At 61.1% G+C, this 50,302-nt stretch carries 36 protein-coding genes and 1 pseudogene; 18 read left to right on the forward strand and 19 right to left on the reverse strand.

All coding sequences use genetic code 11. From position 1 onward, the window contains the following. The 3 genes from JV551A3_RS23725 to fadD2 form a co-directional block, all read right to left on the reverse strand. On the reverse strand, positions 1-172 hold a 172-nt coding region (locus JV551A3_RS23725), incomplete at its 3' end, for a transposase (RefSeq protein WP_133979164.1). Between the two features lie 110 nt (positions 173-282). Beyond that, positions 283-1,980 carry a long-chain-fatty-acid--CoA ligase FadD1 gene (gene fadD1, locus JV551A3_RS23730; protein ID WP_112253211.1) on the reverse strand — a complete coding sequence of 566 codons (1,698 nt, stop codon included), beginning with the start codon at positions 1,978-1,980 and terminating at the stop codon, positions 283-285. A gap of 360 nt (positions 1,981-2,340) precedes the next feature. Continuing rightward, positions 2,341-4,029, reverse strand: coding sequence for a long-chain-fatty-acid--CoA ligase FadD2 (fadD2, locus tag JV551A3_RS23735; RefSeq protein WP_133974599.1), 1,689 nt, complete (start codon positions 4,027-4,029; stop codon positions 2,341-2,343). 219 nt (positions 4,030-4,248) lie between these two features. On the opposite strand from fadD2, the gene JV551A3_RS23740 reads away from it, so the two are divergent. Both JV551A3_RS23740 and JV551A3_RS23745 read left to right on the forward strand, forming a co-directional pair. Then, positions 4,249-5,193: an alpha/beta hydrolase gene (locus JV551A3_RS23740; protein WP_133974601.1), complete on the forward strand. Its 945-nt coding sequence runs from the start codon at positions 4,249-4,251 to the stop codon at positions 5,191-5,193. 34 nt (positions 5,194-5,227) lie between these two features. Beyond that, positions 5,228-5,698, forward strand: a complete 471-nt coding sequence (locus tag JV551A3_RS23745; protein WP_112253214.1) for a MaoC family dehydratase — start codon at positions 5,228-5,230, stop codon at positions 5,696-5,698. Positions 5,699-5,824: 126 nt separating this feature from the next. Here the strand turns inward: JV551A3_RS23745 and JV551A3_RS23750 are convergent, their stop codons facing one another. The 5 genes from JV551A3_RS23750 to JV551A3_RS23770 all read right to left on the reverse strand — a co-directional run bounded on the left by JV551A3_RS23750 (position 5,825) and on the right by JV551A3_RS23770 (position 9,094). Next, entirely contained in the window at positions 5,825-7,063 is a 1,239-nt protein-coding gene (locus tag JV551A3_RS23750) for an RNA polymerase sigma factor (RefSeq protein ID WP_133974603.1), read from the reverse strand. Continuing rightward, the gene (locus JV551A3_RS23755) at positions 7,063-7,548 is read right to left on the reverse strand and encodes an SRPBCC family protein (RefSeq protein WP_133974605.1); all 486 of its coding nucleotides are present in this window, start codon (positions 7,546-7,548) and stop codon (positions 7,063-7,065) included. The genes JV551A3_RS23750 and JV551A3_RS23755 overlap by 1 nt, the downstream gene beginning before the upstream one ends. Before the next feature lie 21 nt (positions 7,549-7,569). After that, on the reverse strand, positions 7,570-7,914 hold the full coding sequence (locus JV551A3_RS23760) for a YciI family protein (RefSeq protein ID WP_013973721.1): 345 nt from the start codon (positions 7,912-7,914) through the stop codon (positions 7,570-7,572). Positions 7,915-7,958: 44 nt separating this feature from the next. Next, positions 7,959-8,384 (reverse strand): YybH family protein, encoded by a 426-nt coding sequence (locus JV551A3_RS23765; protein ID WP_133974607.1) that lies wholly within the window; start codon positions 8,382-8,384, stop codon positions 7,959-7,961. Between the two features lie 452 nt (positions 8,385-8,836). Then, a complete protein-coding gene (locus tag JV551A3_RS23770) occupies positions 8,837-9,094 on the reverse strand; it encodes a DUF2790 domain-containing protein (RefSeq protein ID WP_004375752.1) in 258 nt (85 codons plus the stop codon). A 354-nt stretch (positions 9,095-9,448) separates the two neighbouring features. On the opposite strand from JV551A3_RS23770, the gene JV551A3_RS23775 reads away from it, so the two are divergent. Continuing rightward, positions 9,449-9,817, forward strand: a complete 369-nt coding sequence (locus tag JV551A3_RS23775) for a GNAT family N-acetyltransferase (RefSeq protein WP_133974609.1) — start codon at positions 9,449-9,451, stop codon at positions 9,815-9,817. Here the strand turns inward: JV551A3_RS23775 and def are convergent. The 3 genes from def to JV551A3_RS23790 all read right to left on the reverse strand — a co-directional run bounded on the left by def (position 9,772) and on the right by JV551A3_RS23790 (position 11,665). Continuing rightward, complete coding sequence (def, locus tag JV551A3_RS23780; protein WP_133974611.1) at positions 9,772-10,308, reverse strand: peptide deformylase; 537 nt, start codon at positions 10,306-10,308, stop codon at positions 9,772-9,774. The two genes, JV551A3_RS23775 and def, sit on opposite strands and share 46 nt — an antisense overlap. After that, a complete protein-coding gene (locus tag JV551A3_RS23785) occupies positions 10,305-11,264 on the reverse strand; it encodes a YihY/virulence factor BrkB family protein (protein ID WP_133974613.1) in 960 nt (319 codons plus the stop codon). The genes def and JV551A3_RS23785 overlap by 4 nt, the downstream gene beginning before the upstream one ends. Before the next feature lie 221 nt (positions 11,265-11,485). Next, a complete protein-coding gene (locus JV551A3_RS23790) occupies positions 11,486-11,665 on the reverse strand; it encodes a CsbD family protein (RefSeq protein ID WP_015271319.1) in 180 nt (59 codons plus the stop codon). 186 nt (positions 11,666-11,851) lie between these two features. Between JV551A3_RS23790 and JV551A3_RS23795 the strand changes: the two genes are divergently transcribed. After that, positions 11,852-12,232, forward strand: a complete 381-nt coding sequence (locus JV551A3_RS23795) for a hypothetical protein (RefSeq protein ID WP_013973727.1) — start codon at positions 11,852-11,854, stop codon at positions 12,230-12,232. Here the strand turns inward: JV551A3_RS23795 and JV551A3_RS23800 are convergent, their stop codons facing one another. The 3 genes from JV551A3_RS23800 to JV551A3_RS23810 all read right to left on the reverse strand — a co-directional run bounded on the left by JV551A3_RS23800 (position 12,233) and on the right by JV551A3_RS23810 (position 15,717). Continuing rightward, positions 12,233-13,069 (reverse strand): CvfB family protein, encoded by an 837-nt coding sequence (locus JV551A3_RS23800; protein ID WP_112253222.1) that lies wholly within the window; start codon positions 13,067-13,069, stop codon positions 12,233-12,235. A gap of 210 nt (positions 13,070-13,279) precedes the next feature. After that, positions 13,280-14,515: an aromatic ring-hydroxylating oxygenase subunit alpha gene (locus JV551A3_RS23805; protein ID WP_133974615.1), complete on the reverse strand. Its 1,236-nt coding sequence runs from the start codon at positions 14,513-14,515 to the stop codon at positions 13,280-13,282. Between the two features lie 218 nt (positions 14,516-14,733). After that, a complete protein-coding gene (locus JV551A3_RS23810; RefSeq protein WP_133974617.1) occupies positions 14,734-15,717 on the reverse strand; it encodes a LysR family transcriptional regulator in 984 nt (327 codons plus the stop codon). A 325-nt stretch (positions 15,718-16,042) separates the two neighbouring features. Here JV551A3_RS23810 and JV551A3_RS23815 point away from each other — a divergent pair, with 325 nt between their 5' ends. The 9 genes from JV551A3_RS23815 to dddP all read left to right on the forward strand — a co-directional run bounded on the left by JV551A3_RS23815 (position 16,043) and on the right by dddP (position 27,384). Beyond that, on the forward strand, positions 16,043-17,056 hold the full coding sequence (locus JV551A3_RS23815) for a GlxA family transcriptional regulator (RefSeq protein WP_133974619.1): 1,014 nt from the start codon (positions 16,043-16,045) through the stop codon (positions 17,054-17,056). Positions 17,057-17,122: 66 nt separating this feature from the next. After that, positions 17,123-18,442 (forward strand): NAD(P)/FAD-dependent oxidoreductase, encoded by a 1,320-nt coding sequence (locus tag JV551A3_RS23820; RefSeq protein ID WP_133974622.1) that lies wholly within the window; start codon positions 17,123-17,125, stop codon positions 18,440-18,442. A gap of 139 nt (positions 18,443-18,581) precedes the next feature. Continuing rightward, on the forward strand, positions 18,582-19,910 hold the full coding sequence (locus JV551A3_RS23825; protein WP_133974624.1) for an MFS transporter: 1,329 nt from the start codon (positions 18,582-18,584) through the stop codon (positions 19,908-19,910). A 69-nt stretch (positions 19,911-19,979) separates the two neighbouring features. Then, positions 19,980-20,882 (forward strand): dihydrodipicolinate synthase family protein, encoded by a 903-nt coding sequence (locus tag JV551A3_RS23830; protein ID WP_133974626.1) that lies wholly within the window; start codon positions 19,980-19,982, stop codon positions 20,880-20,882. Between the two features lie 2 nt (positions 20,883-20,884). Next, positions 20,885-22,375 (forward strand): aldehyde dehydrogenase, encoded by a 1,491-nt coding sequence (locus tag JV551A3_RS23835; RefSeq protein ID WP_133974628.1) that lies wholly within the window; start codon positions 20,885-20,887, stop codon positions 22,373-22,375. A 323-nt stretch (positions 22,376-22,698) separates the two neighbouring features. Beyond that, the gene (locus JV551A3_RS23840) at positions 22,699-23,844 is read left to right on the forward strand and encodes a quaternary amine ABC transporter ATP-binding protein (RefSeq protein WP_133974630.1); all 1,146 of its coding nucleotides are present in this window, start codon (positions 22,699-22,701) and stop codon (positions 23,842-23,844) included. A 66-nt stretch (positions 23,845-23,910) separates the two neighbouring features. After that, on the forward strand, positions 23,911-24,864 hold the full coding sequence (proW, locus tag JV551A3_RS23845; protein WP_133974632.1) for a glycine betaine/L-proline ABC transporter permease ProW: 954 nt from the start codon (positions 23,911-23,913) through the stop codon (positions 24,862-24,864). Between the two features lie 48 nt (positions 24,865-24,912). Beyond that, positions 24,913-25,938 carry a glycine betaine/L-proline ABC transporter substrate-binding protein ProX gene (gene proX / locus JV551A3_RS23850; RefSeq protein ID WP_133974634.1) on the forward strand — a complete coding sequence of 342 codons (1,026 nt, stop codon included), beginning with the start codon at positions 24,913-24,915 and terminating at the stop codon, positions 25,936-25,938. A 102-nt stretch (positions 25,939-26,040) separates the two neighbouring features. Then, entirely contained in the window at positions 26,041-27,384 is a 1,344-nt protein-coding gene (dddP, locus tag JV551A3_RS23855; RefSeq protein ID WP_133974636.1) for a dimethylsulfonioproprionate lyase DddP, read from the forward strand. A gap of 51 nt (positions 27,385-27,435) precedes the next feature. Here the strand turns inward: dddP and JV551A3_RS23860 are convergent, their stop codons facing one another. Then, positions 27,436-28,365: a LysR substrate-binding domain-containing protein gene (locus tag JV551A3_RS23860; RefSeq protein ID WP_133974638.1), complete on the reverse strand. Its 930-nt coding sequence runs from the start codon at positions 28,363-28,365 to the stop codon at positions 27,436-27,438. Between the two features lie 194 nt (positions 28,366-28,559). Here JV551A3_RS23860 and JV551A3_RS23865 point away from each other — a divergent pair, with 194 nt between their 5' ends. Further along, the gene (locus JV551A3_RS23865) at positions 28,560-29,420 is read left to right on the forward strand and encodes a DUF6279 family lipoprotein (protein WP_133974640.1); all 861 of its coding nucleotides are present in this window, start codon (positions 28,560-28,562) and stop codon (positions 29,418-29,420) included. Between the two features lie 129 nt (positions 29,421-29,549). On the opposite strand, the gene aceK is transcribed toward JV551A3_RS23865, so the two are convergent. Then, positions 29,550-31,265 carry a bifunctional isocitrate dehydrogenase kinase/phosphatase gene (gene aceK / locus JV551A3_RS23870; protein ID WP_133974642.1) on the reverse strand — a complete coding sequence of 572 codons (1,716 nt, stop codon included), beginning with the start codon at positions 31,263-31,265 and terminating at the stop codon, positions 29,550-29,552. Positions 31,266-31,513: 248 nt separating this feature from the next. On the opposite strand from aceK, the gene JV551A3_RS23880 reads away from it, so the two are divergent. Together JV551A3_RS23880 and JV551A3_RS23885 are read left to right on the forward strand one after the other, a co-directional pair. Next, entirely contained in the window at positions 31,514-32,389 is an 876-nt protein-coding gene (locus JV551A3_RS23880) for a DMT family transporter (RefSeq protein ID WP_133974646.1), read from the forward strand. Between the two features lie 13 nt (positions 32,390-32,402). Next, positions 32,403-32,861, forward strand: a complete 459-nt coding sequence (locus tag JV551A3_RS23885; RefSeq protein ID WP_025340190.1) for a DUF4265 domain-containing protein — start codon at positions 32,403-32,405, stop codon at positions 32,859-32,861. Positions 32,862-32,864: 3 nt separating this feature from the next. Here JV551A3_RS23885 and JV551A3_RS23890 read toward each other — a convergent pair whose 3' ends face one another. Next, positions 32,865-33,746: a DMT family transporter gene (locus JV551A3_RS23890; protein ID WP_133974648.1), complete on the reverse strand. Its 882-nt coding sequence runs from the start codon at positions 33,744-33,746 to the stop codon at positions 32,865-32,867. Between the two features lie 116 nt (positions 33,747-33,862). Further along, positions 33,863-34,027 carry a hypothetical protein gene (locus JV551A3_RS30775; RefSeq protein WP_166674295.1) on the reverse strand — a complete coding sequence of 55 codons (165 nt, stop codon included), beginning with the start codon at positions 34,025-34,027 and terminating at the stop codon, positions 33,863-33,865. A 285-nt stretch (positions 34,028-34,312) separates the two neighbouring features. Between JV551A3_RS30775 and pvdO the strand changes: the two genes are divergently transcribed. Both pvdO and JV551A3_RS23900 read left to right on the forward strand, forming a co-directional pair. Then, entirely contained in the window at positions 34,313-35,173 is an 861-nt protein-coding gene (gene pvdO / locus JV551A3_RS23895) for a dihydropyoverdine dehydrogenase (protein WP_177421358.1), read from the forward strand. Between the two features lie 126 nt (positions 35,174-35,299). After that, complete coding sequence (locus tag JV551A3_RS23900) at positions 35,300-37,780, forward strand: TonB-dependent siderophore receptor (RefSeq protein WP_133974650.1); 2,481 nt, start codon at positions 35,300-35,302, stop codon at positions 37,778-37,780. A gap of 156 nt (positions 37,781-37,936) precedes the next feature. Here the strand turns inward: JV551A3_RS23900 and JV551A3_RS23905 are convergent. Continuing rightward, positions 37,937-50,302 (reverse strand): annotated as a pseudogene (locus JV551A3_RS23905) (amino acid adenylation domain-containing protein); the annotation flags it as partial.

Below are 50,302 nucleotides of genomic sequence, written 5' to 3' on the forward strand. Positions count from 1 at the left end.
CTACTGGCTGGCCCTTCTGTCGCTCTTTACGTACCTGATCAACCCAGCGGCGCAGGGCTGTAGGGCCGACGTCCATTGATGCGCAGACGTCGGGAATCGAGCAGTGGTCATCTAGAACCATGCTGGCGGCACGTTGCTTGAACTCGCGGGTGTAGGTCTTTCGTTCTTGCATGAAACCTCCTGATTGGGCGAATCATATCGCCCTTAAGAGGTGTCCGGGATCATTAGGCCAGTTCAGCTTGCCGGCGATGAGGCCAGTAAAGCCAGCAGAGATTCAGAAGGTCAGGCGATCTTCTTCAGCCCCTGCTTCTTCAGCTCTTCATCGCGCAGTTCACGGCGCAGGATCTTGCCAACGTTGGTGGTCGGCAATGCGTCGCGGAACTCGATCTGGCGTGGGACCTTGTAGCCGGTGACATTGGCACGCATATGCTCCATCACCTGCTCCTTGGTCACGGTCATGCCCGGCTTGACCACGATGAACACCTTGATCACTTCACCGGACTTCTCGTCCGGTACGCCGATGGCCGCGCACTGCAGCACGCCTGGCAGGGCCGCCAGCACATCTTCCAGCTCGTTGGGGTACACGTTGAAGCCCGAGACCAGGATCATGTCCTTCTTGCGGTCGACAATGCGCATGTAGCCATCCGCCTGGATCACGGCGATGTCACCGGTCTTCAGCCAGCCATTGCTGTCGAGGATCTCGGCAGTGGCATCCTCGCGCTGCCAGTAGCCCTTCATCACCTGAGGGCCCTTGATGCACAGCTCACCAACTTCGCCCAGCGGCAATTCGTTGCCAGCGTCGTCGATCACCTTGCACAGGGTCGAGGGTACCGGAATACCGATAGTGCCGACCTGGTTGGCCTCCGACGGGTTCACCGCGGCCACCGGGCTGGTCTCGGTCATGCCATAGCCTTCGCAGATGGCGCAACCGGTCACGGCCTTCCAGCGCTCGGCCACGCTCAGTTGCAGGGCCATGCCGCCGGACAGGGTGATCTTCAGCGCCGAGAAGTCCAGGGCACGGAACGCCTCGTTGTTGCACAAGGCAACGAACAAGGTGTTGAGGCCGACGAAACCACTGAACTTCCATTTGCCCAGCTCCTTGACCATGGCCGGCAAGTCACGCGGGTTGCTGATCAGCACGTTGTGGTTGCCGATCAACATCATCGCCATGCAATGGAAGGTAAAGGCGTAGATATGGTACAGCGGCAGCGGGGTGATGAGGATTTCGCAGCCTTCGTGCAGGTTGGAGCCCATCAGCGCCCGGCACTGCAGCATGTTGGCCACCAGGTTGCGGTGGGTCAGCATCGCGCCCTTGGCCACGCCGGTGGTACCACCGGTGTACTGCAGCACCGCCACGTCGTTGGCCTGCGGGTTGGCCTCGGTCACCGGCTGGCCCTTGCCCAGCGCCAGTGCGTCGTTGAAGCGCACGGCCTGCGGCAGGTTGTAGGCTGGCACCATCTTCTTCACGTACTTGATCACGCTGTTGATCAGCAGGCGCTTGAGCGGCGGCAGCAGGTCGGCCACTTCGGTGACGATGACATGCCTGACCTGAGTCTTGGGCACCACCTTCTCGGCCAGGTGGGCCATGTTGGCCAGGCACACCAGCGCCTTGGCGCCCGAGTCGTTGAACTGATGCTCCATTTCCCGTGCGGTGTACAGCGGGTTGGTGTTGACCACGATCAGCCCGGCACGCATGGCACCGAATACCGCCACCGGGTATTGCAATACGTTAGGCAGCTGCACGGCAATGCGGTCACCTGGCTTGAGGTCAGTATGTTGCTGCAGCCAGGCGGCAAACGCCCCCGACAGCGCATACAGCTCGCCATAAGTGATAGTCTTGCCCAGGTTGCTAAAGGCCGGTTTGTCGGCAAAGCGTTGGCAGGATTGCTTGAGTACCGCCTGGATATTGGGGAATTCGTCAGGATTGATTTCCGCCGTAATCCCGGCTGGGTACTTATCCTTCCAAAAATGTTCGATCATGGAAGCCCACTCCTTCAGCAACAGCGAAGTTCGATTCACGCGTCGATGCGCTTATTATTGATATGTGATGACGGCTCATTGCAAACCGGATCATCTGAAAGCGGGCCGAGAGTAACAGCTTTGCCAGGGGTCGCCTAGAGGCCAAAACAGGCCTCACGGTCACAAAAATGACTCAATGAACAATACAGGTCATTTTTAGAGTATTTATCCAAAATGTCGCAGATCGGGCTGTAAATAGCTTGTTAGAGCGGTTTGAAAGCATTCGCGGGTGAACCCGCTCCCACACAGGTACTGCACAGGCCTTGAAAACTGCAAGCCCACTGTGGGAGCGGGTTCACCCGCGAAGAAGCCACCTCGGTATCAAGCGATATCGCGCAGCTCCCGCCGCAGGATCTTGCCCACCGGCGTCATTGGCAACGACTCACGCAGCACGATGTGCTTGGGCACCTTGTAGCCGGTGAAGTTGGCCTTGCAGTAGGCCTTCAGCTCATCCACGCTCAGCCCGCCCTCACGCGGTACCACGAACAACTTGACCGCCTCGCCGGAACGCTCGTCCGGCACGCCGATGGCCGCACAGTTGGCAACCTTGGGGTGCCCCATCACTACGTCCTCGATCTCGTTGGGGTACACGTTGAAACCCGAGACGATGATCATGTCCTTCTTGCGGTCGACGATGCGGGTGAAGCCGTCCGGGTCGATCACTGCGATGTCGCCGGTCTTGAACCAGCCCTCCGCATCCAGGGCCTGGGCCGTGGCCTCGGGCTGCTGCCAGTAGCCTTTCATCACCTGCGGCCCCTTGATGCACAGCTCGCCCCGCTCGCCCAGCGGTAGCTCGTTGCCGTCATCGTCGATCACCTTGAAGGCGGTGCCCGCCACCGGGATGCCCACCGTGCCCAGGCGCGCCAGCTGGCCATAGGGGTTGGTGCTGGCCACCGGTGAGGTTTCGGTCAGGCCGTAGCCTTCGACGATGCGGCAACCGGTAAGCGCCTCCCAGCGCTCGGCGGTAGCCTTGACCAGCGCGGTGCCGCCAGAGTTGGTGACCTTCAGCGCCGAAAAGTCGAGCTGGCGGAAGCCCGGGTGGTCCATCAGTGCGACGAACAGCGTGTTCAGGCCCAGCAAGGCGGAGAAACGCCATTTGCCCAGCTCCTTGATGAAGCCGGAGATATCCCGCGGGTTGGTAATCAGCACGTTGTGGTTGCCGGTGACCATCATGCACATGCAGTTCGCGGTAAAGGCATAGATATGGTAAAGCGGCAGCGGCGCGATCATCACCTCCTGGCCATCCTTGATCAGCTTCTGCCCGTCCGGCCCGTGCTGCGAGAAGCAGGCCAGTACCTGCAGCATGTTGGCCACCAGGTTGCCGTGGGTGAGCATGGCGCCCTTGGCCAGGCCGGTGGTGCCGCCGGTGTATTGCAGCACGGCAGTGTCGTCCAGGCTGAGCGGCACCGGCTTGTGCGACAGCTCGCGGCCCTGGCGCAGCACCTGCTTGAACGACACCGCCTGGGGCAGCTGATAGGCCGGGACCATCTTCTTCACTTTGTCGACCACTGTGTTGACCAGCCAGCCCTTGGCGGTGGGCAGCATGTCGCCCATCCTGGCCTCGATCAGGTACTCGATGCCGGTATCGGGCAACACCTCCTGCACGCGCTTGCCGAACATGTTCAGGTACACCAGCGCACGCGCGCCGCTGTCCTTGAACTGGTGGCGCATCTCGCGCTCGGTGTACAGCGGGTTGGTGTTGACCACGATCAGGCCTGCGCGCAGGGCACCGAACACGGCGATGGGGTATTGCAGCACGTTGGGCATCTGCACCGCGATGCGGTCGCCCGGCTTGAGGTCGGTGTGCTGCTGCAGCCAGGCGGCGAAGGCCGCCGATTGGCGCTCCAGCTCTGCGTAGGTCAGGGTCACGCCCAGGTTGCTGAAGGCCGGGCGGTCGGCGAAACGTTTGCAGGAGCGCTCGAACACCTCGACGACCGAGGTGTAGGCATTGATGTCGATGGTGGAGGGCACGCCCGCCGGGCGCTTGTCATTCCAGAAGTCGGCTTGCATTTATTATTGTTCCTCTGCCTGGACCTGTTGTGAGTCCTGTAGTCCTTTCACCTGCCCGCCCGAAAGCGAAAAGGCGTTGACCCGACGTTAGCAGGTAAGCCCAAGGCGGCATACACGCCAAGTGCCGCCATTAACATTGTGAATCTTATTTGTGCTCTTCCTGCAATCCGGTCGGTTGTGCATACACTGTTCGGGTACCTGTGCGCACAAGGACCCGCCATGCCTCACGACGCCTTCTGGTTGCCCGCCAGCGAGCACTGCAGCCTGTATGTGCACCAATGGTTGCCGGCCCAACCGATAAAAGCCGTGGTGCTGCTGGCCCACGGCATGGCCGAGCATGCCGGGCGCTACCAGCACCTGGGCCATGCCCTGAGCGAGGCCGGCTTCGCTCTGTTCGCCGCCGACCAGCGCGGCCATGGGCGCACCGCCGAACTGGGCAGCCTCGGCCTGTTCGCCCGCCATCATGGCTGGAATGCCGTAGTCAACGACCTCGGGCTGCTGGCCCAGCACATCGGCCAGCAATACCCGGGCACGCCGCTGTTCCTGTTCGGCCACAGCATGGGCAGCTACATCGCCCAGGCCTATCTGCTGCACCACAGTGGCAGCCTGCATGGGGCGATCCTCAGCGGCTCCAACTACCAGCCGGCGGCGCTGTACCGCGTGGCGCGGCTGATTGCCCGGCTGGAGGCCTGGCGCCAGGGGCCGCTGGGCAAGAGCGCGTTGATCGAGTGGTTGTCGTTCGGCTCGTTCAACAAGGCTTTCAAGCCCAACCGCACGGCGTTCGACTGGCTCAGCCGCGACCCGGCGCAGGTCGACCTGTACGTCAACGACCCGCTGTGCGGCTTTCGCTGCAGCAATCAATTGTGGCTCGACCTGCTGCAAGGCTTGGCGCAGATCAGCCAGCCGAGTAACCTCGCGCAGATCGATCCGAACCTGCCACTGCTGGTAATCGGTGGTGAATGTGATCCGGTCAGTGCCGGCAAGCGTCTCACCCTTCTGGCCGACGCCCTGCGCGCGACCGGCAATCGACATGTACAGCTGCGCGTCTATCCTGAGGCGCGGCACGAAGTACTCAACGAAACCAACCGTGACGAGGTCACCGCCGATATTCTCGGCTGGCTCGAACAGGCACTGGCCCTAGGCCGCCCTGTGCGCAGTGAATGACAGCCGCCCTCGCCTACCGCTTAAGGAAGCCCCGATGTCCCAGGTCACCAACACGCCTTACGAAGCCCTCGAAGTCGGCGACAAGGCCGAGTACAAGAAGTCCGTCGAAGAACGCGACATCCAGTTGTTCGCCGCGATGTCCGGTGACCACAACCCGGTACACCTGGACGCCGAGTTCGCTGCCAAGAGCATGTTCCGCGAGCGCATTGCCCACGGCATGTTCAGCGGCGCGCTGATCAGTGCTGCAGTGGCCTGCACCCTGCCTGGCCCTGGCACTATCTACCTGGGCCAGCAGATGAGCTTCCAGAAGCCGGTGAAAATTGGCGATACCCTGACCGTGCGTCTGGAAATCCTGGAGAAGCTGCCCAAGTTCAAGGTGCGCATCGCCACCAATGTGTACAACCAGAATGATGAGCTGGTGGTTGCCGGTGAGGCCGAGATCCTTGCACCGCGCAAGCAGCAGACCGTCGAACTGGTGTCGCCGCCGAATTTTGTGGCTAGCTGAAGATTGATGCAGGCAGTACCGGCCCTTTCGCGGGTAAACCCGCTCCCACAAGGACCTCACAGCATCAAGCCGTGACGCAATCCTGTGGGAGCGGGTTTACCCGCGAAGAGGCCGGCGCAGCCAACATCATTCGATCGCCCGCAACCGCCGCTCGATATGCCTGCGCTCCGGCTCCTGCCGGGTCAGCGCCAGCGCCTGCTGCCAGGCCGCACGGGCCTCTTCAATATGCCCCAACTGGTAGTGCAGCTCGCCCCGCGTCGCATGCGCCAGGTGATAGTCCAGCAACTCCCCCCTCGCCAGAATCCCTTCGACCGCCTGCAAGCCAACCTCCGGCCCATCCCGCTTGGCCAACGCAACAGCCCTGTTCAGTTCCACCACCGCCGACGGCCAATGCCGCTGCAGCACGTCATAAAGCCCGACAATTTCCACCCAGTCGGTCTCTTCCGCCGTCGCCGCTTCGGCATGCACTGCCGCTATTGCCGCCTGCACGGTATACGCACCGAACGCGCGGCTTTGCAGGGCTTGGCGCACCAGCTCGCAGCCTTCGGCAATGCGTTGCCGGTCCCACAGGCTACGGTCCTGCTGCTCGAGCAATACCAGGTTGCCCTGGCCATCGGTACGCGCCCGCTGCCGGGATGCCTGCAGCAACATCAAGGCCAGCAGGCCGACCGCCTCCGGGTCGGGCAGCAATTGCACCAGCAGCCGCGCCAGGCGAATGGCTTCATCGCTCAGTTCCTGCTGCAACAGCGCCTCGCCCGACGACGCCGAATAGCCCTCGTTGAACACCAGGTAGATCACCCGCAATACGCTCTCCAGGCGCTCGGGCAGTTCGCTGAGCTCCGGCACCTGATAAGGGATGCCGGCATCGCGGATCTTGGCCTTGGCACGCACGATACGCTGGGCGATGGTGGCCGGGCTCTGCAGGAAAGCGCGAGCGATCTGCTCGGTGGTCAGGTCGCAGACTTCACGCAGGGTCAGCGGTACCTGGGCATCGGCGGACAACGCCGGGTGGCAGCAGGTGAAGATCAGCCGCAGGCGGTCGTCGGCCAACAGCTCTTCTTCGCTTGGGTCCTGCGCGTGGCCGTCGAGCTGGATGCTCAGGTCCGTCTGGGAACGGTCGAAACGGGCGCGCCGGCGCAGCGCATCGATGGCCTTGAAGCGGCCGGTGGAGACCAGCCACGCCCGCGGGTTATCGGGAATACCGTCGCGCTGCCAGCGCTCGACGGCGATGAAGAAGGCGTCGTGCATGGCCTCCTCGGCCAGGTCGAAATCACCCAGCAGGCGAATCAGCGTCGCCAGGATGCGCCGTGACTCGCTCCGGTAGACCGCCTCGACCTCAGCACGCACTTGCGCCAATGCCGTCATCAGTCGGGCATCCGCTGGGTCACCACCTCCACCAGGCGGTCCAGGCTTTCTCCCCAGCCCTGGTGAAAGCCCATTTCCTCATGGGCGCGGCAATCGGCGGCGTTCCAGTGCCAGGCGCGGGCGGTGTAACGGGTTTTGCCCTGCTCCTCGTCAAAACTGATCACGGCAGTCATGAAGGCTTTGTCCGAAGGTACCCAGCCTGGGCCGAAAGCATCGGTGAACACCAGCCGCCGAGGCGCGGCGATTTCCAGGAACACGCCCTGATTCGGGTACTCGCTGCCATCCGGCGCCCGCATCAGAGTGCGGAACAGGCCACCGATCCACAACTGCATCTCGCACTCCGGTGTGGTCATGCCGTGCGGCCCCCACCACTGCATCAGCCACTGGGGGTCGGTCCAGGCGCGGAACACCTTGGCCGGTGGCGCGTCGATCAGGCGGCTGATGGACAACTCGTGTTGCACTTGCGCGGGGTGTGTAAGGCTCATGCAGGTAAGTCTCCATTGCTGTCAGGGTTGCAGTTCGCGCACCGGCCGCACCTCGACACTGCCGACCCGCGCGGCGGGGATGCCCTTGGCGATGTTCAGCGCCTCGTTCAGGTCGCGGGCTTCCACCAGGTAGAAGCCCGCCAGTTGCTCCTTGGTCTCGGCGAACGGGCCATCGGTCAGGCTCATGTGCCCGTTGCGCATGCGCACTGTGGTGGCGGTCTGCACCGGCTTCAGCGCCTCGGCCGCCAGCATTCGCCCGGAGCCTTGGATGGATTCGGCATACGCCATGCATTCGGCGTCTTCCGGGCTGTCGGGCAGGCTGTGCAGCAGCCCCTCGTCACAATAGACCAGGCACAGGTATTTCATGGTCGCCTCCAGGGTTTTGGCAAAGTGCGTTTGGCGATAACGGCTCAGGGCTTGAGATCGAACAGGGCTTTCTGGGTTTCCATGTCGAACGGCGCCGACCAGTGTTCGTGGATGACCTGCCACTGGTCACCTTGACGACGATAGCCCACGGTGGCGCGCATGAAGCCGCACTGGCTTTCATTGTCCGCAGGGCCACAGCGGTTCAACCAGTGGGCCAGGGCCAGGTCGCCAGCGGCATGCACGGTAAGTTCGGCGAACTCGAAAACCATCGGGCCGGGGCACATGCCCATGCACATTTCCCAGTGCGCCTGGTAGGTTGCCTTGCCTTTGAACTGCAGGGCCTGGATGGCATCGAAGGCGACGATGTCGTCGGCATAGGGAGCGACGATGTTGGGGATGTCGCGGTCGCGCACGGCCTGCATCCAGCGCTCGATCAATTGGCGGATCTCGGTTTCGGCTGCGGTGCTCATCGGGGGTTCCTCCGACAGGTCATTGGGTGATTGGGCACGCGGTGCGGCGTGCTTTCACCTATGGTCGAACGGGGGACGGAGGAATCGACAGGTCGAGGAAATTATTCTGGGTTGGTTGTGGTTTGAAATGCATATCGGGGGATTGCGTAGGGGCGACAAGGTGCATGCCTTGGGTGATGTGGCGCCTGTGAGACCGAGCGCCGCCCGCGCGGCGCTTCGCAGCACAAGGCTGCTCCTACCCCTGTTTCGGGCCAATTAATCCTGAGGCAAAGGCGCGCGGTCCCTTGGCGTCCCCCTCGATATCGTGGCGGACAAACAAGGCGTTCACGTGCTCTGGCACAGGCGTTACTGGCCAGAAACAGATGTAGGAGCAGCCTTGTGCTGCGAAGCGCCGCGCGGGCGGCGCTCGACCTCACAAGCGCTGAAAATGCTGTGGCGGGCCCTTGGCAGGCTCAACCCTGCTGACAACCCTCCCCCATGGCCCGGTACTGGATGGTGTGCACCTGGCCCTGGTGGTCTTCATAGGTCATGGTCGCAGGTACCACTTCGCAGACGTTGGGGATGGTCGACAGGTTGATCACCCGCTTGATGTCCAGGTTCATGGAGTAGTCGTACTGCTGGGCGACGGGCTCGCTGGAGACGGGTCTGGCCTCATCGGCGAGGGCGAACGAGGACATACCGACCAATGCAAGAATCAGTAATGGTTTCATGTGAGTTTGCCTTTTGAGCATTCAAGCTGATCGATTGACTTCTATTGCCGTGCTCGGCGCGGAGAAGTTGCCATCTGCGATGAAGATGGCACGAAGTACCGATCCCGCTTCGTACTGCCAGTGGGGATGGATAAAAGTCTACTCCCGGCCCGGAATAGTTGAACCCCGAACTAGGACATTCACCCTTGCCAGATATGCAACAATCTGCGACAAGTTCACCGCAAAATATCGGGCCAGAGCCTCTGGCCACCTTTCAGGGCAGGGCGCGCAATTTCTGAAAATTTGCATTGTTCGAAACTTTCGGCCCCGGAACGCCGGCTGCTGGACCACTTTTACCGCCAGCACGGCTCACGCATGCGTGCTGCGGGCGATGCTGAGCTGTGGGTGGCGCGGGGTCCCGGCATCATCGCGGGCTTGAGCCTGAGTCCGGTAGGCGATGGCTTCTGGCTGACCGGGTTGTTCGTCGACCCGCAACGGCGCAGCCAAGGGGTGGCCAGGCGTTTGGTCGAGGCGGCGCTGGCGCAGGTTGGCGGGCCCACCTGGCTGTTCTGCCACCCGGACCTTGCGCCCTTCTACCAGCGCCAGGGCTTCGACATCGCCCAGCAGCTGCCGCAAGCCCTGGCTGGCCGCCTGCAGCGCTACCAGCGCAGCAAGCGCCTGGTGGCACTGCAACGAGGTCAGTCGTCGCTGGCGTCGAGCCCGGGGAACAGCACCTCGGTGTAGCCGAAGCGGGAAAAGTCCTGGATGCGTGACGGGTACAGCCGGCCGATCAGGTGGTCGCATTCATGCTGCACCACCCGCGCATGGAAGCCGTCGGCAAAGCGGTTGATCGGGTTGCCCTGGGGGTCGATGCCTTCATAGCAGATGTGCTTGAAACGCGGCACCAAGCCGCGCAGGCCAGGCACCGACAGGCAGCCTTCCCAACCGTCCTCGATCTCGCTGGACGTCGGCGTGATGACCGGGTTGAGCAGGATAGTCTGCGGCACCGGTTCGGCATTCGGGTAACGCTCGCTGCGCTCGAAGCCGAAGATCACCAGCTGCAGGTCGATGCCGATCTGTGGCGCGGCCAGGCCCACGCCGCCCACATGGCGCATGGTTTCGAACATGTCGTCGATCAGTTGCTGCAGTTCGGCGCTGCCGAGCATATGTTCGGGCACTGGCGGGGCGATGCGCAGCAGGCGTTCGTCGCCCATCTTGAGAATGTCACGGATCATCGGGGGTTCGGCTCGGAAGATTGATGCTCGCTAGGTACAGGGTGCTCATGGCCCAGCACGGTAATGGTTTCGCCGGGCTTGTGCTCATCGACGTCCTTCTCGCCAGGGTTCTTGCCCTCGCTCGACATGTGCTCGATCACCGCATTCATCTCCGCACCCAGCAGCAAAACGGCGGCGGAGATATAGAAATACAGCAATAGCACGATGATTGCACCGATACTGCCGTACATGGCGTTGTAATCGGCAAAGGTCTTCACGTAGTAGGCAAAGCCCAGCGACGCCAGGATCCACACCACCACCGCCAGCACCGAGCCTGGTGTGATGAAGCGGAATTCCTGCTTCACATCCGGCATCACGTAATAGATCAGCGCCACCGCCACCATCATCAGGATGATGATCGCCGGCCAGCGCAGGATGGTCCACACGGTGACGATCACCTCCTGCATGCCGACCTGGGCGGCAATCCACTCCATCACCTGTGGCCCCAGCACCATCAGCGCCGCAGCCACCAGCAGCATGCCGGCAATGCCCACTGTGTAGATGATCGACAACGGAATGCGCTTCCATACCGGGCGGCCCTCGGGCACATCGTAGGCGGCGTTCATCGCGCTCATCATCAGGCGCACACCGGCCGATGCGGTCCACAGGGCAATCACGATACCCACCGACAGCAGCCCGCCCTTGGACTGCTGCAACTGGTCGATCACCGGGTTGACCTGTTCAAGTGCCTGGGGTGGCAGCACCAGTTCCGATTGCAGTCGCAGCCAGGAGAAGAAGTCCGGCAGGTGCAGGAAACCGATCAGGGCGATCAGGAACAGCAGGAAGGGAAACAGAGAGAACAGCATCTGGTAAGCCAACGCGGAAGCGTAGGTCGACATCTCGTCGTCGAGAAATTCCTTGACGGTGCGTACCAGCACGCGGTGCAGGGGCAGGCCGCGCAGGTCGGGGAAAATCATAGCGTCTCCTTTCGCCGCTTGATTCGTGAGTACATGGGTAAGTCTAATAGACCATGCCGTTACTGTGCTGATCCCGGCCATGCTGCAAGAATTTGCTTACGCCAGTACCGGCCTTTTCGCGGGCAAACCCGCTCCCACAGGTCCTGCACAGACTTCACGCACCATGCAGTACCTGTGGGAGCGGGCGTGCCCGCGAAAAAGGCCGGGGCAGACCACTCACATCAAGGCTTTTTCACCGCGTCCTTCACGTTGCCCTTGATCTGTTGCCCCTCGCCCTTGAGCTCCTGTGCCTCGCCCTCGGCCCGCAGCCGCTCGTTGTCGGTCACTTTGCCGACACCCTGCTTGACGTTGCCGATCGCTTCGTTGGCCAGGCCTTTCGCTTTGTCTTTGGTACCGCTCATGGCAAAACTCCTGCAATTGGGGGCACATGGACCGTGCCGACAGTCGGTGGACCTGACACCTTAGCCAAGCGTTCCAAGAGTTTTTTTGCCTTCGAACCGAGCGGCAAGGCGGTTGGCAAACCTTGCTCCGCTACACGCCACCCCTCACAATGCAGGCCTTCATAGCGTCAACCCGCAGGAACCTGCATGAAACTCGACAAACCCGCCGCCATCGCCCGGCGCAACGAAGCACTGGCCCGCCCGGTCCTGACCAGCAGCAACACCCTGTTCGCCATCCTCGACCGCAAGCGCAACCTGTGGTGGTTCGAGGTGCCGGTGGCTCTGCTGCGCAAGGGCCAGCCCGACTGGGTCAACCTGCTGCTGCACACCCCGGAAAGCGACGAGCTGCAGCACCTGAAGGTGCCGACCAACTTCCTGCGCGCTCACCAGGAACAAATGGAAGTGCGCAACCCGGGCAAGCGCCGCTCGACCATCAGCCTGGCCCTCAGTGCCGACCGCGACTCGCTGCTGCGCGACACCCGCCCCGGTGGCGAGCAGCTGGACTTCCGTACCTTCGTGCAGGCCTGATCAGGCCTTTTCGATGCGATCGTCATGGATGACGATGCGGCCCTGCTTGAACAACCCGCCAATGGCCTTCTTGAAGTTGCCCTTGCTGACGTTGAACAGCTTGCTGATCAGCGCCGGGTCGCTCTTGTCGCTCACGTTCAGCACCCCGCCTTCGGCATCCAGGCGCGCCATGATCTGCTCCTGCAGGCTGTCGGCCAGGGCCGCGCCGACCGGTTGCAGGCTGAGGGCGATCTTGCCGTCCTGGCGCACTTCCTTGATGAAGCCCTTCTCGTGCATGCCCGAGCGCAGGAACTTGAACACCTCGTTCTTGTGGATCAGGCCCCAGTGGCGGTTGTTGATGATCGCCTTGAAGCCCATCGGCGTCTCGCCGGCCACCAGCAGCTCGACTGGCTGGCCCACCTGGTAGTCCGCCGGGGTGCGGTCCAGGTAGCGGTCCAGTCGTGAGGTGGCAGTGATGCGGCGGGTGCGCTTGTCGAGGTACACGTGCACCACGCAGTAGTCGCCGATCTTCAGCGGCCGCGCCTCTTCCGAGTACGGCATCAGCAGGTCCTTGGACAGGCCCCAGTCGAGGAAGATGCCGGCACCGTTGATGTCCTTGACCTTGAGGCTGGCAAACTCGCCAACCTGCACCTTGGGCTTCTCGGTGGTGGCGATCAGCTGGTCTTCGCTGTCCAGGTAGATGAACACGTTCAGCCAGTCATCGACCTCGGTTTCGGCGTTTTTCGGGATGTAGCGCCCGGGCAGCAGGATCTCGCCGTCGGCGCCGCCGTCCAGATACAGGCCGAAGTCCACGTGTTTCACGATTTGCAAACTGTTGTAACGCCCAAGCAGAGCCATTTCCGATGTTCCTCAAGACAAGGTGGCTATTTTCCAGACATACACCTGCCGGTGTCAAAGCTCGAAAGCTTAGCTCTGCCCAAAGGTCCACGCCCGCCCCCTTCCTGAGACAGCAACACTTCACCGTTCACACCGAATTCGCTGGCCAGTGCATCGCCGTTGTGCCAGGACAAACGAAAACGGCGCCCGAAGGCGCCGTCGCGGCCTGCATTAGCCGACCGACTTCAACTGGGGACGCCCTTCCAGACGCTCCAGCATGGTCTCGCAGTACCAATCGTCGAACTGGCAAACACCGTTTTCAGCGTTTTCGGAGAATGGCCCTGGCTCATAGGCAGGTGAGGAAACACCCGCAAAGGTGCCTTCAACCAGGCGACGATCCTGGTCGTTGGTCGCCAACCATACTTTGGTCAGGCGCTCCAGATCGTAGTCGACACCCTCGACGGCAGCCTCCGGCACCAGCCACTTGGTGGTCACGAGGGTTTCGCCCGGGCCGATCGGCAGAACCCGGAAACTCAACGCGTGATCGCCGAGAAAATGGTTCCAGGTCGACGGGTAATTGAAGTAAAGCAGAGCACCGATGTCCGGTTCACCGCTCTTGTCCAACCGACCTGCAACTGCAGGCTTGCCATCCATTGTGTAGCTCACCGCACCAGCGGAGAGCGGAATGCGGGTCATACGGAAACGCCCCTTGGGGTCCATGTTCAAGCGGCTTGGCATGCCTGCCGCTTCACACCGATCCCAGTGAGCCACAAGCTCCGGGTCATCATCACCGCCGACACCTGCGACCGACAAGTTTTCCACGAAGGAGTTGAGCAGCTCAGGGTGGGTGCCGTCGCAGTGGTAGCACTCACGGTTGTTTTCGAAGACCAGCTTCCAGTTGCCCTTTTCGATCAGGTTCGATTCGAAGGCGACCTTGCAGTTTTCCAGAAAATGCGGCGCGATGAACGGGGTCACCGCTGCACGGAAGCTAGAGAAGTCGGGTGCCTCTTCGGCGACGCAGACATAGATGTAGGTGTGTACTACCTCGACATGAACGGTCTTCAGGCCGTAGTTCGAGCGATCAAAGTCGTTGCCCATGTTGCCTGCATAGATCAGGTTGCCATCGAGCTCGAATGTCCATTTGTGGTAGGGGCAGACCAGCTTGGCCACCTTGCCGCTTGCATGTTCGCAGACCTTGGCGCCTCGGTGCCGACAGGCGTTGTGGAAGGCTCGAACTTCACCATCCTTGCCCCGTACAACGGCTACCGGATAGTCGCCGATCTGCAGGGTGAAATACTGGCCGGTCTTGGGAATTTCGAAGGTGTGTCCAGCAAAGACCCAGTCTTTATGCCAGATGTGTTCGAGGTCCTGACGATAAACCACAGGGTCGAAATAAAGCTCACGGGGCAACACATGGCGAGCCTTGCGTTGCTTGATCAGGCTAATGACGGATTCATTGCTGTTCATTATTATCCTCCATGCACCATGCCATTCCAGGCCGGCACAAACGACTGAAACATTATTCTTGTAAATAGATTCTTGTAAAAAGCCGCGCGCGAAGCCCAGGCAAAGATCGAGTGCTCCGTTGATAAACGGATTATTGTTGATCACGCGCGCACACAGGGTATATCTGTACTCAGCAACCACTCAAACTACATTTTCTGGGTCGAATCGATAATGTCAGGTTATCCATTTCGGGCTTGAACTTTCCACGCTGAAAACTTGGTCATGATCCAATCTCTGACCCGCGCACAAGCGTCTTTTGCCACCGTATCTTCACGACACGCCAAGTAATGAAGGCTATTGCGCAGCGTGACCTGCTCTTTGACCGGCTTCACCATCCGCCCAGTCTCAACCATGTGCGCTACCAAATGATTCCAGCCGAGTGCCACACCCTGATGTGAAAGCACCATATTGGTAATCAGATTATAATCATTCGCATGGAAAATTGGCGGACTCTGAGGGTCTCTCTCATCAATATCAATATTCTGGAATGCTAGCCATACACTCCAGTCGACATGCTCGGCTACACCTGACCGGCCATAGGGGCTCAAGTCCAGAAGTTCAGCGCTGCGCAGCCCTTCCAAGGTAGTGATGTCAGGATGGCGGTCAAGATACTCAGGCGAACACACGGGGTAAATGATGTCATGACAGAGCGGATATACTTTATACCCCTCGCCTACATTGACGAATTTTGAAACAACAATATCGGGCTCCACGCCCGGTTCGCGAGCGTGAAAATTCTGCGTGGTAATCAGATTAAGCTCAATATCAGGATTCTTCGAACGAAAATCCTGGATATGATTTGAAAGCCAAAGTGCTGAAAATGCGGGAGAACACGATATCGTCAGAACGTGCTTGTCGACAGGTGCATTCCTGATACGTTCTGCCGCCTGAGCGATATTCACGAAAGAAATTTGCGAAGCATCGAAAAACACAGCCCCTGCTGGCGTGAGTTCAACGGCACGCCCCACGCGAATGAACAGTGGCGCGTTGAGGTACTCTTCAAGCTCGCGGATCTGACGGCTAATGGCGGCCTGTGAAACGCACAAAGCTTCCGCTGCGCGGGTGAAGCTTTCGTACTTGGCTGCTGCCACGAAGGCTTTCACTGCCCTGAGAGAGGGCATTTTGAGGAGCAGCGTATCTGGATCCACATGCTTGTGCGACATTCTTCGTACCGCTCCTGAACCACACCCATTCGATTGTTTGCTCATCCTACGCGCGGGATAAGCACCGTTCACCGGTAAAAAAATTACCAGCAGCATAACTTTAAGTTATGCGAACGGCATTATCAATCTTGCAGAGGGTAGGCCTCGTTCCAGGGGCGAACTGATAACGAGACGTTATCCAAAAAAGCCCGGAAAAGTCGTTGGACCCGGTCATGACGCGGTCATAAGCTAAGGCCCAACCTGATGGATGACTCTTGTTCATCTACAGAACATGTCAATACAGCAAATAAATTCAAGCATTGGGCTTGGGCTGCTAGGTGCCCCAATGAAAACAATTACAAGAGAATTTAGCCGCACGTTCGCCGACCGCAACTTGGGGTTCATTACACACGGGCGAGGCGATCGTAAGTCCTCCCGAGTGGGCTTCCTTTTGCTCGAAAATTTTTCTTTGCCGTGCTTCACGCAAGCTTTGGATGTTCTGGTTACAGCAAATCTCATATCCCAAGGTGCGGTGCGCATACATACCTTCAGCCACAACCACACTGAGGTCATGAGCGACCTGGGCATCCCCATCCGTCCTGATACGCCACTCACAGACCTTCGTTTGTCCGACCTCGATCTTATAGTCATATGCGGCGGTCTTCGTGTCGCCCGCACCTTACCTAATTGGCTATCGTCACTGCTTAAAAAGATATCGAAGCTGCCTATCGCGCTCGGCGGCCTTTGGAATGGTGCCTGGTACCTTGGCGCTGCCGGGCTACTAGACGGCTACCGCTGCGCCATACATGCGGAGCAACGCACCGCCTTGGCTGAGCGTGCACCCCACGCCGTAGTATCCCAGGAAGCATTGGAACTCGATCGCAACCGAATGACATCGGCGACGCCGAATGGCGCGTTCGACATGATGATTCGCTGGCTGGGTTACGGCTCATGTGCCGAGTTGGCCAATGCCGTCCTGGATACTCTTGATTCGGATCAGAGCAAACATCGGAGTTTTCAGAAACCCCAACATCCCAAGGTGAGCAAACCGTTGCGTGAAGTGATCACGCTGATGGAGTCCAATCTTGAGGAGCCGCTGAGCCAAGTACAACTGGCCCAGCTCGTTGGCCTTTCTGTTCGACAAATTCAGCGACTGTTCAAATATCAGCTGAGTACCACGGCTCAGAAATATTACTTCCAGCTCCGAATAACCGAAGCTCGCCGGCTCATACAGAATTCCAACACATCGATTTTTGATGTGTCGATCGCATGCGGCTTTGTCTCATGCACGCATTTCAGCAGGTCATACAGAGCCTTTTTTGGGCACCCGCCTTCCAAAGAGATCCGTTATGAGATGTAGCGACCCGAAACGCGTCAGCGACCTCATGCACCGTTGGACGGAAGCCTACCTCTCAGGATCACCTCAATGACAAAAATCACTTCTCTACCAGCCGATGACAATACATGCGGATGGTATCACTTGAGCAAAGGGCGTCGCGTTCAACCAGCACACCAGGGCACTACCAGCGTGCGGTGGGCTATCGTCGGCGCGGGCTTTACCGGCCTTGCCGTGGCACGACAGCTCGCCCTGAATTTCCCGGATGACCAAATCGCGCTGATCGAGGCTCAAGAAGTCGGGCTGGGCTCTTCGGGTCGAAACGCAGGCTTTGCCATCGACCTGCCGCACGACATCGGAGCTGATGATTACATCGGGGATATCGATGTCGCAAAGACGACCCTGAAGATCAACCAGTTCGGTCAGAATTCCCTGAAGGAACTGGTCGACCAGTTCGACATTGATTGTCAGATGAAGCACTGCGGCAAATATCAAGCCGCCGTGGAGTCTCGAGGTATTGCAGTGTTGGACGCATACCGCAGTGGCCTGGACAAGCTTGGGCAACCCTACGAGATGATCGAAGCGGACGCACTGCCCGAGCACATCGGCACCCGCTTCTACCGCAAAGCACTTTTCACGCCGGGAACCTCACTTATTCAGCCATCGGCGCTAGTGAAAGGTCTGGCAGACTCGCTTCCGCCTAATGTCGTCTTGTATGAAAACACCCCGATCATCGATGTCGAATACGGTGAAAAGGTTGTCCTTCGACATCAGAACGGCTCCATCACAGCGCGCAAACTGATCCTGAGCAACAACGCGTTTGGCATGCATTTCGGCTTCTTGAAAGGCCGTATGCTTCCGGTCTTCACTTATGGAAGCCTCACCCGTCCATTGTCCGAGCTAGAGCAGGCTGCTCTGGGCGGCAAGCCATTCTGGGGCGTGATCCCCGCCGACCCCTTCGGCACCACCGTCAGACGGACACCGGACAATCGCATCCTGGTTCGCAACAGTTTTAGCTTCAACGCGGATGGCAGGAGCAACAGCAAGTACATCGAGCGTTTCGTGAAGAGGCATCGCGAGTCGTTCGCGCGCCGGTTCCCAATGCTGCCCGAGGTAAACCTTGAATACACCTGGGGCGGCGCACTCGCGTTGTCTCGAAACCACGAGGGTTACTTCGGCCAGTTGGCCCCGAACGTTTATGGGGTCTTGTGCTGTAACGGCCTGGGGGTAACGCGTGGAACTGCTACTGGAAAGCTGATGGCTGACTGGCTTGCTGGTGAATATAACGAGCTCATCGAGTTCTTGCTGAAATCGCCTGGCCCCTGCGCAAACCCGCCGGAGCCGCTGGTATCCCTGGGCGTCAATCTGAACTTGATGTGGGGACAATACAAAGCAGGCGTTGAAGCTTAAGGGCAGATTTACGGACTGGCCTCGCTGCATGACAAAAATAATTAAACCATCGCTCACTGAAGTTTTTTGAGAGGGTGCTCGCCCTCTGTTCGCAGCGTTGCACTGCCAACATTCAAAAGTCTTTTATCAGGAGAGAACAATGATAAGTCCAAATATCTCAGTAGAAGATGTACCGCTTAACAGGTTCCACAAACTACTCACCTTACGTTCAGGCGGAGGCTCTTTCGTCGACGGCTATGTATTGAGCATCATCGGTGTAGTGCTTGCGCACATCAGCACATCGCTTTCGCTCAACAGCTTTTGGGAAGGCCTCATCGCCGCATCCGCGTTGATCGGCATCTTTTTCGGCGGGTTTCTTGGCGGCTGGCTGACTGATCGGCTGGGCCGCAAGCGCTTGTTCTTTGTTGGCCCCACTCTTTTTATTCTCGCGTCCGTCGCTCAGTTCTGGGCTCAAACAGCTGAGGCGATTTTTATTCTGCGGCTGGTCATTGGCATCGCGGTAGGCATCGAGTACCCCGTCGCCACTTCGCTCCTCGTGGAGTTCATGCCGAAAAAGTACCGTGGCCCTCGCCTGGCGATGCTCACGATCCTCTGGTTCACGGGCGCTGCCGCTGCCTACATCGTAGGCGAGCTGGTACTGCGCAGTGGCGGGGAGGAAGCCTGGCGCTGGGTGCTGGCCAGCTCGGCGATCATCGGCATGGCCCTGTTCATCGTACGCATAGGCACGCCGGAATCTCCTCGCTGGCTGCTGAGCAAAGGCCGTCAGGACGAGGCGCTGAACGTCATCAAGCGTGTATACGGCAACGACTATTCCCTGGCCAACCTTCCAGAGGAAAGCCCCAACTACAAGATCAATGTCTGGAGCCTCATCTACTCGGGCTACGCCAAGCGCATGTTGTTCGTCATCGTGTTCTGGACATGCTGCATCATCCCGCTTTTCGCTGTGTATGCCTTTGCCCCCAAAGTGTTGACAGCGATGAACGTGAAAGGCGACAGCGCCTCGATCGGATCAGTGCTGATCACCTTGTTCTTCGTGGTGGGATGCATCATCGCCACCCGGCTCATCAACACGATCGGACGTCGCAACCTGCTGCTGTACAGCTTTGCAGTTTCAGGCCTGGCGCTGTTGTGCCTCGGCGCATCCAACAACGGTGCAGGCCTCTGGATCCTGGTGTTCTTCGCCATCTATGCGCTGTTCATCGGCGGAGCCCAGGTGCTCACTCTGGTCTACCCGAACGAGATTTTCCCAACGGAGATTCGCGCATTCGCGGTCGGTGCCGGCACATCGATTTCGCGCATTGGTGCAGCGGTCGGAACCTACCTTGTCCCTGTCTCGCTGGAGTCCCTGGGCATCGCCCAGACGATGTACGTGGCCGCCGGCATCACATTCTTCGGCTTGTTCCTGTCATGGGTTCTGGCCCCGGAAACACGCTCGCTGAATCTTCAGCAGGCTGCATCGCTTGGCTAAATGAAATCACTGCCTGGTGACCTGGCCAGGCACTGATTGTTTTGTGGTGATAATAATCGGAGCGGCATCATGAAATTCGAAGGTATCTACACCCCCGCAATTACCCCACTGGCCGAGGACGGCTCGATTGACAAAAACGCATTCAGCGAGGTGCTTGAGTACCTGGTCGAGTCGAAGATCCATGGCGTCATCATTGGCGGTTCCACCGGCGAATACTACGCACACACTGCCCAGGAGCGCCTGGAACTGGCTGCCCAGGCCAAAGACGTACTCAATGGCCGCCTGCCGCTGATCATCGGCACTGGCGCCATCCGCACTGAAGATTCGGTGGCCTTTGCCAGGCACGCCAAGGAAATCAAGGCCGACGCCCTGCTGGTCGGCACACCGCCGTACGCGCTGCCGACCCAGCAGGAAATCGCCCTGCATGTAAAAGCTGTCGATGCCGCCGCCGGCCTGCCGATCATGCTCTACAACTACCCAGGCCGCATGAGCGTGAGCATGGGTGAAGCATTCTTCGACGCCGTGGCCGACGTGAAGAACATCGTCGCCATCAAGGAAAGCTCCGGCGACATGGCCCAACTGCACCGCCTTGCCATCCAGCGCCCGAACATCCAGCTGTCCTGCGGCTGGGACGACCAGGCCCTGGAGTTCTTCGCGTGGGGCGCGAAGAGCTGGGTCTGCGCCGGCTCCAACTTCATCCCGCGCGAGCACGTGGCGCTTTACGAGGCCTGCGTGATCGAGAAGAACTTCGACAAGGCCCGCAAGATCATGGGCGCCATGATGCCGCTGATGGACTTCCTCGAAGGTGGCAAGTTCGTTCAATCGATCAAGTACGGCTGCGCCCTCAACGGTCTGAGCACCGGCAGCGTGCGCAAGCCGCTGTACGACCTGGATGCTACCGAGAAGCAAGAGCTTGAGCGCGTAGTCACCGAACTCAAGCGCACCATCGCACAGATCACTGGGGGTGCCTGAAAATGGCTGAATTGCTGAGCAAGGAACAATACGCGGCCATCGCCGCCGATCTGCAACTGCGCACCAAGGCATTCATCGACGGTGAGTTCCGCGATGCCATCTCCGGTCGCACCTTCGTCACCACCAACCCGGCCACCGGTAAGCAGCTGGCGGAAGTCGCCGCCTGCGACGTCAACGACGTCAACGTGGCAGTGGCTGCGGCCAAGCGCGTGTTCGAGGAAGGTACTTGGTCGAAGATGCAGCCGAACGACCGCAAGCACGTGCTGCAGAAGTTCGCCCAGCTGCTGGAAGACAACGCCCATGAGCTGGCGGTGCTGGAAGCAATCGACAGCGGCAAGCCGGTCAGCGAGTGCCAGACCGTCGACGTGCCGGAAACCATCCACACCATCCGCTGGCACGCCGAGCTGATCGACAAGATCTACGACGCCACCGCCCCGACCGGCAATGCCGCCGTGACCATGGTGGTACGCGAAGCCATCGGCGTAGTCGGCCTGGTGCTGCCTTGGAACTTCCCACTGCTGATGCTGGCCTGGAAGATTGCCCCGTCGCTGGCCGCCGGTTGCTCGATCGTGGTCAAGCCGGCCAAGGAAACCACCCTTAGCGCCCTGCGCGTGGCCGAACTGGCCCATGAGGCGGGCATTCCTGCAGGCGTGTTCAACCTGGTGCCTGGCGGTGGCCGTGAAGTGGGCGAAGCCATCGGTCGCCACATGGACATCCCGATGGTCAGCTTCACCGGCTCCACCGAAACCGGTCGCCTGTTCCTCAAATACGCTGCCGAGTCCAACCTCAAGCGCATCGTCCTGGAACTGGGGGGCAAAAACCCGGCCGTAGTCATGAACGATTGCGAAGACCTTGATGAAGTGGCCCAGTTCGTCACCGCCGGTGCGTTCTGGAACATGGGTGAGAACTGCTCGGCGTCTTCGCGCCTGATCGTTCACAAAGATGTGAAAGACCAACTGCTGAGCCTGATCGCCAAGCACCTGAAAGGCTGGAAGCTGGGCGACCCACTCGACCCGGACAACCGCCTGGGCGCCATGGTCAGCAAATCGCACTTCGAGAAGGTCAAGTCCTACCTGGATTACGCCGCCGAGCAGAAGCTCAGCATCGTGCAGGGTGGCGAGACCGAGGATGGCGTGTTCGTGCAGCCGACCATCGTCGACAACATTGGCCGCGACAACAAGCTGTTCATCGAAGAGATCTTTGGCCCGGTGTTGAGCGTCACCAGCTTCGAGACCCTCGACGAGGCGATCGAGTTGGCCAACGACACCGTCTACGGCCTCGCGGCCTCGGCCTACACCGGCAGCCTGCGCAACGCACTGCGCCTGTCGCGGGAAATCCGCGCCGGTGTGGTCACGGTCAACTGCTTCGGCGAGGGGGATGTAACCACGCCGTTCGGTGGCTACAAGGAATCTGGCTTCGGTGGGCGTGACAAGTCCATCTGGGCCCATGACCAGTACACGGAGCTGAAGACCATCTGGATCAACGCTTCGTGACCAGTGCAGGACCGGTGCTGTTCTGACGGAGTTCAGCGCCGTTGGGGCCACTGTCCAGTCTGGGCAGTGGCCCCTCTCTTTTCGGCGTAATTGCAACCAGCCCGTTCGATAACGCTACGTTATGAATAGTGACTGATAAATGTTGATGGTTGTTAACGCCTGATAAGCTTAAATTCTATGAATGCCCATCTGGGGCCAGAAAAATAAAAAACCCAGGAAGCCGCCATGACTATTCCACCTCTTTGGTACTGTCTCCCCAAGTCGATACTGTCTTTGGCCAACGAAGATAACGTATCCCCTAAATCAAAGTTAGGAGGGAAGCCATGAGCCACTCAGATGAAATTCTTTCAATCAAACATATCTACAAAGTTTTTGGACCCCATCCTGATATCGCCATGAAAATGGTGAAAGATGGATTCAGCAAAAAGGAAGTCTTCGAAAAAACCGGTCAAGTTATCGGTGTATTCGACGCGACCTTGTCAGTGAAACGCGGCGAAATTTTCGTCATCATGGGTTTGTCAGGTTCAGGCAAGTCCACCCTGGTCCGACTGTTTAATCGACTGATAGAGCCTACCTCCGGAAACATTTATCTGAACGGTCGAGAAATCACCGGGCTTTCGGACAAGGCACTTCTGGATGTGCGCCGCAAAGAAATGGGGATGGTATTTCAGTCGTTCGCCCTGATGCCTCACATGAGCGTCCTCGAAAACACAGCCTTCGGGCTCGAAATAGCGGGTGTCAGTGAAACGGAACGCCAGAAGCGCGCGCGCGAGGCGCTTCTGCAGGTCGGGCTTTCTGGCCAGGAACATAGCTATCCTCACCAGCTCTCAGGTGGCATGCAGCAGCGTGTAGGCTTGGCACGCGCATTGGCTAATGACCCAACCATCCTGCTGATGGACGAAGCTTTCTCTGCCCTTGACCCGCTGATCCGTAGCGAGATGCAAGGCGAATTGATCAAATTGCAAGCAGAGCAGAAGCGCACGATTATCTTTATTTCCCATGATATCGAAGAGGCCATCCGTATTGGCCACCGTATCGCAATCATGGAAGGCGGTAGAGTCGTGCAGATTGGCACGCCTCAAGAATTGATCAGTCAACCCGCCAATGATTATGTCCGAACATTCTTCAAAGGTTTTGACAGTTCTAAAATCTTGAAAGCAGGCGACCTGGCCCGGCTCGACCCTGAATCCACTCGGCATATCGAAGAGCCCAAGGAATTCAAACCTGGTATTGACTATGGCTATCTGCTGAATGACAAAGGCCAGTTGGTGAGTGTTGTCGATGCAGACAGTACCAACACCCACTACTCTCAGCATGAGCTAGAGCCGGTATATCTTGATACGCCTTTGCACGAGGTATTGAACATTGCGGCAAAACTACCCTACCCCGTGCCAGTTCTGGATCGAAACGGATTTCTGAAGGGAACCTTGTCCAAAAACCAATTACTGCAAACGCTGGGCAGTCATTGAGTCATCGATCAGACCTGTAAGTTCGCACGTGCTTCACTTGCGAAATGCGTAATGAGGATAGTTCAAATGTCCGACTTTAGTTTTCTCGATCCGTTTCAGACTACCGTCATCCCTCTTGGCGACTGGGTGACGAGCACATTGAATTTTCTGGTGCATAACTTCCGTGACTTCTTTCGAGCTGTTCGGTGGCCAATCGACCAGGTCCTGAATGGCATTGAATGGTTCCTGCAGAGCATTCCGCCATCTATCGGGATTCTGTTATCCAGCCTGCTTGGTTGGCAGCTCGCAGGAAAGCGCATGGCACTGCTTTGCTTCATTACCCTCACGTTGCTAGGCCTTATCGGCGTATGGTCAGCGTCGATGACAACCCTGGCCCTTGTCCTGACATCGGTGTTCTTCTGTGCCGTCATAGGCATTCCTCTCGGCATCTTGTGCGCTCGCAGCGACCGTCTCGAGCGTGTGGTCAGGCCAGTGCTCGATGCCATGCAAACCTTGCCCGCTTTTGTCTATCTCGTCCCCGTTGTGATGCTGTTCGGTATCGGCAACGTGCCTGGGGTTCTCGTTACGATCGTGTTTGCGCTTCCGCCCCTCGTACGCCTGACCAATCTGGGTATACGGCAGGTGCCCGAAGACAAGATTGAAGCCGCTCGCGCATTCGGCTGCACGCCACGGCAGATGCTTGTACGCGTGCAATTACCACTGGCCACATCAACCATGATGGCCGGCCTCAATCAGACCCTTATGCTGTCCCTTTCCATGGTCGTCATCGCCTCCATGATTTCGGTCGGCGGCCTGGGCCAGATGGTACTGAGGGGTATTGGTCGGCTTGATATGGGACTTGCAACAGTGGGTGGCATCGGCCTCGTTTTACTGGCCATCTTCCTTGACCGCCTCACCCAGGCGATGGGTGACCGCACTAAAACCGACCCGAGTAGAAAATGGTACCAGACAGGCCCTGTCGGTTTCCTGCTGCGCATGTTCGGCACTGGCAGATCCTCCAGGCCAGAAAAGATTGCATGAAGGCATTTCCTGATGATGTTTTGCACTTCCACGCTTAAGGAACCCACCATGTCCATGATAAAAATTCCGCGCCGAGCCCTTAAAACCGCGACTGCACTTTACCTCTCCATTACAGCGCTGAGTTCACTCGCATCCACCAACCCCGGGGAAGGCGTTAAAATTACTCCGATATTCCCGCCGATCGCTGAAGAGCGTTTCCGTGGTGAAATCGCAATGCAAGGCCTGCGCGAACTCGGTTATAACGTTCAAGAGCCCAAGGAGACTGATTACGGCGTCATGATGATGGCGCTCGCCAACGGCGACGCGGACTTTACCGTGCACCTTTGGGACAAGCTGCATGAAAAATTCTATCAGCAGGCTGGCGGCGACGACGTCATGGTGAAAACAGGCGAGATCATGCCGGGCGTGCTCCAAGGCTACCTCATAGACAAGAAAACCGCTGAAGCCCATAACATCAAGTACATCACTGACCTGAAAAAGCCTGAACTTGCCAAACTATTTGACTCTGACGGCGATGGCAAAGCGGACCTGACTGGCTGCAACCCCGGGTGGGGCTGCGAACTTATCATTGATCATCAGATGAAGGCCTACGGCCTCGAAAAGACCGTTCACGTCAACCAGGGCTCCTATTTCGCCCTGATGGCCGACACCATTACTCGCTACAAGGAAGGAAAGCCGATCCTCTACTTCACCTGGGTGCCCCAGTGGATTGCCAATGTGCTTGTGGAAGATAAGGATGTGGTCTGGCTGGAGGTTCCTGAAACAGACCTGCCCGGCGGAAAAAATGATATCGACACGACTTACAAAGGCAAGAACCTTGGGTTTGCCGTAGATAAAGTCGAAGCGGTCCTGAACAAGGAGTTCGCGCAAAAGAATCCTGCGGCATTGAAGTTCCTGTCGGTGATGAAGATCAGCACCGCTGATGAAAGCGCGCAAAACCTGAAGATGCAACAGGGTGAAAAAAGCCCGGACGATATTCATCGCCACACGAGCGAGTGGATAGCCGCCCATCGGCAACAATTTGATGAATGGCTTCAATCGGCAAGAGCCGCTGGCGCCCAGGCGAGCAACTGACGGTCAATGTTGAAGGCAGGCGCGCCTGCCTTCGATTTTCCCATTCACCAATACTGTCTCAGTCGTTAGCCAACACACTATGAGTATTGCCTGGAGACCGGAATGTCGGCACCCTTTTCAATCAACCCTGAGCATCGACGCATTGATCCTGCACGCCAGCGTAACTCGGCATTCAAGGCTGACGGCTCGATCGATGACAACGACCGGACGGAAATCGGCCCTACGCCACTTGCTTTTGCGGAATGGAATGCGCTGGGCTTGCAAGCGCCCCATCTGCCAACGATGCGAGCGTATCGGCTGGAGCGTATTCGTGCGCAATTGATCGCACGTGACCTGGGCGGCATCCTGCTATTCGATCCTCTGAATATTCGATACGCCACTGATACGACAAACATGCAACTGTGGACCACCCACAACCCCGCTCGAGCATGTTTCATTGCAGCGAGCGGGCACGTTGTGCTCTGGGACTTCCATGGCTGTGATCACCTGAGCGCGCATTTGCCGCTCATCAGCGAACTGCGCAGCGGAGCCTCTTTTTTCTACTTCGAGACAGGCGATCGCACAGACGAGCATGCTCGACGCTTTGCCTTGCAGGTCGACGACATCCTGAGACAACACGCAGGGGCAAACCGACGCCTCGCTGTTGACCGCATCGAATTGGCGGGTGTGCGGGCATTGGATGCGCTTGGCATCGAACTCTTCAGTGGTCAGGAAGTTGCCGAGTTCGCTCGGGCGATCAAGGGGCCCGATGAAATCAAGGCAATGCGTTGCGCGGTCGCTTCCTGTGAAGCAGCCGTCTCGGAGATGCACCAGGCATTACGCGAAGGCATGACAGAAAACGATGTATGGGCAGTATTGCATGCCGGCAATATCCGCCGTGGCGGCGAATGGATCGAGACTCGGATTTTAAGCTCTGGGCCACGCACGAACCCTTGGTTCCAGGAGTCCGGGCCGCGCGTTCTGAGCAATGGTGATCTGTTGTCTTTCGACACCGACTTGATCGGTGTTTATGGCATGTGTGTCGATATGTCCCGTAGCTGGATCTGTGGTGGCCTGGAGCCCACTGCTGAACAGAAACGGCTGTACCGCATAGCTCACGAACATATCACCCACAACATCGAAATGATCAGGCCTGGCGTGCGCTTCACTGAACTCACCGACAAGGGCCACCGGCTCCCTGAATCATGCCGAGCGCAACGCTACGGTGTCATGTTCCATGGCGTGGGGCTGTGTGACGAATATCCCTGCATCCGCTATCCCGAAGATCTGCATTCCTACGGTTACGAAGGCGTGCTGGAGCCCGGGATGGCGCTGTGCGTCGAGGCGTATGTCGGAGAAGTCGGCGGACGTGACGGCATCAAGTTGGAAAACCAGTTTCTGGTCACTGAAACCGGCTATGAGCTGCTCACCCATTATCCATTCGATGCAAGTTTTCTCGAGCGTTGACGAAAGCGTTCTTCGGCTCTGCGACTCGTTCGCAGAGCCCCTTCGCATGATTCACCCTGGAGACGATCGTAACCACTCTGCAAGACTGAGCACCATGGCCGTGGTGTCGCGCCCGTGGGGCACCACCAGGTAGTAGGCTTCCTGTGGTTTTATCACCAGGTCTGACAAACGTACCAGGTCACCTGATTCGAGCAGATGATCAAGCATCCGCCCCCAACCCAGTGCTACACCATGTCCGTGCAGCGCTGCTTGAATGGTATCGGTATACAGGTGACAGCGCAGACGGTAATCAAGCTTTGGAGGGTGCCCTCCCAACGCTCGGAACCAGGTTGGCCATGTCATCCAACCCTCGGTGGTGGCATCGGCATCCAGCAGGTCAGCGCCGTATAGCGCCTCCAACGAGTCGGGCGCCTGGTTGCGCGCCAGCCAAGCCGGCGAACACACTGGAAACACTTCTTCGTCGAACAGATGCAGGGCCGTGCCATCCGCCCATTTACCATTGCCGTAACGCACCAGAAGATCGATGTCATGATCGCGCAGGTCGCCGGTGAACATCTGTGTGGCCAGGCGCAAGCGAATGTGGGGCAAGGCGGCTTGGAGCGTGCTTAATCGCGGCATCACTCTGAGCTGAGAAAAAGTCGCGGTCGTGCTCAGTACCAGTTGCTGCTCGGCACTTCCCTCTGTCAGGCGATCGAATACTGCTGCGACCTTCTGAAGCGACTCAGACATTACGGCAAACAACGTCTGCCCTTCATTGGTCAGGCTAACGCCACGATGAAAGCGCTGGAACAGCTGAACGCCGATGTTTTCTTCAAGCTGCCGGATCTGCTTGCTCACTGCCGCCTGGGTTACTCCTAGCTCCCGCGCGGCGAGGGTAAAACTGCTGTGACGGGCAACCGCTTCGAACTCCAGAAGCGCGGTCATCGAAGGAATGATCCGTCGATAACCGTTCTGAAGGTTGCCTTTCTCTGATGTTCTCATCCACCGTCCTGAAATGATGCGACGCTCTGGCCAGAGCCTCAGCAAACATTGGCAGAAAATCTACGTGGTGAACAGCGCCGACAACGGCTACGCCGCTAGACTCAAAGCCAGCGCGTCGCCCGACCGCTGATGCGGTGGAACCGTCAGCCCCTCGTCGCGTCTACCGTCTGGCCAGCCTCTGCAAGGAACAGCACATGCCGCTACGCCTGTTCAAAGCCCTGCTCATCGCCATCGGCTTCGCCCTGGCCCTGGCCGCCTGCAGCCGCATCGACCTGGCCTACCGCAACCTCGACCGCCTGGTGCCGTGGTCGCTGGACGACTACCTGGCCATGAACAGCGAGCAGAAGGCCCTGCTTGACGACCGCCTGCGCGAGCACCTGGCCTGGCACTGCAAGACCCAATTGCCCGGCTACCTCGACTGGCTGGACCGGATACGCGGCATGGTCGCCGACGACCAGGTGACCGACCAGGCCCTGCAACAGCGTACTCGCGAAGCCCGCGAGGCGATTGGCCGGGTAGCCGAGGAAATCACCCCGTCGGCCACCGAGTTGCTGCGCGGCATGAGCGATGCCCAGGTGGCGGAGATGCGCGAGGCATTCCGCGAGGACATAAGCGAACGGCAGAAAAAGTATGTGGATACGCCGTTGGCCCAGCAGATCGCCCGCCGTACCGAACGCATGGAGAAACGCCTGACCCCGTGGTTCGGCGAGCTGACCGCGGTGCAGAAGCAACGCGTGCAGGCCTGGTCCCAGGCGCTGGGCGACCAGAACCGCGAATGGATCGCCAACCGCGCGCACTGGCAGCAGCAATTGCTGCTGGCGATGAACCAGCGCAACGACGCCAGCTTCGAGCCGCGCCTGGCGACGTTGTTGCAGCGCAAGGAGAGTTTGTGGACGCCGGAGTACCGGGCGGCGTATCAGAATACCGAGCAGCAGGCGCGCAGCTTGCTGGTCGACCTGGTGCAGCAGAGTACCCCGCAGCAGCGGCTGTTTCTGCAGGAAAAGTTGAGCAAGGTCCGGACTGATTTCAGTGAGTTGAAGTGTTTGAAAGGTTAACTGGGGAAAGCATGGCCGGCCTCTTCGCGGGCTTGCCCGCTCCCACAGGTACGGCACAGGATTTGAAACCAGTGGAGTCCCTGTGGGAGCGGGTTTACCCGCGAAGAGGCCGGGCCTGATAAAGCAAATTCACCGCCCCTTGCGCCGATACGGAAACACATCGATCACCTTCCCTTCACGAATCGCCGCCTGCAGCCCCTTCCAGTAATCCGCATCGTACAACTCCCCATGCAAGCGGCTGAACAACCGCCGCTGGCCGATATCGGCAAACAGGAACGGCGGGAACTCCTCGGGGAACACGTCATGCGGGCCGATCGAGTACCACGGCTCACCCGACATCTCGTCCTCCGGGTAACGTGGCGGCGGAATATGGCGGAAGTTCACCTCGGTCAAAAAGCTGATCTCGTCATAGTCATAGAACACCACCCGGCCATGGCGGGTAACGCCAAAGTTCTTCAGCAACATGTCGCCAGGGAAGATATTCGCCGCCGCCAGCTGCTTGATGGCCAGGCCGTAATCCTCCAGCGCCTCCAGCACCTGGCCCTCGCTGGCGTGCTCCAGATACAGGTTCAGCGGCGTCATGCGCCGCTCGGTCCAGCAGTGGCGGATCAGCACCGTGTCACCTTCCAATGCCACGGTCGATGGCGCCACCTCCAGCAGTTCGGCCAGGCATTCCGGCTCGAACTTGCTGCGCGGGAAGCGAAAATCGGCGAACTCCTGGGTATCGGCCATGCGCCCGACGCGGTCGACGCTCTTCACCAGCCGGTACTTGTCGATCACTGTGGCACGGTCGACCGTCTTCGACGGAGAAAAGCGGTCCTTGATGATCTTGAACACGGTGTTGAAACCCGGCAGGGTGAACACGCTCATGACCATGCCACGCACCCCGGGCGCCATGACGAAGCGGTCGTCGCTGCTGGCCAGGTGGTTGATCAGCGCCCGGTAGAACTCCGACTTGCCGTGCTTGTAGAAACCGATGGAGGTATACAGTTCGGCTACGTGCTTGCCCGGCAAGATGCGCTTGAGGAAATTGACGAATTCCGCCGGCACCGGCACATCGACCATGAAGTACGAGCGGGTGAAGGAAAAGATGATCGACACCTCGGCCTCGTCGGTGATCAGCGCATCGGCCTCGATACCGTGCCCTTCGCGATGCAGCAGCGGGATGACCAGCGGCCACTGTTCATCGCTGTTGAACAGCCGGCCTACAAGGTAGGCACCCTTGTTGCGGTACAGCACCGGCACGAACAGCTCCAGCGCCAGCGCTGGGTCCTTGCACACCCAGTCCGGCAGGCACTCGCGCAATTGCTCTTGCAGGCGCGTCAGGTCGCCCTCCAAGTCGCCGTATGGCACATCGAACGGGTAATCGGTGAACACCGCGCGCAGCAGGCCCTTGAGCCCGCCGTCCGGCCGATAGGTACGGGTCTGCGCGGCGCGCTCGCGGCCGCGCATGGAGGGCCGGGTGGTGTGGATGAACATGCAGCCGTCGCTGATCAGGTCATGGCTGAACAGGCTGCAGAACAGCGAGTTGTACCAGGTCTCGGACAGCTCGTCGTCCAGCCGTGGGTCGATCAGGTGGATATAGGCGTTCTTCACCAAAGGCCATTGCTCCACATCCAGCAGCACATCCTCGGCAAAACCCTGGCGCAGCCAGCCGTTGACCTCGGCGACCTTTTCTTCATAGAGATTGATGCGGGCGGCGGAAGCACGCTGGATATCCTGCCAGCGCGCCCGCTCGAAGCGCTGGCGGGCACCGAGGGTGATGCGCTGGAAGTGGTCGCGGTAGTCGTCGAAGCCGGCGAGGATCATCCGGGCGATTTCGATAGCGGGCCAGGGCTGGGGCATGCGAAGACCTCGGTGCGGTGTTGAGTTACAGAGCTTAGTCGCCTCTTGGTTGTTGCGGAGCCTGTGCCGGCCTCTTCGCGGGTAAACCCGCTCCCACAGGATTACCACAGGGCCGAGCATTGCACAGAACCTGTGGGAGCGGGTTTACCCGCGAAGAGGCCGGCACAGGTTTACACCGCAAGAAAGCACAAGAATCCCTCGGCCCCCTGGCGTACACTCGCGCCCCTGCCCCGCCTCCGGAGACGTTTGTGAGCCCCATCGCCCTAGCCCGCCTGCTGACCCTTGCCGCCGTCTGGGGGGCGAGCTTCCTGTTCATGCGCGTCATCGCCCCCGAACTGGGTACGGTGCCGACGGCGTTCTTCCGTGTGTCCATCGCCTGCCTGGGCCTGGTTGCACTGCTCGCCGCCGCCCGCGTGCGCTGGGATTTCCAGGGCAAGCTCGGCGCCTGCCTGGTGCTGGGCATGATCAACTCCGGCATCCCCGCCACGTTCTACTCCGTGGCCGCCCAGGTACTGCCTGCCGGCTACTCGGCAATCTTCAACGCCACCACGCCGTTGATGGGCGTGCTGGTCGGCGTGCTGTTCTTCCGCGAACCAATGACCCTGGCCAAGCTCTGCGGCATCTTCCTGGGCCTGTTCGGCGTCGGCATCCTCAGCGGTGCCGGCCCGGTGGCCCTGGACCTGGCCCTGCTGCAAGGCGCACTTGCCTGCCTGGCGGCCACCACCTGCTACGGCTTTGCCGGCTTCCTCGCCCGCCGCTGGGTCAGCGGCCTGGACAGCCGTCTGTCGGCACTGGGCAGCATGCTCGGCGCCACCCTGATGCTGAGCCCGCTGTTCGCCTGGAGCGCGCTGAGCCAGCCGCCTGCCAGCTGGGGTGGCTGGCAAGTGTGGCTGTCGCTGCTGGGCCTGGGCCTGCTGTGCACAGCGTTCGCCTACATCCTGTACTTCCGCCTGCTGGAGGAGATCGGCCCGGTCAAAGCCAGCACCGTGACCTTCCTGATCCCGGTATTCGGCGTATTGTGGGGGGCGTGGCTGCTGGACGAACCGCTGTCGATGGCGCACCTGTACGGCGGCCTGCTGATTGGCCTGGCATTGTGGCTGGTGCTGCGCCCGGCACGCAGCTGAAGCGGGGTACAGGATGAACGACGCGTACAAGAAGGTGCTGTTCCGCCTGGAGCAGGACGAAAACGGCTACCCGCCCGCCTCGGTCGAGGGCTTGTGGGCCAAGGCAGTGGAAGGCGGCTATGCCGTCGACAACATTCCCTTCCATGTCTACGGCATCGCCCCGGGCGACGTGATCGGCACCCGTGAGGAAGCCGGCGAAACCTGGTTCGCCGAACTGCGCCACAGCAGTGGCAGCTCGGTGTTCCGGGTTATCGTCAAGCCCCCGGAAACCCTGGACCAGGTACGCGCGGCCCTGCACGACTTCGGCTGCAACTGCGAAACCGAGCAGGCGGTGAAGATGCTGGCGGTCGAGGTCCCGCCGCAGCGCTCGCTCGACACCCTGCTCTACTACCTGCTCACCCAGCGCGAAGCCGGCCTGCTGGACTTCGAGGAAGGCGTACTGCGCCACGCCATCCCCGAAGAATTTCGCTAGGGCCTACGCCTCGGCCAGACGCGCGGCGGGCTTGCGAAACACGAACAGCAGGCCCACCACGATCAGCCCCATGCCCAGCAGGCTGAGCGGCGCCAGGCGGTTACCGAAGATCAGCAGGTCCATCACTGCGGTCACTGCCGGCACCAGGTAGAACAGGCTGGTGACATTGACCAGGTTACCCTTGGCGATCAGCCGGTACAGCAGCAGGGTCGCCAGCAACGAGACCACCAGCCCCATCCACAGCAGCGCGCCGACAAAACCGCCAGTCCACTCCACATGCAGCGGCTGCAGCGGCGCGAACAGCGCACACATGGCAAAGCCGGCCAGGTACTGCAGTGGCAGCGTGCCCATGGGGTTGTCGGTGATGCGCTTCTGCAGGATCGAGCCGAAGGTCATGCTGACCAGCGCCAGCAAGGCGAACAGCATCCCCGCCAGCGACACCCCGCCCAGGTTGATGCCCTGGTAGACCACCATGATCAACCCGCCAAGCCCCAACCCCAGGCCGAACAAGCGGCTCCAGGAGCGCTGGCGCTCCATCAGCACCACGGTCAGGATCGGTTGTACCCCCATCACCGTGGCCATGACACCGGGGGTGACATGGGTATCGAGCGCCAGCAGATAGAAGATCTGATAGGCGCCGAGCAGCACACAGCCGGTACCCAGGGCTCGCAGGATGGCCCCGCGACTGCGTGGCCAGCGTAGCCCCAGCAACGGGCCGATCAACAGCAGGCCGGCCAGGGCCAGCGCCGAGCGCAACAGCAGGAAGGCGAACGGGCTGGCGTGTGCCAGGCCAAGTTTGGAAACGATCGCCCCGCTGCTCCACAGCAGGACGAACAGGCTGGTAGTGGCCGCCGAGGCCACGGATGCTTTGCTAAAGACAGACATGTATTGCCACCTGATTCAAGGCGAATAAGCCAGACGGACGGCGTGCGCTTCAGCGTGGGAAGTCGCCGACCGGGTTCAGTAGGTTGCGTGTGCGAAGGGATGCGGCCAGAAGCCGATCAGCCCAGCACGACCACGCAAGCAGGCGGAGCTACGCCGCCTACGACGCCACTGACAGGTGGTGGTGGATAGTGACTGATCATCGCCGGCTGCTGGCAGCCACGCACGACCATGCCCGCGACTGGCGCGATGGCAAAGCTGGTGGTGGATGGGCTGGCTGGCATGAACAGGTCTTCGGGAAGAGAACAGTGGGCTCGACTATAGCCCGGTGCCCCATGCCTTGCAAACAGCTTTTGTGGGAGCGGCCTTGTGTCGCGAAAGGGCCGCAGAGCGGCCCCAGCAATATCTGCGGCGAAGCTGAGAGTGTGGGGCCGCTGCGCGCCCCTTTCGCGACACAAGGCCGCTCCCACAAAAAGACCGCGCCACCTTGGATGTTGGTTAATTTCTCACCACCCCGATTCGTCTGAATGCGAAACGCAGCCCGCATTCACCCGTTTCGAGGACCACCGATGAACGTATCCGCCTGGCTCTACCGGCCAGCCCAGGTCACCTGCCTGCTGCTGGTCAGCGCCTACGCCCACGCCGCCAAGCCCGGCGACGTGTTCAAAGACTGCAAGAACTGCCCCGAGATGGTCGTGCTGCCCGCCGGCAGCTACGTGATGGGCGCCCCCGACGACGAAGTCGGCCGACAGCCCGACGAGGGCCCGCTGCACACCGTGACCTTCGCCAAGCCCTTCGCCATGAGCCGCTACCAAGTCACCGCCGGCGAACTGGACGCCTACATCAAGGCCACCGGCACCGTCATCAAGAGCGGCGACGACCGCCCTGGCCGCTGGTGCGAAGCCAGCAAGCCCAGCTACAAGCAAGGCCCCCGCCAGCCGGCGGTATGTGTCGACTACGACGAAGTGCAGGCCTACACCCGATGGCTGGCGAAAATCACCGGCAAACCCTACCGCATGGTCAGCGAAGCCGAACGCGAATATGCCGCCCGTGGCGGCTCCAGCGGCCCGTTCCCCTTCCCCTTCGACGAACCGGGCAAGTACGAGATCAGCAAGCACGCCAACACCTATGGCCCCAAGGACGGTCATGCCTTCACCGCCCCGGTGGGCAGCTACCCGCCCAATGCCTTCGGCATGTACGACATGCACGGCAACGTCTACGAATGGGTCGCCGACTGCTACCACGACAGCTACGAAGGCGCCCCCACCGACGGCAGCGCCTGGATCCAGGACCCCAAGTGCATCCGCGCGCACATGCGCGGCAATGACTGGGGCGAGCCGCCGATCTTCTCCCGCTCGGCCAACCGCAACGACCGCCTCAAGACCACCCGCGGTGACTTCCTCGGCTTTCGCGTAGCACGCGAACTTTGAAGTTGTGACGCGGTTAACGCAGCACCGGGCAAAAAAATCGCCAATAAGAATCGTTCCGGTTTTTCACAGGTGCTGCGTCCTATAGCTGACATAGAAAAAAACCCTCTGCCAACGAGACCGCAATAGATGTCCAAGTCCCTCCCCGGCCCGCTCAACCCGCTTGCCAAAGCATTACTGATCCGTCATTCCCTTCGCCCCCAGCGCGCGTTCACACGCATCGGCCTGGGCCTGGCGATATCCGCTGCGATGGTTGCCCAGGTGCAGGCACAGGAGTGGACCCTGGACATTCCCGCGCAGTCGATGAACTCGGCGTTGCAGGCACTGGCCAAGCAGACCGATACCCAGTTGCTGTACAGCCCGGAGGACATCAATGGGCTGCGCTCCACGGCCCTCAAGGGCCGGCATGACCTGCAGTCTTCGCTGCGGACACTGCTGCAAGGCACCGGGCTGCGTTACCAGATCGATGGCAACACCGTGACGGTAACGGCCAGTTCGAGCGCACAGGCCGGCCAGGTCGAGCTTTCGGCAACCAACGTCAATAGCGTGGGCCTTGGTGCCACCACCGAAGGCACGGGCTCCTACACCACCGGTGTCACCAACACTGCCACCAAGATGAACCTGTCGATACGCGAAACGCCCCAGTCGATCAGCGTGATCACCCGCCAGCGCATGGACGACCAGCAGCTCAACAGCGTGACCCAGGTGCTTAACCAGACACCGGGCATCACCATGTCCCAGGACGGTGGCCTGCGCTACAACATCTATTCCCGCGGCAGTGCCATCAACACCTACCAGCTTGACGGCGTGACCACCACCCAGGAAAACCAGACCCGCAACATGCCCAGCACGTTGCTGGACATGACCATTTACGACCGCGTCGAAATCGTCCGCGGCGCCACCGGCCTGATGACCGGCGCCGGTGAACCCGGCGGTGTGGTCAACCTCATTCGCAAACGCCCGACACGCGAATTCCAGTCGCATATTCAGGGCACTGTCGGCTCCTGGGACTCCTACCGCAGCGAAGTCGATGTTTCCGGCCCCTTGACCGAGGGCGGCAACCTGCGCGGGCGCATGGTGGCGGCCAAGCAGAAAAGCGGCAGCTTTCGCGACTGGTACAAGGAAGACAAGGACATCCTCTACGGCGTTCTCGAAGCGGACCTGAACGACGCCACCCTGGTACGTTTCGGCGTCGATTACCAGAAGTTCAAAGCCACCGGTTCACCGGGTGTGCCGCTGTTGTTCACCAACGGCAAGCAGACCAACTTCTCCCGCTCGACCAGTTCCGGTGCCCGCTGGATGTACGACGAGCTGGAAACCACCAACTATTTCATGGCCGCCGAGCACACTTTCGCCAATGACTGGCAAATCAAGCTGGCCGCGAACTACATGGATTCCAATCGCGATAACTACAACGGCTCATACCAGACCACGACGAACCGAGCATGGATTGATGAAGCAACCGGCGCCGCGAGAATGCTGCGCTACAATGCCGAAGCCGATCAGACTCAACGCGGCGTGGACCTGACCCTGCAGGGGCCATTTTCCCTGTTCGGGCGCACTCACGAGTTCATCACCGGCTTCAACTATCAGGATTACAAGAACGATCACACCGGTTATGACGTTGGCAGCACAACCGTCAACTTCTATGACTGGGACAACTACCTGCCTCGGCCAACCGAGACTGGCGCACTTGGGGAAATTCTCAACATCAAGAGCAGCCAGCGCGGCACCTATGCGGCATTCAAGTTCAACCTGATGGATGACCTCAATGTAATCGTAGGCGCGCGCACCTCCGACTATGACTACGACTATTACTACTGGCCTACCTCATTCGGATCGCCGGACGTCAAGATGCACGAGCGGGGTGAAGTAACACCGTACGCGGGCATTACCTATGACCTGACCCCTGAGCAATCGGTGTACGCCAGCTATACCGATATCTTCAAACCACAATCAAGCCGCGATAGCAACGGTTCGGTCATCGGCCCAGTCGTAGGCGCCAACTATGAAGTGGGCTGGAAAGGGGCATTCTACGACGGTCGTCTGAATGCCAGCACGGCACTGTTCCTGGTCAAGCGCGACAACCTGGCAGTAGTGGACAACGGTGTGCTGGTGAACGGCACGGTAAACGAGGATGGCTCGGGAGGCGAGCAAGCCTACAAGGCAGCAAAGGGCACAGAGACCAAAGGTATCGACCTGGAGCTTTCGGGCGAAGTACTGCCTGGTTGGCAAGTCATGACCAGCTACAGCCATGCCCGCACGGAAGACGCCGAGGGCGAGCGCCAGCTGACGCAGTACTCCATGGACACTTTCCGCTTCTGGAACACCTACCGCTTCCAGGGTGACTGGAACAGGCTGACCGTGGGTGGCGGGGTGTCCTGGAACTCCAGCATGTCGCTCTACTACACCAACCTCAAAGCCCGGGCCACCCAGGATGACTACACCGTTGCCAGCCTGATGGCGCGCTATCAGGTCACAGACCATCTGGCCGCCACCCTGAACCTGAACAACATCTTCGACGAGAAGTACTACTCGGGTATCGGCGGCAGTGTTGGCCATTACGGTGACCCGCGTAATGCCACCATGAGCCTGCGCTACGACTTCTAGGCCGACAGCCACCTGTGGCGTTGTAATCGAGGCGGCGTCATCCATACAGGATGACGCCGCTTTTTTTGTCTTGGTGACGACACTGCCGACATGAAAAAACCTGTGGGGCCCAGGTTCAAGGTGGGCCCCACAGGTCATTCAGCTCGGCTTGGCGGATCAGCCCGGGACCGGCTCCGCCACCAGCCTGGCCGCCAGCCCCTCGTTCACGTCCCGATGCTTGAGGATGTCATAGTGACCCGCTGCAACCGTGTGGTTCTCGCGGCTTCCGTGAACCGCGAAACGTTGGCCATGGTCACCAGCCCACCAGCACAAGGCAGCGGCACGGGTCGTCGGCAATTCCGGCAAGCGCTCCGACAACGCCTTCAGTTGCATCGCCACGGCAAAGGTGTGGGCCAGTTCGGCGCTTTCTACACTGGCGAACGCCGACGATGCCCGCAGCCCCGAGCGTGTCTCTTCGATCAGCCGCTCAAGCACCGGCACACTACTGCCCGGCGCAACGGCCGGCAGCACCAGCTGCTCCTTGGCCAGCCCCAGCAGCACACTCAGGAAGCTGCCAAGGTCGGCACTCCAGTCCGCAGCCGGCGTCGCCGGCGCACCGGTGGGGATGAAACTGTCGACCAGGCCAAGCAACGATACTTGCTGGCCCTGGGCTTCCAGCTCCTGGGCCACCAGCACCGCCAGCGTGCCGCCTAGCGACCAGCCGGCAAGCTGGTATGGCCCTTCGGGCTGCTTCTGGCGAATGTACTGGGCATAGTCGATCGCCATGGCCTGCAACGAATCATCCTGCCAGTTGCGATCGAGCAGCATGCGGCATTGCACGCCGTAAACGCTGCAATGCCCTTCCAGTCGACGCGCCAGCGGCTCGTAGTCGAACACCGTGCCAAAGCCTGCATGCAGGCAGAACAGAGGCCTGGCCCCGGCTACCCGGCTGTTGAGCAGCAGCAGCGGATCAAGGGCGACTTTGGCATCGGTATAGCCGGAAAGCTCGCCAATGGTGGGCCTGGCCATGACATCGCGCAGTTTCAGCTCGATCGACAGGTCGGGCTGCGCTCGTACCTTCGACAGCATCTTCAGCACGCGCAGCGAATCGCCCCCCAGCTCGAAGAAGTTGTCATCGACACCGACTTCATCCACTTCCAGCACTTCCTGCCAGATAGCCGCCAATGCCCTCTCCGTGTCATCACGCGGAGCCACCCGCGCCGGTCGCCCGGCCAACTCCGGGGCCGGCAGCGCATTGCGATCGATCTTGCCGTTGGGCGTGAGTGGAAACGCCGGCAGCACTACCCACTGGGTCGGTACCATGTAGTCCGGCAGGTCGGCACGCAAGGCATCACGCAAAGGTGTGGCGGAAGTCGCCCCATTGCTGGTGACCAGATAGGCCACCAGTTGCTTGCCGGTAGCGCCCTCCCGGGCCACCACCACGGCATCCCGCACATCCGCAAGATTCCGCAGCCGTGCTTCGATTTCCCCGGGTTCGATGCGGAAACCGCGAACCTTCAACTGGTTGTCCAGGCGGCCGATGAAGTCAATCACGCCATCGGCCCGACGACGCACCCGGTCACCGGTGCGGTACAGCCGCCCGCCCTGGGCAAACGGGTCGGCGACAAAGCGCTCGGCGGTCAGGGACGGGCGCTGGTGATACCCGCGCGCCACGCCCTCGCCACCAATGTAGAGCTCCCCGGCCACGCCATCGGGCACCGGGTTCAGGCCCTGGTCCAGTACATGCAGCGTGCGTTGGCCAACCCGCTCACCGATCGGCGCGTACACCGCCTGGCACGACTGCTGTGCCGATACTTTCCACAACAGGGGGGTCACGACCGTTTCCGTAGGCCCGTAGCCATTGGTCAGGAACTGCGGGCGCAAGGTCCGCTTGACCAGCTCGAACAGTGCATCGGGCACCGCGTCACCGCCAAAGCAATAGATATGCACCGGCGGTGCGGCCTCCTGCCGGGTTTCGGCGAACTCGGCCAGTTGCTGCAGGTACGCCGGCGGGAAGCAGGCAATGTCGATGCGTTCGGCATGCAGTACCTGCCAGGTTTGCTCGGCAGTCCACAGCTGGCTACCGCGCACCACCAGGCAACCGCCCGACGACAAGGTCGACAGCCAGCGCTCCTGGGCACCGTCGAAAGCGAACGACATGAACAACAGCTCGCGAGTGCTTTCATCCATCTGGTAAAGGCGGGCGATTGCCTGGCAGTGCATGCCGATCTGCCCATGGCTGACCGCCACGCCCTTGGGTTTGCCGGTGGAGCCGGAGGTGTAGATCAGGTACGCCAGGTTGGCGTCCTGCACCAGCACCTGGGGGGCATCGGACGGCAGGCTGGCGATAGCCAGAAGGTCCAGCTCCACGCAGTGCTCCACGCCGGCAAAACGCTGGCGCAAGCCGCTGCTGGTCAGCAGCAGGTGCATGGCCGAATCCTCGACAATCCACTGCAAGCGATCCTGCGGGTAGTCGATATCAAGCGGCACATAGGCGGCGCCGGTTTTCATCACTGCCAGGAATGCCACGATCACCTCCACCGAGCGTTCCAGGGCGATGCCGACAGTAACCTCCGGGCGCGCCCCCAAGGCAATCAGGTGGTGTGCCAGGCGGTTGGCACGCTCATCCAGTTGGGCATAGGTCAGCTGTCGCTGGCCACAGGCCACCGCGATTGCCTCGGGCCGCGCCTGGGCATGCCGGGCAATCAGCTCGGCCAGCCTTGGCGTGGCCCGCTCGCATGGCTGCAAGGCATTGCGAGCCTGGGCCTGCTGCGCTTGCGCCGGGGTCAGCATGTCCAGGCTGCCCACGGTGGCGTCAGGGTTGTCGAGCATGCCCTCGAGCAGCCGTTCGAAACTGCCACGAATGCTGTCGGTGGCTTGCTCCGTGAAGCGGTTGCGCAAGTAGAGGAACTCGACCGAGAGCGTCTCGCCCAGATGCACCGCCAGGTCCATGGCGTAGTTGGTCACATCGCGGTTGCTCACCTCACCGAACTGCAGCGAGCCACCCCCGCCCTCCTGCAGGCGTTCGTCCACCGGGTAGTTCTCGAACACCACGATGCTGTCGAACAATGCTTGCCCGGCCTGCCCCGCCCAACGCTGCACATCGGCCAAGGCTGCATGTTCATGGTCCCGCAGTTCCAGGTTGTAGGCCTGCAGTTGCTGCAGCCAGTCGACAATCCGCTGCTGCGGTTGAGGCGTCTGCACCACCGGCAAGGTGTTGATGAACAACCCGAGCATTTCGTCGGCGCCGGGCAAGCCGGCTGGCCGGCCGGCCACGGTGGCGCCGAAGCACACCGTGGCTTGCCCAGTGTAGCGCTGCAGCAGCAGCAACCAGGTCGCTTGGATCAAGGTGTTGGCAGTGATGCGCAGGCGCTGGGCCTGCTCGCGCAGTTGCCGGGTACGCGAGGCATCCCAGCGCAGGTACAGCGCAGCATGCCCCTGCAGGTCTGCCGACGGGCGAGCCGCCAGGCTGTCCGCCAGCCAGGTAGGGCTTTCCAGCTCTTGCAGCTTGCCTCGCCAGAACTGCTCCAGCGCCGCCTTGGGCTGCCCGGCAAGCCAGCGGATGTAGTCGCCAAACCGCCCTGCCGGCGCTCGTGCAGGGTGACCATGGTAGGTCTGCAACACCTCACCGAGCAGTCGCGAAGTGCTCCAGCCGTCCATCAGAATGTGATGACGGGTCCACAGCAGGTGCAGACGCTCGTTGTCCAGCCGCACCAGGGTCAGGCGCATCAACGGCGCGACACTCAGGTCCAGGCCTTGTGCGGCGTCGGCCTCGGCCCGCGCCTGCAGCATCTGCGCACTTACCGGGCGGTCGCGCCAGTCATGCACGACCACCGGCAATTCGACCTTGCGGTAGACAAGCTGCAAAGGCTCGGCCAAGTGGGGCGCCGACCAGAATGCACTGCGCAGGATATCGTGGCAGCCGATCACCTGCTGCCAGGCTGCCACGAACCGTTCGATTTCCAGGCCTTTGACTTCCACCGAAGTCTGGTTGATGTAAAGCGCGCCTTCAGGCCCCTGTAGCGAATGGAACAGCATGCCCTGCTGCATCGGCGACAGCGGGTAGATATCGGCCACCTGCCGTGCAACTGCCGGCAGGTCATCCAGTTGCTGTTGGCTCAGCGCGGCCAGTGGGAAGTCCGAAGGCGTTACACCACGGTTGCCAGGCTCGCAGCAATGAGCGATGAGCGCGCCAAGCTCTGCGGCATAGTCATCTGCCAACCGTTGCATGACCGCCGTGTCGTAGCGCTGCGCACTGAAGGTCCAGACAAGTTTCAGCTCGCCGCCGTATACCTGGCCGTTCAGGGCGATCTGGCTATCGAGAGGCGCATCGGCCGGTTTGGCCGCACCACCGTATTCCCGCGCGGGTGCGAACAAGCCCGACTGCTCGTCGAAGCTACCGTCGAACTGCCCGAGGTAGTTGAACACGATCTCGCCCTGAGGCAACGCAGCCAGGGCCTCACGCGCACCAGCCGGCCCCATGTACTTCAGCGCGCCATAGCCCAGGCCTTTGTTCGGCACGGCCCGCAGCTGCTCCTTGACCGCCTTGATCGATTCGCCGATGCCCCCCAGCGGGCTCAACTTCACTGGGTACATGCTGGTGAACCAGCCCACCGTGCGGCTCAGGTCAATGTCATCGAACAGGTCTTCCCGGCCATGGCCCTCCAGCCTGACCAGCACCTGTGGCTGCTCGGTCCAGCGGGCGATCACCCGAGCCAGGGCTGTCAGCAGCAGGTCATTGATCTGCGTGCGATAGGCCGCCGGGGCATCGTGCAACAACTGCCGCGTGGCCTCGCGGCCCAGCCGCGTACTGACCGACGCTGCGTGCTGCTGCTGGTTGCCGCCCAGCGCATTGGCGCACGGCAGATGGTCGCTGGTGCCCTGCAACTGCGCTTGCCAGTAGGCAAGTTCCGCTTGCAGCGCCTCACTTTGGGCATAGGCTTGCAACTGCTGCGCCCAGGCCTTGTAGGCGCTGGTCTTGGCTGGCAATTGCAACGGCTGCCGGTTGCCCAGGGCCTGGTAGGCCTGTTGCAGGTCCTCCAGCAACAGGCGCCACGACACACCATCTACCGCCAGGTGATGAATGACCAGCAGCAGACGCTGGCTGCCATCGGGCAGGCTGGCCAGCAGCGCACGGACCAGCGAGCCTTGCTGCAGATCCAGGCTGCGTTGGGCCTGGTCAGCGAGTACGGCCAACGCCTCCTCGTCCGCGCAGGCATGCTCCCAGAGTATCCGGGCCTGTTGCTGTGGCTTGTATTCCGCTTGCCAGGCCCCCGCCTGCTGCTCGAAGCCCAGGCGCAGTGCATCATGATGGGCGACCAGTGCCAGCAACGCATCGTGCAGGCGGTTCGCCTGCAGGGGTTCGCTGGGTGTCAGCAGAACCGACTGGTTCCAGTGCCCGCGCTGTTCAATATCGGCCTCGAAGAACCAGTGCTGAATCGGTGTCAGCGGTGTGCTGCCCGTGATCGGCCCTTGTTCGCTCGCACCTGCGACAACACGCCGCGCCACCGTGGCCAGGCCTTGTACGGTCTGATGCTGGAACAATTGCTTGGGGGTGAACTGCACGCCGGCCTGACGGGCCTTGCCCACGACCTGCAGGGAAACGATGGAGTCGCCACCCAGTTCGAAGAAGTTGTCGTCCAGGCCGACCCGCTCCAGCTTCAGCACATCGGCCCAGATCGCCGCGATCTGTTGCTCCAGTTCACTCTGCGGGGCCACGTAGGCCGCTTGCAGCAGGCTGGCGTCCGGCTGCGGCAATGCACGGCGGTCCAGCTTGCCGTTGGCGGTCAACGGCAGCTTGGCCAGGAACAGCAGGTGGGCCGGCACCATGTAGTCCGGCAGGCTCGCCTTCAGCGCAGTACGCAGCGCTTCACGCTCGGCAGCTTGGGCCTCGGTGCTGGCCAACACGGCCGCATCGGCAGGTACCACATAACCCACCAGCTGCTTGCCGCCAGGGCCGTCCTGGGCCAGCACCACCCCTTGGGCCACGCTGGCCTGCGCCTGCAGCCGCGCCTCGATCTCACCCAGCTCGATGCGAAAACCTCGAATCTTCACCTGATGGTCGATCCGTCCCAGGTACTCCACCACTCCCGCGCCGCCGTAACGGGCCAGGTCGCCCGAGCGGTACAGGCGACCACCCTGGCTGTCGAACGGGTTCGGCACGAAGCGCTCGGCGGTCAGCCCCGGGCGCCCGTGATAGCCCCGCGCCAGGCCGGCCTGGCCAATCACCAGTTCGCCATGGCTGCCCGGGGCCACCGGGTTCAGCGCAGCATCGAGCAGGTACCACGACAGGTCCGGAATCACCTCGCCGATCGGGCTGCTCGCGCCCTTGGCCAGGTCGGCCTTGGTGATCGGCCGGTAGGTCACGTGCACCGTGGTTTCGGTGATGCCGTACATGTTGATCAGCCGTGGCTGCTGGTCGCCGAATACCTCGAACCAGGGAGCGAGGCTGCTCACGTCCAGCGCTTCACCGCCGAACACCACATGCCGCAAGGCCAGGCCCTGCCCCTGCCGCGCTGCCGCGCAGGCCACCGGGATCAACTGGCGAAACGCCGACGGCGTCTGGTTCAGCACCGTGACCTGCTCGCGCTGCAGCAGCGCATGGAAGTCCTCGGTGGAACGTGCCACATCCTTGGCCACCATCACCGCCCGGCCGCCATACAACAGCGCGCCGAACAGCTCCCATACCGAGAAGTCGAAGGCGTAGGAGTGGAACACCGTCCACACGTCACTGGCATCGAAGCGGAACCACGCCTGCGTCGCCGCGAACAGCCGGACCACGTTCTGGTGCGGCAACAGCGTGCCCTTGGGCTTGCCGGTGGAGCCGGAGGTGTAGATCACGTAGGCCAGGTTCTGCGGGGCCACTTCGATATTCGGATTGGCATCGCTGTAGCTGGCCAGAACCTGCTCATCCAGCTCCAGGCACTCGATAGCGGCCGGAATTGGCAGCACCTCGCGCAGGTGCGACTGGGTCAGCAGCAAGGCAATGCCACTGTCGGCGAACATGTAGCTGAGGCGGTCTTCCGGGTATTCCGGGTCCAGCGGCACATAGGCACCGCCGGCCTTGAGGATACCCAGCAGGCCGATGACCATCTCCAAGCTGCGCTCCATGGCGATGCCCACCAGCACGTCAGGGCCGACGCCACGCTCGATCAGCTTGTGCGCCAACTGATTGGCCCGGCGATTCAGTTCGCCATAGCTCAGGGTCTGCTCGCCGAAGGTGATCGCCGAGGCCTCAGGGGCCGCGGCCACCCGGGCCTCGATCAGTTCATGAATGGTTCGCTCATCCGGGAAGGCGACGGCGTTGCGGTTCCAGTCACGCAGCACAGCTTGCTGCTCGTTCTCGCCGAGCAACGGCAGCTCGCTGATACGCTGGCCCGGTTGGCGCACGATGGCTTCCAGCAGGTTGACCCAATGCCGCGCCATGCGCTCGATGGTGCTGGCATCGAACAGGTCGGTGGCGTAGGTCAACGAAGCCCCGATGCCCTGTTCATGCTCGGAGGTGTCCAGAGCCAGGTCGAACTTGGCGGTGTGGTTGTCCCAGGCCAACTCCTCCATCTCCAGCCCTGCTATACGTCGGGGCTCGCCCTTGGCCTGGGTCTGGTGGTTGTACAGCACCTGGAACAGCGGGTTGTGGCTAAGGTTGCGCTCCGGTTGCAGCGCATCGACCAGCTGCTCGAACGGCAGGTCCTGGTAGGCCTGGGCACCCAGGGCACGTTGCTTGACCTGTTGCAGCAGCTCGCTGAACGTCAGCTGCACATCGAACTCGGCACGCAGCACCTGGGTGTTGACGAAGAAGCCGATCAGGCGCTCGGTCTCGACCCGGTTGCGGTTGGCAATCGGTACCCCAACGCGGATATCCGCCTGGCCCGAGTAGCGATGCAGCAGGGTCTGGAAGCTGGCCAGCAGCAGCATGAACGGCGTCACGCCCTGCTGCTGGGCAACCCGTTTCAGGTGGGTGGCCAGCTCATCGCCCAGCACGATCGGCAACCGTGCCCCTCTGTGGCTCGGCATGGCCGGACGCGGATGGTCCAGCGGCAGCTCCAGCACCGGTTGCTCATCGCCCAATTGTTCGGTCCAGTAAGCCAGTTGCCGTGCCTGTTCGCCAGCTTCCATCCAGCTACGCTGCCAGATGGCATAGTCGGCATACTGGATCGGCAGGGCCGGCAGTTGCGGCACCTGGCCCTGGCTGAAACCTTGATAGAACTGCACCAGCTCATTGACCATCACCGGCATCGACCAGCCGTCGGCGACGATATGGTGCAGGGTCAGTACCAGCACATGCTGGTCCGCCGCCAGGCGCAGCAGCCGGGCGCGCAGCAGCGGCCCCTGCTCCAGGTCGAACGGTTTCCCCGCTTCGGTCTCGACCCAGGCCCGCACAGCGGCCTCGTCGGCGTGCGCCTGCTCCTCGATGAGCAGGTCGAACGGCAGCTGGCCATGAATGACCTGCACCGCCTGCTCACCGTCGCGACGGAACGTGGTACGCAGGGTTTCATGTCGCTCGATCAAGGCCTCGAAGGCCAGTTGCAGAGCTGTGGTGTCCAGAGCCCCCTTGAATTTCAAGGCAGCCGGGATGTTGTAGGTGGCACTGGCAGGCTCCCATTGCCACAGGAACCACTGCCGTTGCTGGGCGTATGAAAGCGCCGGCAATGGATGCTCGCCGCGCACCTCGGGGATCGGCAACTGGGCCAGGCTCATGCCCTTCGCCGCCAGTTTCTCGAGGAAGAGTTTGCGCTGTGGCAGCGGCAGGCCGATGAAGCGCTGCACCAGGGCCATGTTTCTGTTATCCGTTTGCATTTCAGACTGCCTCAAGCTCGCTCATGAAGTCCTGGAGTTCATCCAGGTCTGCATCGCTATGGGTATTCAAGCCATTGATCATTGCTGCGTAGTCCTGCAGCGTTTGCGCCTGGAACAGCAACGCCAGGGGCAGGCTCGTGCCAAGCTCGACCTGTAGCCGCGCCATGACCTGGGTAGCCAGCAAGGAGTGCCCGCCCAGTTCGAAGAAGTTGTCGCCCAGGCCCACCCGGTCCAGCTTCAGCACATCGGCCCAGATCGCCGCGATCCGTTGCTCCAGTTCGCTTTGCGGTGCGAGGTAGTCGCGCTGCAACTGGCTGGCATCCGGTTGCGGCAATGCACGGCGGTCCAGCTTGCCGTTGGCGGTCAACGGCAGCTTGCTCAGGAACAGCAGGTGGGCCGGCACCATGTAATCTGGCAAACCGGCCTTGAGCGCCTCGCGCAGGCTGTTGCGTAATGCGCCTTCGTCTTGCGTGCTGTCGGCAGGCACCACATACCCCACCAACTGCTTGCCGCCAGGGCCGTCCTGGGCCAGCACCACCCCTTGGGCCACGCTGGCCTGCGCCTGCAGTCGCGCCTCGATCTCGCCCAGCTCGATGCGAAAACCTCGGATCTTCACCTGATGGTCGATCCGCCCCAGGTACTCCACCACTCCCGCGCCGCCGTAGCGGGCCAAATCGCCCGAGCGGTACAGGCGGCCACCCTGGCTGTCGAACGGGTTCGGCACGAAGCGCTCGGCGGTCAGCCCCGGGCGCCCGTGATAGCCCCGCGCCAGGCCGGCCTGGCCAATCACCAGTTCGCCGTGGCTACCCGGGGCAACCGGGTTCAGCGCGGCATCCAGCAGGTACCACGACAGGTCCGGGATCACCTCGCCGATCGGGCTGCTCGCACCCCTGGCCAGGTCGGCCTTGGTGATCGGCCGGTAGGTCACATGCACCGTGGTCTCGGTGATGCCGTACATGTTGATCAGCCGTGGCTGCTGGTCGCCAAACACCTCGAACCAAGGGGCGAGGCTGCTCACGTCCAGCGCTTCACCGCCGAATACCACGTGCCGCAAGGCCAGGCCCTGCCCCTGCCGCGCTGCCGCGCAGGCCACCGGGATCAACTGGCGGAACGCCGACGGCGTCTGGTTCAACACCGTGACCTGCTCGCGCTGCAGCAGCGCATGGAAGTCCTCGGTGGAACGAGCCACATCCTTGGCCACCATCACCGCCCGGCCGCCATACAGCAGCGCGCCGAACAGCTCCCATACCGAGAAGTCGAAGGCATAGGAGTGGAACACCGTCCACACATCGCTGGCATCGAAACGGAACCAGTCTTGGGTCGCCGCAAACAGCCGGACCACGTTCTGGTGCGGCAGCAGCGTGCCCTTGGGCTTGCCGGTGGAGCCGGAGGTGTAGATCACGTAGGCCAGATTCTGTGGGGCTACTTCGATATTCGGGTTAGCGTCGCTGTAGCCGACCAGAGTTTGTTCATCCAGCTCCAGGCACTCGATAGCGGCCGGAATTGGCAGCACCTCGCGCAGGTGCGATTGGGTCAGCAGCAAGGCAATGCCACTGTCGGCGAACATGTAGCTGAGGCGGTCTTCCGGGTACTCCGGGTCCAGCGGCACATAGGCGCCACCGGCCTTGAGAATGCCCAGCAGGCCGACCACCATTTCCAGGCTTCGCTCCATGGCGATGCCCACCAGCACGTCAGGGCCGACGCCACGCTCGATCAGCTTGTGCGCCAGCCGGTTGGCCCGGCGGTTCAGCTCGCCATAGCTCAGGGTCTGCTCGCCGAAAGTGACAGCCGGGGCCTCGGGGGCAGCGGCCACTCGGGCCTCGATCAGCTCGTGGATACTGCGCTCATCCTGGAAGGCGACGGTGTTGCGGTTCCAGTCATGCAGCACGGCCTGCTGCTCTTCCTTGCCGAGCAACGGCAGCTCGCTGATACGCTGGCCAGGTTGGCGCACGATGGCTTCCAGCAAGTTGACCCAGTGCCGCGCCATGCGCTCGATGGTCCTGGCGTCAAACAGGTCAGTGGCATAGGTCAGTACCGCACCGATCCCCTGCCCGGCTTCGTAGGTGTCCAGGCTCAGGTCAAACTTGGCTGTATTCGTGCTCCAGTCCAGGCCGGACATTTCCAGGCCCGGCAAGCGGTGCTGGCTACCCTTGAGTTCGGTCTGGTGGTTGTACAGCACCTGGAACAATGGGTTGTGCCCAAGGTTGCGCTCAGGCTGCAAGGCCTCGACCAACTGCTCGAACGGCAGGTCCTGATGGGCCTGCGCGCCCAGGACACGTTGCCTGATCTGTTGCAGCAGCTCGCCGAAGGTCAGCTGCACATCGAACTCAGCACGCAGCACCTGGGTGTTGACGAAGAAGCCGATCAGGCGCTCGGTCTCGACCCGGTTGCGGTTGGCCGTGGGCACACCAACACGGATGTCGGAATGGCCCGAATAGCGATGTAGCAAGGTCTGGAAGCTGGCCAGCAGCAGCATGAATGGTGTCACGCCCTGCTGCTGGGCGACGCGCTTGAGGTTGGCCGCCAGCTCATCGCCCAACTCAATCGGCCAGCGCGCGCCTTGGTGGCTCGGTACAGCCGGGCGCGGATGGTCCAGCGGCAGTTCCAGCACCGGTTGCTCATCACCCAGTTGTTCGGTCCAGTAGGCCAGTTGTCGTGCCTGTTCGCCGGCTTCCATCCAGTTGCGCTGCCACACGGCGAAGTCCGCGTACTGGATCGGCAGGGCCGGCAACTGCGGCACCTGGCCCTGGCTGAAACCTTGATAGAACTGCACCAGCTCATTGACCATCACCGGCATCGACCAGCCGTCAGCGACGATATGGTGCAGGGTCAGTACCAGCACGTGCTGGTCCGCCGCCAGGCGCAGCAGCCGGGCGCGCAGAAGCGGCCCCTGCTCCAGGTCGAACGGCTGCCCGGCTTCGGTCTCGACCCAGGCCCGCACAGCGGCCTCATCGGCGTGCCCCTGCTCCTCGACGGCCAGCTCGAATGGCACCTGGGCATGAATGATCTGTACCGCCTCCTCGCCGTCCAGGCGGAAGGTGGTGCGCAGGGTTTCGTGACGCTCGATCAAGGCGCCGAAGGCTTGCTGCAGGGCAGCGATATCCAGCGCCCCGGTCAGCTTCAGTGCTGCCGGAATATTGTAGGTGGCACTGTGCGGTGCCCATTGCCACAGGAACCACTGCCGTTGTTGGGCATAGGAAAGCGCCAGCGGGTGCTCCCGGGAAACCCGCCCAATGACGCTAGAGCAAGCCTGCTCACCTTGCGCTGCAAGCCTGGCGAAGTCGGCCAGGCTCGACGTTTCGAACAGCGCGCGCAACTGCAGCTCCACGCCCAGGCTCTGACGTACCCGGGAGATCACCTGGACGGCGAGCAAGGAGTGCCCACCCAGTTCGAAGAAGTTGTCGCCCAGGCCGACCCGCTCCAGCTTCAGCACATCGGCCCAGATCGTCGCGATCTGTTGTTCCAGTTCACTCTGCGGGGCCACGTAGGCCGCTTGCAGCAGGCTGGCGTCCGGCTGCGGCAGCGCACGGCGGTCCAGCTTGCCGTTGGCGGTCAACGGCAGCTTGCTCAGGAACAGCAGGTGTGCCGGCACCATGTAATCCGGCAAACCGGCCTTGAGCGCCTCGCGCAGGCTGTTGCGCAATGCGCCTTCGTCTTGCGTGCTGTCGGCAGGCACCACATACCCCACCAACTGCTTGCCGCCAGGGCCGTCCTGGGCCAGCACCACACCTTGGGCCACGCTGGCCT

This window comes from Pseudomonas inefficax, assembly GCF_900277125.1.
Lineage (GTDB): Bacteria > Pseudomonadota > Gammaproteobacteria > Pseudomonadales > Pseudomonadaceae > Aquipseudomonas > Aquipseudomonas inefficax.

Coding starts and splice junctions, on each gene's coding strand:
- fadD1 (WP_112253211.1), bottom strand. CDS start 1,980: ATGATCGAACATTTTTGGAAGGATAAGTACCCAGCCGGGATTACGGCG.
- fadD2 (WP_133974599.1), bottom strand. CDS start 4,029: ATGCAAGCCGACTTCTGGAATGACAAGCGCCCGGCGGGCGTGCCCTCC.
- JV551A3_RS23740 (WP_133974601.1), top strand. CDS start 4,249: ATGCCTCACGACGCCTTCTGGTTGCCCGCCAGCGAGCACTGCAGCCTG.
- JV551A3_RS23745 (WP_112253214.1), top strand. CDS start 5,228: ATGTCCCAGGTCACCAACACGCCTTACGAAGCCCTCGAAGTCGGCGAC.
- JV551A3_RS23750 (WP_133974603.1), bottom strand. CDS start 7,063: ATGACGGCATTGGCGCAAGTGCGTGCTGAGGTCGAGGCGGTCTACCGG.
- JV551A3_RS23755 (WP_133974605.1), bottom strand. CDS start 7,548: ATGAGCCTTACACACCCCGCGCAAGTGCAACACGAGTTGTCCATCAGC.
- JV551A3_RS23760 (WP_013973721.1), bottom strand. CDS start 7,914: ATGAAATACCTGTGCCTGGTCTATTGTGACGAGGGGCTGCTGCACAGC.
- JV551A3_RS23765 (WP_133974607.1), bottom strand. CDS start 8,384: ATGAGCACCGCAGCCGAAACCGAGATCCGCCAATTGATCGAGCGCTGG.
- JV551A3_RS23770 (WP_004375752.1), bottom strand. CDS start 9,094: ATGAAACCATTACTGATTCTTGCATTGGTCGGTATGTCCTCGTTCGCC.
- JV551A3_RS23775 (WP_133974609.1), top strand. CDS start 9,449: ATGCGTGCTGCGGGCGATGCTGAGCTGTGGGTGGCGCGGGGTCCCGGC.
- def (WP_133974611.1), bottom strand. CDS start 10,308: ATGATCCGTGACATTCTCAAGATGGGCGACGAACGCCTGCTGCGCATC.
- JV551A3_RS23785 (WP_133974613.1), bottom strand. CDS start 11,264: ATGATTTTCCCCGACCTGCGCGGCCTGCCCCTGCACCGCGTGCTGGTA.
- JV551A3_RS23790 (WP_015271319.1), bottom strand. CDS start 11,665: ATGAGCGGTACCAAAGACAAAGCGAAAGGCCTGGCCAACGAAGCGATC.
- JV551A3_RS23795 (WP_013973727.1), top strand. CDS start 11,852: ATGAAACTCGACAAACCCGCCGCCATCGCCCGGCGCAACGAAGCACTG.
- JV551A3_RS23800 (WP_112253222.1), bottom strand. CDS start 13,069: ATGGCTCTGCTTGGGCGTTACAACAGTTTGCAAATCGTGAAACACGTG.
- JV551A3_RS23805 (WP_133974615.1), bottom strand. CDS start 14,515: ATGAACAGCAATGAATCCGTCATTAGCCTGATCAAGCAACGCAAGGCT.
- JV551A3_RS23810 (WP_133974617.1), bottom strand. CDS start 15,717: ATGTCGCACAAGCATGTGGATCCAGATACGCTGCTCCTCAAAATGCCC.
- JV551A3_RS23815 (WP_133974619.1), top strand. CDS start 16,043: ATGAAAACAATTACAAGAGAATTTAGCCGCACGTTCGCCGACCGCAAC.
- JV551A3_RS23820 (WP_133974622.1), top strand. CDS start 17,123: ATGACAAAAATCACTTCTCTACCAGCCGATGACAATACATGCGGATGG.
- JV551A3_RS23825 (WP_133974624.1), top strand. CDS start 18,582: ATGATAAGTCCAAATATCTCAGTAGAAGATGTACCGCTTAACAGGTTC.
- JV551A3_RS23830 (WP_133974626.1), top strand. CDS start 19,980: ATGAAATTCGAAGGTATCTACACCCCCGCAATTACCCCACTGGCCGAG.
- JV551A3_RS23835 (WP_133974628.1), top strand. CDS start 20,885: ATGGCTGAATTGCTGAGCAAGGAACAATACGCGGCCATCGCCGCCGAT.
- JV551A3_RS23840 (WP_133974630.1), top strand. CDS start 22,699: ATGAGCCACTCAGATGAAATTCTTTCAATCAAACATATCTACAAAGTT.
- proW (WP_133974632.1), top strand. CDS start 23,911: ATGTCCGACTTTAGTTTTCTCGATCCGTTTCAGACTACCGTCATCCCT.
- proX (WP_133974634.1), top strand. CDS start 24,913: ATGTCCATGATAAAAATTCCGCGCCGAGCCCTTAAAACCGCGACTGCA.
- dddP (WP_133974636.1), top strand. CDS start 26,041: ATGTCGGCACCCTTTTCAATCAACCCTGAGCATCGACGCATTGATCCT.
- JV551A3_RS23860 (WP_133974638.1), bottom strand. CDS start 28,365: ATGAGAACATCAGAGAAAGGCAACCTTCAGAACGGTTATCGACGGATC.
- JV551A3_RS23865 (WP_133974640.1), top strand. CDS start 28,560: ATGCCGCTACGCCTGTTCAAAGCCCTGCTCATCGCCATCGGCTTCGCC.
- aceK (WP_133974642.1), bottom strand. CDS start 31,265: ATGCCCCAGCCCTGGCCCGCTATCGAAATCGCCCGGATGATCCTCGCC.
- JV551A3_RS23885 (WP_025340190.1), top strand. CDS start 32,403: ATGAACGACGCGTACAAGAAGGTGCTGTTCCGCCTGGAGCAGGACGAA.
- JV551A3_RS23890 (WP_133974648.1), bottom strand. CDS start 33,746: ATGTCTGTCTTTAGCAAAGCATCCGTGGCCTCGGCGGCCACTACCAGC.
- JV551A3_RS30775 (WP_166674295.1), bottom strand. CDS start 34,027: ATGCCAGCCAGCCCATCCACCACCAGCTTTGCCATCGCGCCAGTCGCG.
- pvdO (WP_177421358.1), top strand. CDS start 34,313: ATGAACGTATCCGCCTGGCTCTACCGGCCAGCCCAGGTCACCTGCCTG.
- JV551A3_RS23900 (WP_133974650.1), top strand. CDS start 35,300: ATGTCCAAGTCCCTCCCCGGCCCGCTCAACCCGCTTGCCAAAGCATTA.